The following is a 57,671-nucleotide window of genomic DNA, read 5'->3' on the forward strand; positions in this document are numbered from 1 at the left end:
TCGCCTGGCTCAGCCGGTTATCCTCCGGTTCCGAGGAGGCACCGCCAGCAGAAGCTCTGCCTGAGGCCATCCCTCCCATGCCGGCAGCGGAGCCGGGTGAACCGGGCTTGCTGTCGATGATTCTGAATATAGGCTTTTATATTCTAGGAGCCGCAGCCATTCTTGCGGTACTGTATTTTATCCTGCGTTGGTTATACAGAAATACAGGAGGCATCCTGCGCAGAACGATGGACAGGCTATTGTCTCTGCTGCGCAGAGAGACACCAGCGGCTGCCGGGTATCAGGATGAGGAGACCAGCCTGTTCAACTGGGAGCAGACCGTCCAGGACTTCCGCCAATACGTGCGTTCCAAGCTGACACCAGCCAGCCGAAGGGACCGCTGGGAGGGGATGGACGGAAGCCGCGAGCGTATCCGCTGGCTCTACCGGCACTGGCTGCGGGCCAGACATGCGGAAGGGTATGAGGTGAAGCCCTACCTGACACCGCAGGAGACAGCAGCTGATGTAGCTGCCTGGTCGCAAGGCCAGAAACGCTCAAGCAAACAGTCTGGCGGAGATGCCTCTGTCAATGACCGGCTGCTCGGCCTATATAACAAGGCCCGCTATACGGAGGAGGAGCTGCCTGAACTTACTGCCGCTGAGGCGGCAGCGCTTAAGGAGCAGTTGAAGCTGTAGGCGAGCTTCAGATCTGGGAGAACATGTGGTGCGCCTTTCAGCTGATGGCTGCCATGCTCCTGAAGCGCAGCAGGCCATCGGGAACATAGGCAGCTTCATTAAGAGAGTATTGCAGCTGGAGGGCAGGCAAGATTAGCGCCGCAGCCTCAATGGGATCGTACAGCGTATCCAGTGGACGGGGTCAGAACAGCAGACGCAACAGCATCAGCGTCACAATACCGGTCAATACGGTGGCCAGCAGGCTGCGTGTCTTGACGGCTACCCAGAAGGTGGGGAGGGCAGCGATTAGCTCCACATTGGTAGACAGGACTGCGAACCTGCCGCCGGTTACGAGCAGCTCTTGGGCAACCAGTGCAGCCATAACGGCAATCGGCACATAGCTCAGCCAGCGCATGCCCCATTCCGGGATAGCGATCCGGCTTAGCAGCATCAGGGGAAGGACACGCGGAATGAAGGTGACGAGCGCGGCTCCGAGAATGATTATGGCAATATCCAGTCTTATTTCCATTGTTCCATCAACACTCCAATCGTTGAGGCTACCAGCGCCGCAGCTATAACGCCCATGCTGGGTGACCACAGCACAGAGACGAGCACGGCGACCACAGCGGCCGCTAGGCCGACAGTGATATCCAGTTTATACTTGCGCCGGCCCATAATGGTCAGGACCAGCAGTCCGATGAACATGGCTGGCAGGGCGAAATCCAGTCCCCATTTCTCAGGGCTGGATATCCATTGACCGAGAATAGCACCAGCGATATTGGCCAGGAACCAGTTCAGATAAGCGGTAATATTCAAGCCGTGCATCCATCTCTCGCTGATTTGCTTCCTTGTGGCGCTCTTCTGAATGGCTACGCCGAAGGTCTCATCTGTAAGCAGCGAGCCGATCAGCAGGTTGCGCAGCGGGGGCAGATGGCGGAAGTAAGGCGACAATGCTGCGCTTAACAGCAGATGCCGCAGGTTAACCAGCAGAATCGTAATGACAATACCGGAGGCGCTGCTCCCGGCGGCAATCATGCCTGCGGCAATGAACTGGGCCGAACCGGCGTATAGGATGATGGAGATCATGGCGATTTCGGCAAGGGTCAGCCCCGCTGTTTTCTCCACAACGCCTGCGGCGAACCCGATGCTGAGATAACCGAGCAGGGTGGGTAGGCAGTCCTTGACCCCTTGCCAGAACGTATCGCTGTTCTGCGGAACGCTTGGGCTATCTGTAACCAGGCTGCCGCCGGATAGCGGCTCCTGATGAATGGATTCAGGCTTCATGGGCATACTCCTTCAGGTTCATGGAATAACGACAAGTACAGCGTCAGATTTAAACTAGTGGATGGGGCGCTATCATACCTGAATGAGTACAGGAGTGGAGCCCCCTACAGGTGTCATTCCCAGATGAAGACGAGAGTTGTCCATTAGGGACGTTGGCCTGACGTAACGGACTGAGGTGCGCTTATTCTGGTATAAAGTCACCACTTGGGCAAGTTATGGACCTCATGGAGCTTATTCATGGAATTTCTACTCCTAAACCTCTCGTAGAGAGACGATAAGGGCTACTCAGTCCGTTAAACCGCAAAAAGTGGCGTTTGACTGGGGATAGGGTCTCTCAGGTCCGTTAGGAGCACACTCGAACGGCCGGTGATGTTTCGTTTTACGGAACCTCCGGGATTCGACTCTATTCACAGAATTACATCGGATACTCTACTATCGCCGATAATAAATACATTGTATTAATATCTAATAATTCCTAGCGAATTGCAAGGGAATATGAGCTGTAACTGTAAAAAGGGTTCCGCCGTCCACAGAGCGATCTGCGGCAGCGGAACCCTTTTGGAGTTCATGGTTATTTCAAGACCAGTACACCGAACCCTTCCATCGTGTAGCTCCCCGACAGGGTCTGGCCGCTTAAGAGATCCGTCTTGGCTGTCTTAAGCACAATCTGTGCGGGTTCTTCGCTGTAGTTGAGCAGGAAGGCGACACCGGAAGAGGCGTCTTCCCCCGTGGAGCGAATCTGCAATTCAACCTCTGGCGGCAGCTCCGCCCAATCGGCGGCTGGCGAGACCAAACCCAGACCGCCAAGTATCTGCAGCACAGCAGGCTCATTGAACACGGCGCCGTAATACCATACTTCGCCTTTGCCCCTGGTGTTGCGGGTTACCGCCGGTTTGCCGGCATAGTAGTCGGACGCATAGGTTGCTATGACCTCGACGCTGTCCTCTTCCACCTGCAGAATGTCATTGAAGGCATCTGCACCGGTCAGTGCTTCAGGATCATGGTTCCAGCGGATGGAGGTAGGCTTGCGCGTTCCTTTGACCAGCGTGAATTCTTCCACGGTTACCCCGCACATCTCCTGCGCCGCTCCGGGAAAAGGCCGCATGTAGCATTGTCCGGTAATATCCTTATAGCCTGTGCGGCAGCCGAAGACCAGCTTCCCGCCTTGCTGTACATACTGGTCCAGCAGGGCCGCCGTATCATCGGTCATAATCGCCGGATGCGGGTAGACCAGCACTTCATAACGGGCAAGCTCTGCAAGGGTTGTATGGCTGCGCAGGTACAGAACGTCATTCGGAATATGCTTCCGCTGCAGAGCCTTGAACCATTCCTTGTTGCTCTGCCACATAAACGGGCCGTGCCAGACATCATATTCCCCGTCCCACTCATTGTCATAATCACGTACGATAGCAACGCTCGCCTGAGTCCGGCTGCCGATGAACTGCTGTCCGATGCTGGCCAGCTCGCGGCCGATCTGCTCCGCTTCCCTTACCCTCCGGTTAGGCTGGTTATGGTAGTCGTTCAAGCCGTGCCAATAGATCTCATTGCCCATCGTAGCGGTCCGCCAGCGGAAATAGAGCAGCATGTCAGCGCCGTGGGCGACGGACTGGTATGTCCAGAGACGCATCTGCCCCGGCTTTGGTGAAGGCATGTCCAGCCGGTTGACCCAGCCCCCGGGACCGGATTGCTGTTCCATGACACAGAAGTTGCTGCTGACCGAACGTACAGCCGACAGGGACAGGCCCCAGCCGCGGTCAAGCATCGGGTTCACCTCAGCCGGATCGAAGCCGATGGTGGAGAATTGCGGGTACGAGTCATAGCTGAAGAAATCCAGCAGCTCGTCATTCAGCTCATGGCTGTCCAGATGTCCGAACAGACCGTTCGTGGTAACCCACTGATTAGGGGCCAATTCCCGGAGGATATCTGCCTGGATTTTGGCGAAATGGATGGTGTTGTCAGAGATGAAGCGCTTCTCGTCCAGAGCCTGGTGCGGATTCGGCTGATTCGGTGAAGGGGTAGGCCGGGTGAGGCAGACCCGAGACCAGCTCGTATAGGTCTGATTCCAGAACACCGTGCCCCAAGCCTGATTAAGCTTGTCCAAGGTGACATACTTCTCCTGCAGCCAGAGGCGGAAGGCCTGATGATCACTCTCCGAGTAGAATACATTGATCTCACAGTTCAGCTCGTTGTCAATCTGCCAGCCGACAACGCCCGGATGATTGCCGTAATGTTCAGCAAGCTTCGTTACAATTCGGGCACAGAGCTCACGGTATTTGGGACTGCTGTAATTGTAATGGCGGCGCATGCCGTGCTGTAGCGTCACACCTTCATAAGTAACATTCAAGGCCTCAGGGTACTTCTCTGTAAGCCAGGCAGGTGGAGTGGCCGTAGGCGTTCCCAGAATGACCTTCAGCCCGTAGCTGTGTGCCATGTCGACCGCACGGTCAAACAGATCGTATTGAAATACGCCTTCTTCCGGTTCAAAAATGGACCAGGCGAACTCAGCCAGACGTACAATGGTGAATCCGGTTTCAACCATACGCCGGTAATCGTCAGCCCACATGGATTCAGGCCAGTGCTCGGGATAATAGCAGACGCCCAGTTCAAATCGTTCTGCTGCAACAGGTTTCTTCATCTTAACCTCCAAGTGTAAAAATATGCTTTAATTAAGCTACCAATCTATTGTATTATCAGCAGTGTATCCACTTATATAACAGAATATTGCTATTATATCATTATATTGCGTGCTTGATTCAGCGCAGGGCAGGAGGAGATTCACATGAGAAAACATTGGGTTCTGCCGCAGCCCGCTTATGCCCACTATGTATGTTATCCGGAGATGCTGGGGCATTACAGCGACTTCCCGGAGCATGCAGAGCGCAGAAGCGAGGGGTTCTTGAACAGCTATAATCTCCACATGGTTTTCGGGGGAGAAGGATATGTGTTTCAGGGAGGGGAGCGGATATCCATGAGGCGGGGCAGCGGGTTTCTTTTTCCTAGGGGGGCTTATCAGCAGTACGGTTCTGATCCCGGAGCCGCCTGGGATGTGCGCTGGATGCACTTCGCCACGGCGATGCCTCTGCCTATGCTGGAGGAGGCGGATCAGTCACGCGGCTACTTCTTCACCTTTGATCCCGCCACCGGCTATGAAGCGCTCTTCGAGGAAATGTACCGGCTCAGCGCAGGCTATGAGACCCGGAGTGAACCGCGCCTCTCCACATTGCTCTATGAGATTCTGGTTACGCTGATGCAGAACTCCGAGCCGCTCCACGGCTCCGTTCCGCTGGAGATCCGGCATTCCATCCGGCTTACCGCCGACAGAATATACAGTGAGTGTGAGCGGCCCTGGACGCTGGAGTCCATGGCCAGACTTGCCGGTTATAGCAGCTACCATTTTCTCCGCCTGTTCCGCAGCATTATGGGCAAGACGCCGAACCGGTATTTGAGCGATTGCCGGATGGCCCGGGCCAAGCTGCTGCTGGCTTCCACCAAGCTGTCCGTTGCGCAAATTGCGCTGCAGAGCGGCTTTCAACAATCGAGTTATTTCATCAAGGTGTTCAGACAGCTGGAAGGGATGCCGCCGAACCAATACAGACGTTCCTTTAACTCATAGAATCAAGTATTTTTAGGACCAAGTATCAAGAAAGTTTGTTACATTTATGGCAGGATTTGCGCCGCTACAGTCTTGATTATGTAACAGAAAGTTACAAATAGAAACAAAGGGTTACAAAGTGGATACAAATTCCACGCGCCAAGCAACTATACTATTGCTAGTAAATACATCTGGAGGGAAATAAATGAGAAAGTATAGAGTTACATATGCTGCATTGCTGGTGAGTTCACTCGTTGCCGGCCAGGTGGCTGGCAGTATCACTGCGCCTGCTGCTCATGCAGCCCCGGCGGCGAAGGCCCCCGCAGTATCCGCTCCGGCGGCATTCAAGTTCAATTCCGTTCCCATGGGTGCCGGAGTGACCGCAGTACTGGAGAATATCAACATATGGAGCCAGTCCAGCGGGAACATCTTGTCATACACACTTAAATATACGAATTCCGGTAATTCAAGCGCAAGCCTAATGCATTATTTTTCACGTGTGGTCACTCCGGGAGGGTCAGTGCTTCCGGGTAATCCCTTGGGTGCAGATGCCCTGAAGAAGAAAGTCGGCGCCAAAGAAAGCCTTAGCGTGACCTACTATGTAAATGTGGGACAAACCTCCTCTTTGCAGGGGATCAAAATCTCGATGCTGGTCTGGGATGCCAAGGCGAAGGGGTACCTGAAGCAGACGGGATCTTTTGGAGTGCCAGCTAATTATTCAACTACAGCTGCAGTTGGAACAAGCCTGAATACAGCCATGAACGACATCCCCGTTGCAGCTAGTGCAGATTCCCTCCAGCTCTATAAATACAGCGGCAAGGTTTATGCCAAAGTAGGGGTCAGTCTGACCAACAAGGGCAATAAAGTCCTCAGTGATCCGGGCTATTCGGCTTATCTGGTATCAGCCAGCGGCACCTCCTTCGAGCTGGCGCTGAGCGGCACACAGGCCGATTACAAGATTCAGCCGCAAGAGAAGCGGAGCATTTATTATATTACCGAAATCCCGGCCTATCTCAAAACAGATAATATGAAGCTGCAATTCACGAAGAAGGATGAGACCGCGAAGCTGGAGCTGGCAAAATCCTCTTATAAGCTGCCCGCAGCAAGCTCGCCTGATCTGGTAGTGGGCAGCGGGGTAGTCAAAAAGATTGTAGTCAATAACAACACAGTAGACACGCTGCTCCGCAACGCCAATGTGTACGCACAGGATGCAGATGCGGTATGGACGTTCCAGATGCAGCTTAAGAATACCGGCAACAAGGCGGTAACCCTGCCAAGCTACGACCTGGCGGTCAAATCGGTGAAGGGCAAGGTCTTTCCGGTGAATTCCAAAGGCGTAAGCGGAGTCACCCTCAAACCTCTCGAGACCAAAATCGTACCGCTTACGGTTCGCGTACCGCTTGAAGTCGATCAATCGGGATTACAGCTCATGATGATAGAATCGGTAGGCGCAGAGAGCCCAAGTGTACCTGATCCGAGCGGAACCGGCGAGACACCCGGAAATACCGGAAATACCGGGACTCCGTCCACTGCAGCTCCTGCAACACCGACTGCCAAAGTGATTTTCCCGGTCGCCTACTTCGTCATTCCATACGCACTTCGTACGGAAGTCATGTCCGGCCAGGAGTATATGACCACGAATTCATACGGCTCCTTCTCATACAGCATTCAATCTCTACAGCGTTATCCTTGGAGAGATGATGACATCGTAGCTGCCAGACTGAGAATCACCAATACCCAGAACGTGTCTCTTACGCTGCCTGAGCTGAAGGGAACCATTAAGCTGGATAAAGAAAACCTGCCCGTGACTACAGAGCTGTATTTGGACAATAAGGATACTTCTGTCCTGGCGCCAGGGAAGTCGGTGGAGCTGTATGTACTCGGCAAAATCGCCTATACCTCTGAGTTTCAGAATATGCGGATTGCTCTGAACGGCACACAGAATTCAGAGACCGTTCCGTTCCTGGATGTCAGCGTCAACAACTCGATTAACAGTATTCCGACCATCGAGAAGGGCAAGAGCTACACCATTAGCGGCAAAGGCAAGACGGCCAGTGTACAGGAGAACCGGACAACGATCTATCAAGGGGAGAGCCACAATCTGGTATACACAGAGCTCTATCTGAGCAGTGAGGAGAAAAGACAGAGCAAAATGGCCCGTCTCCAGGCTTACTATAAGACCAAGGACGGCCAGTATTTCGAAGCGGGCACCAGCCAGTCGGAGAACAGCGCGTCTCCGGGTGCCAAGCAGCTCGTAGTCCTGTGGGCCAAGGTGCCTAAGGCTACAGACCTCGCGGATGCCGCGCTCTACCTCGGTTCCGGTATCAAAGAAGGCAAGCTGATCGAGGCCAAGGAGGAAGCAACCGGATTCGTCAATGTGGCAGCACTGCAGCTGAATCCGCAGGCTAACGTACCGAAGAATACGCTGGAATCTACGGTCTTATATCCTTATACGATTTCTGTTCTGACCTCTGAAGGCAAGCGGATGAAGTCATCGGATACCTTGGACATTACTATGAACTACAGCCTGAGGAAGGATAACCTCTACGATGCAGGCGTTCTGGAGCATAAGCTGATTCTGCAGATTACCGATCCGTTCGGCATCGCTACCGAGAAGGTTCTTACACTGGGGACAGACTTGATTGAAGGGACGAACAACCAGTATTCCTTCTCCCTCAGCAGACCCGTGTACAAGACGATGGACGGCGGCGCTTATAAGTTAGCTTTCTATGATGAATTCCAGGGTGAACGTCTGATGCTGGGCAGCCAGGCCTTTGGAGTCACTAACGTGGTTCCGAACAAGACACAGGAATAATCGTCATTCGCTCAACTACAACATTCTTGTATTTTTAAAAAAGGAGCAGCTTCCATGTTGCGTGTTGAAGATATTACGCATTCGTACAAAAGCGGTAATGAATGGACATCCGTTCTTCATAAAATCAATTTCGTTGTCAAAAAAGGGGAGATGGTTGCACTGCTGGGCAGTTCAGGGTCCGGTAAGTCAACGCTCCTCAATCTGATGGCCGGCTTGATGAAGCCGACGGAAGGCCATATCTACATTGCCGATCAGGATATTGTGAAGATGGGCGAGAATAAGCTGGCCGAGTTCCGCCGCAAGAATATCGGATTTATTTTTCAGGCCTATGAGCTGATTACCAGCCTGACAGTCCGCGAGAACGTGGAGCTTCCGCTGGTCTTCCAGTCAGTATCGCCCAGGGCCCGCAAGGCCAAGGCGCTTGCACTGCTGGAGCAGGTGGGGATTCCCGACAAGGCGGATGTGTTCCCCTCACAGCTCTCCGGGGGACAGCAGCAGCGCGTCAGTATCGCCCGGTCACTGATCACAGAGCCGTCGGTCATCTTCGCCGATGAACCGACGGGGAATCTGGATTCCAAGACTGAAGAGGAGATTATCGGCATTCTGCTGAACCTGAACCGTACGATGAAGACGACATTTATTGTCGTTACGCATGAATATAAGGTGGCTGAACAAATGCAGCGGATTTTCACGCTGAAGGACGGCTTCCTGGTCACTGAAACGCAGGCAGAACCGCACATAGAACCGCACACAGTAACAGAGCCGCAGATCGAACCGCAGCTTGAGCTGCAGACTGAAGTACAGATTGAAGAGCAAATCGCTGAGGAAGCTGAACCGCAGACCATGGTAGAGGTTGAAGAACAATTAGCTGCAGGAGCTGAACAGGAAGCTGTAGAGCCAATACCGCAGACAGCAGCAGTGGATGAAGATCCGCCAGCTGATGAATCTGAACACCAGACCGCTGCGGAAGCTGATCCTGCAGAGGGAGGGAAGCCGTGAAGATCAGAGACATTTCACGGATGGCCTGGGAACAGGTCAAACGGCGCAAGGTGGTTACAGGTCTGTGTATGACCGGGATTTCCATCGGCTGCGCAGCCATTATTGTAGCCCTGAGCGTAGGTCAGTCTGCACAGGTCTATGTGACTGAACAGGTGAACCAGAATTTCAAAATGGATGAAATCATGGTCTCGCCGGGCGGCGGGCCTCCAACGAACGGGAAGAGCGGAGGTGGAGGCGGCGGATCGGGTGAGGTGAATGAGAATCTCGACCCCGGCAAGCTGACCGACCAGAAGCTGAAGATTATCCAGGGGCTGAATCATGTGAAGGCGGCTTCGCCTTTTCATCAAGCAGGATATCTGCAGATGGTAACCATAGACAACAAGATCTCCGATGTTCAGGTCGTTGTCGCCGATTTACAGAAGCTGACGGCGTACGACCACAAGTTCAAGCAGGGAGGGGCGAATGGTCAGCTCGGATCCATTGTGCTCAATCACGGGGCTACACTGGGCCTGATTGACCTGGAGACCCGGCAGAAACTGTTCGATCAGATGAGTACCGATCCGTTCAACCAGGAGCTGTACCAGCAATATGACAAATTAGCTACTGTGCCTACTGAACTGTACCGCAAGCAGGTTCAGATTCAGGCGCAGGACTATAGCTCTACATCACCGGTGTTCAAGCTTAGCTCGCCCCTGCAGATCTCCGGAATTCTGGCGCTTCCCAAGGGAATGGATGAACTGCGGTCATCCTATGAGAAGATTATGTATGTGTCTCCCGAGACCGCACAGCAGCTCTCGAAGGAGCTTGCATTCGATAATTCCACCACCAGTGTGCTTACACTCCCGCCGGAGGGCAGCTATAACTCGATTACAGTCAAGGTGGACGACGTGGCGAACATCAAGCCGGTAGAGCAGATGATTCAGAAGCTGTCACTGAGTGCTCAAGACAATCTGTTCCAGCAGGAGATGCTGAAGGAGCAATTTGATATGATCAAAATGGCGGCGCTCGGCATCGGGGTATTCATCCTGATCATCGCCTCCATCTCCATCATAGTGGCCATGACCATGTCCACCCATCAGCGGCGGCGCCAGATTGGGATTATGAAGGTCCTAGGGGCCAACATGGGGCAGATCCGTAATATGTTCATTACCGAAGCTGCACTTTTAGGGCTGCTCGGGGGCATGCTGGGCGTCGCTTTCTCCTATTTAATTGTCATGGCGCTCAACAAGCTGGTGGGCAGTGCAGGGGATGGGATGAATTTCTTCATTCCGACGACGAATCTGCCGATCGGGATATCCTTTGCCATTATGACCGGCGTGCTGTCGGGGATCTATCCTGCGATCAGCGCCTCCAGAACCGATGCATTAACTGCTATTAAACGAGACTAACCCTATGCTAGAAAGGAAGCCGAAACGATGAAGAGGACTCTAAAGAAGAGCCTGAAATGGATCATAATCTTAGGTATCATCGGAACTGCCGGTTATTTTGGATATACCAAATTCTTCAAGGCTGATGAGACCGCAAATCTCCCGGTTGAAGAGGTGCAGGTGATCAGCTTCCCGGTAACGGAAGAGACGTTAACCAGCTCCGTGCAGATCAAAGGCAGATCGCAATATCAGAAGGAGACGCTGGTATATGCCCCCTTTGCTTCCAAGGTCACTTCCTGGAAGGTGGAGAATGGGGCCCAGGTGAAGAAGGGCCAGGTGCTCTTCACCCTGGATCAGAGCACACTCCGTAATGAGATTGCGACGGCGGAGGCAGCCGCCCGTAAGGCGAAGCTGGAAGGGGAGCTGAACGCTTTTGTCAGCCAGCAAGAGGATGATTCATTGGCCCCGGCCGGTACAGAAGCGGAACGGCTGAAAGCCTTGGCTGCCCAGGAATCCGCCCGTCTGAGTGAGGAGCTGAACCAGGTGAATGCCGAGATTCAAGCCAAAGAGCTTACGGAGAAGAAGGCGAAGCTGAACACTGCGGTATACCATGCACCGGAGAACGGCATCTTTCTCTTCGACAGCAGTGCGGAACGGCCGCAGACCGTCACCGACAATCAGTACATCGGTAAGATTGTGGACACGAACAAGGTAGAGTTCATAGCACAGGTCGGGGAGCAGGACATCTTCCGCATCAAAAAGGGCATGAAGGTGAAGGTGAAGATGACCGCTGTAAAAGATCTGGTCCTGGACGGAGAGGTAACCGGAGTGGCCAAGTTCGCTACGACGACCACCGGACAAAACACGGCAGGCCAGCTTCCGCAATTCGAGGTGGTCATCTCCATGCAGCCGGACGAGCATTTGATGGGCGGCCTTAGCCTGAGTGGAGACGTAGAGACTTCGCGCAAAGAGAAGGCGGTAGTTGTATCCAATATCGCCGTCATCCGTGAAGGGGATCTGGCCTTCGTTATGGTGGACAAAGGAAACGGCCAGTACGTACGTAAAGAGATCAAGACCGGAATGGAAACGACGGATAAAACAGAGGTGCTGTCGGGACTGAAGGCAGGAGACACCGTGGTTCTACAATAGTTAGCAGTTGTTAGAAGTAGTTGAAAACAGCTGAAAGCCCCAAACCCGGGTATTAACCGGATTTGGGGCTTTTCTGCGGATTGTAGCCTGAGTGGGGGCAGCAGTTGTTACTTCCGTATGAACGGCTTACGCCAAGCCTGGATGTCACTGTTCAGTCCGGCGAGATCTGGCAAGGACACCGCTTCGTCCGTTAACTGATACTTGGCCTTCAGCGCCAGAATACGGTAGACACTCTCATCAATGCGGGATTCAGAAATCTTGCCGTTCTTGACACTGTCCAGCAGTGCGGTCCGTACGGCCTGTTCGTTCTTGTACTCATGAGCGACCAGGAGGATGTCACTTCCGGCCAGTACGGTGTCTACTGCGGCAGCCGGGAGGCTGTAGTTCTTGACAATAGCGCCCATCGTCAGATCATCCGTAATCACAACCCCGTCATATCCCATCTGTCCGCGTAACTGCTGGCCGATAATCACTTGGGACAGAGAGGCAGGCTTGTCCGGGTCGAGCTTCGGATATAGAATATGGGCCACCATTACAGCATCGGCCTTCTCCCGGATTGCTGCCTGGAATGGCAGCCATTCCAGTTCTGCCAGCTGGGCCTCTGTCTTGTTGATGACCGGCAGCTCCAGATGAGAGTCTACTGAGGTATCTCCATGGCCCGGGTAGTGCTTGACTACAGGAATGACGCCTTCACGTTCAAGCCCCTGCATCTCGGCAATGCCAAGCCGGGTGACCAGCTCTGCGCTGCTGCCGAAGGAACGGTCACCAATCACCGGATTATCGGGGTTGCTGTTGATGTCAAGCACGGGCGCGAAGTCCATATTGAAGCCGGAGGATTTCACCGCCCGGGCAAGCAGTTCGCCCATCGTTCCCGCAGCAGCGGCGTTGTCTCCGCTGCCGACAGCAGCGTTCGAGGGGAAGGTAGCGTAATCATCAGGAAGACGGCTGACCTTGCCGCCTTCCTGATCGACACTCATGAACAGCGGCGCGGGATTCCCCGCATTGCTCTGCTTCAGGGCGTTGGTCAGCTGCACCAGTTCCTTTAAGTTGCCGACATTATTGGAGTACAGAATGATTCCGCCCACCTTATCTTCGGCAATCATCTTCCGCGCTTCAGCTCCTGCCGTTTTGCCTTGGATGCCGACCAGCAGCATCTGCCCGATCTTCTCCTCCAGGGTCATTCCGGCGAGCTTCCGGGAGATGGGGTCAGGAGTGGCCGAAGCCGCTGGTGACGGTGTCGCTGGAGCTTCGGTTGCCGCAGGCGTCTGTGCAGCAGCCGGGGAGGCTGACACCGCTGCCGGAGCGGAGCCGGTGGTGCTACCCTGTGCGGAATTTCCATTCCCCTCGCAGCCGCTTGCCAGAAGCAGGCAGGCGGAGGCGGCGAGCAGGAGGAGAGAGCGGCGGGGGTACTTATTTTTTATTTTTTGGCGGCTGAACCATTTCATCGGGGGAATCTTCCTTTCGATTGCGGTTTGGCGGATAAGGATGATAGAATGAACAAGACATTACATAAGCACTGCTTCAAGCATAATCAATACTATAGGATGAGGTGACCTGTCAATGAAAGAGCAATTAATGAACTCGCTTAATGAACAAATGAATTTCGAATTCTATTCTGCTCATGTCTATCTTGCGATGGCGGCGTATTGTTCCGGTGAGAGCCTGGACGGCTTCGCCAATTTCTTCCTGGTGCAGGCTGAAGAAGAACGGTTCCATGCCATGAAAATCTACAAATTCCTGAATGACCGCGATTACCGGGCCACCCTTGCGGCGATGCCTGAACCGAACAATGAGTATAGCTCCATGCTGGATGCGTTCGAGCATGCCTTCGCCCATGAGCAGCAGAACACGAAGAAATTCTATCATCTGGCGGATCTGGCCCTGGATGAACGGGAGCATGCGACGATCTATTTCCTGAAATGGTTCATTGATGAGCAGGTGGAAGAAGAGGCGCTCTTCAGCAACATTATCGCCAAGCTCAAACGGATCGAAACCGACAGCAATGCCTTCTATATGCTGGATGCAGAATTTGCAGGACGGTCGTTCACTCCGCCAGCGGAGTAGAGGACAGCCAGTGTAACCGACCATACGCAAGCTCAGCGGCGTTCTCCTGAAGAGGGGAAGCCGCTTGTTTTTGTGCGCCGACTTAGGGTTTCCATATAGTTAGACTACGTTTTTGGGGAAAAGTTACACGGCCTGTCAGCAGCAGATGAGCTGCAAAGTTGAACAAGGGCAAAGAATGTAGGGGACCGCAACTTACTTCCGGCTTCCCAACTCTATTTAGCGGGGTTAACTCTTGCGCTGTCCGGCAACACTGTTTCTCTAGACCCACCCGTAAGTCAGCGTGTAGTATGGAACAATACTAATCTTTGGAGGTCCTTTTTCTTGGAAAATTACAGCGACATCAAACAAAGTGAAAAAGGAGCATGGCTAAGTCTTTTAGCATACATACTCTTATCTGCCGTCAAATTATTCATAGGAACGGTGTCAGGCTCTCAGGCACTCCTTGCTGACGGGCTGAATAACAGCACCGACATTATTGCTTCCCTGGCTATCCTGACCGGGCTTAGGATTTCCCGCAGACCCCCGGATTCCAACCATAGCTATGGTCATTTCAGAGCAGAGACAGTTGCCGCACTGGTCGCCTCTTTTATCATGATTGCTGTAGGCTTCCAAGTGCTCTATCAGGGTGTGAACAAATTCATTCAGCCTTCGCTGGAGACCCCTGATCTGATTGCCGCGTGGACGGCAGCTGCCTGTGCTGTGGTGATGATCGCCGTATACCGTTACAACATCAGGCTTGCCCGCAACCTGAACAGCAATGCAATGCATGCAGTGGCGCAGGATAACCGTTCGGATGCGTTGGTCAGCATGGGAGCCTTTGTCGGTATTATCGGCTCACAGTTTGGAATTCCCTGGTTAGATCCGCTCACTGCCACGATTGTCGGATTGCTGATCTGCAAGACGGCCTGGGATATTTTCCGCAAAGCTACACATGACCTCACCGACGGCTTCGATGCCGGTAAGCTTGAGCTGATGAAGCAGACGGTCGCGGAGATTGAAGGCGTGGAGTCAATTAAAGATATCAAGGCCCGTATTCACGGCAATAATGTGCTGGTAGATACCACAGTGCTGGTGGATTCCAATCTGAATGTGGTGCAGAGTCACGATATTACCGAGGAGATCGAAGATCAGCTTAAGGACCGTCATCAGGTCGCTACCGTGCTGGTCCATATCGAACCAATGTGATCAACAGGTGCACAACAAGAATAAGTTACATGAATTGCCTTGCTTTCGGGTGGGGCGATTTTTTTGTGTTAGATAAGGCGCACTAAAGAAATTAACGAAAAGCAAAAAGAAGCGGAGGGGAAATTTGGAACTGTAGGAGCGATAGCGATCGCCTTTGTCACCGGATTTCTACCACGAATAGTGGTTTAAATCAAGAAATCTGGGGGCGGGCAGCGGCCGGAAGTCCAAATGTTCACCGCAGCGACAACCAAGCTTCGAGTTCAAACCTTGAGTACGTCTTATATAGATTGGGAAAAAACGTTCTTCCCCCGGGCCCAGACTTGCCCGCATTCCAGGAACATGTATATAATATCAATATGTTATTAACAAACGAATCCTATTAATCAATTCAAGACAAGGAGAATATCCATGCCAAATCAACCGTTCACCGACCCTAACGGCTTAAACGAGGAGCAATTCCTGCAGAATTATAATGCGGGCAGCTACGAACGTCCGTCTGTCACCGTCGATATGCTGATTTTCACCGTGATGGAGCAGGAGCAGAATAACTACCGCAAGCTGGCGGATAAGTCCTTGCAGCTCTTGCTGATTCAGCGCGGGGAGCATCCTTTTCTGGGACAATGGGCCTTGCCCGGAGGGTTCGTAGGGATCAGCGAGAGCGTAGAGGAAGCAGCCCGCCGGGAGCTGTACAGCGAGACTAATATCGATAACATCTACATGGAGCAGCTGTATACCTGGGGCGATGTAGACCGTGATCCGCGGATGAGGGTGATCAGCTGCTCCTACATGGCGCTCGTGGACCGCAAGGCTCTGGACGTACAGGCAGGGGATGATGCAGCCGCAGCCGCCTGGTTCGACGTCTCGTACCACATTCTGGAGACCCGCCGTGAGGCGCTGGAGCAGGACGTCCGCCAGGAGACACTGGTGGAGATTATACTGGAGAGTGAGCAGGAGAAGCTAAGCGGGGTGATCAAACTTACGGAGACTATTCAGGGGCATGTCCGCCAGGTCAGCCGTGAGATCGTGCGCAGCGCGGGGTTTTCTTTTGACCATCTGCTCATGGTGCAGTATGCCATCGAACGTCTGCGCGGCAAGGCGGAATACACGGATATCATCTTCAATCTCATGCCGCCGCTGTTCACCTTGTCCGAGCTGCAACGCGTCTATGAGATTATCCTCGGCAAAGAGCTGCTCGCCGCCGCCTTCCGCCGCAAAATCGCAGAGCGGGTCATCGAGACGGATCAGAGCACCCGGGATGCCGGACACCGTCCCTCGAAGCTGTACCGGTATAACCGGGAGTGGAATTTATTTTGAGAATGCCCTCCTGTCCGGCAACGCTGCCTTGTGATGTTGTTAATAGAACTTTCATAGGGAAAAGCAGACAATTAGTTATATTTTGACTATTGTGTTTATGGAAAAGGACAGGGTGAGCCTATGATTAGCTGGAAGGATTCGTATGATATCGGAGTAGAAAAGATTGATTGTCAGCACAGACAGCTGCTGATGAAGCTGAATGATTTTTTTGAAGCCTGCAGCAACCAGCAGGGCAAAGAAAAGATCGAAGAAACGCTGAGGTTCCTCAAGGACTATACCGTGGAGCATTTCGGCAGTGAAGAGCAGCTGATGAAGGATATCGACTTCCCGGAGCTGTCGGAACACCAGAAGACCCATGCAGAGTTCGTGCAGACGGTGTTGGAACTGGAGGAGACGATCAAGACCAAGGGCGTATCCGTCTTATCCACAATCAAGCTGAACCGGACGCTGACAGACTGGCTGATCAATCATATTCATAAATGCGACAAGCTAATCGGTGAATGCATCGCTGCCAAGGGGAACCGGGCGGTCTAACTGAATGATCGGAAACAAGGAGATGCTGTAAGGCATTTCTTTTTTTATGTTAGCTGCTTGGACCGGATGTATACGAATTGATATTATCATAGTATTCATTGTGTTTAAGGGGGGAGGATCATCATGGATTGCCTGGGCTGTAGAATTGCGAACGGGCTGGAGCCTGATCTGAATATCGTCTATGAGAATGAATATATAACCTGTGTACTCGATATCGATCCCTTCAATGAAGGTCATACCCTGATTCTGCCGAAAAAGCACTATTGGGACGTCGATGAGATGGATGCGGAAACTGCACACGCAATTATGGAGGCTTCACAGAAGCTCTCCGCGCTGCTCAAATATCTGTACCAGCCGGACGGGATCAGAATTATTGCTGATGGCGGTAAATTCAACGATCTAACTCACTATCATATGCATGTCATTCCCCGGTATGAGGGGGACGGGCTACTGTGGGGAGAACCGCTGCACCCGGACGGAGCCGGGGAACGGCTGGGGGAGACGAGACGGAGAATGGTAGAAGTGTTGGTGAATGAAGCCAAGGGAAGTATGTTTAATCAGTAAGGATAAAATGGTATACTGAAAATAATCAGGAATGGAGTGAGAGGCTCATGCTTGAACTGCTTGATCCGCGAGTAGATGTTATTTTTAAACGAATCTTTGGCAGCGAGCATAATAAGGATGTACTGCTGGCTTTTCTGAACAGCACATTCCGCGAGGCGGGCGAACCCCCTCTGACTGAGATTGTCTTGCTTAATCCTTACACGGAACCTGACAGTCCGAACGATAAGCAATCGATTATGGACATTAAGGCGAAGACGGCGAAGGGCGAGCTTTTAAATATTGAAATGCAGTTATTTAACCCATACCATATGGAAAAACGCACACTTTTCTATTGGTCTGAAATGTATTATCATCAGATTCCTAAAGGCGGAAATTACAATACGTTGAAGAAATGCGTGACTATTAATATACTGAATTATTCATGTCTGCCTAATGACCGTTATCATAGTGTATTTCATCTGCGAGAGGACCGTACGGGAATTCCGCTGCTGGATGATATTGAAATTCATGTAATTGAGCTGACCAAGCTGAGTGAACATGCGGTAGAGCTTGAAGAAGGCGGACTGGTGAACTGGCTGCTGTTTCTAAAGGGAGTCGATCAATCCAACTGGGAGGTGCTGACCATGAAAGAGCCGATGCTAAAAAAAGCGATGGACACCCTGGAATTTCTGAGCCAGGATGCGGCAGCGCGAATGGCTTATGATGCCCGGATGAAGGCGCTGAGCGATGAACATTCTCGTATTGAAGGAGCCAAGGCCGAGACGAGTAAAGAAATTGCCATTAAACTTCTGGAGCGCGGCATAGACCTGCAAACCATTTCCGATGCCACCGGGTTATCGCTTGAAGAAATTAAGGGACTGAGACAATAAGCGAAAGCACGCATTCTATCTACGGCAGCCGCAGGGCTGTCTTTCTTTTTTTATCCAAGGGGAACTCAGGTTTATCACAGGTTGACGGCACAGTTTATACCTGGTGAATACTTTGTGTTATGATTTGAAGTAGATAGGATAGAAACTTACTTTAAGGGAGTGGAATGAAGTGAAAAACATGCGGATGCTGGCCGGGGCTGCGGTCATGGTGCTGGTGCTTGGACTGGTGAATGTCTATATTGGATGGCATCTGTCCGTATTGCTTCAGGCATGGCTGCCGGGGATGAATATTGCTGCGTACTGGACTGTCTTTCTTGTTATTTCCTTCTCTTATATGATTGGACGGGTGCCGCTGCCGCAGGCGCTGAGACCGGTGGGCAGGTTGTTCAAGGTGATTGGCTCTTATTATCTGGCTTGTATGGAGTTCGCCGTGATCATGCTGCCGCTGACCGATTTGCTCTATGGTGTGCTGGTGCTTGCAGGCGTAGGACTCTCCGCATTCGTGACGGAAGCAGGGACTACAGTGCTGGTATTGCTCGCCGTCTTCCTGATCTGGGGATCACGCAATGCCTGGAGTACTGTGGTGCGGACCCACCGGCTTAAGGTAGACAAGTCCATCGGAACCAGCGTTCCGCTGACGGTAGCGGTGGCCTCCGACCTCCATCTGGGCAACATTGTCGGCAACCGCCATCTGCGCAGAATGGTCAGGGAGATGAATGCGATGAACCCGGATATCGTGCTGCTGGCGGGGGATGTGCTGGATGATAGTATTGAGCCTTTTATCCGCAATAGGATGGAGCAGCAGCTGAAGCAGCTCAAGGCACGTTATGGAGTCTATGCTGTGCTGGGGAATCACGAATACTACGGCGGCTCGATAGCGCAGTATACGGAGGTTATGCGGAGTGTCGGCATCCAGGTGTTACAGGATGAAGTGGTGGAGACTTCGGGAGTCTATGTGGTCGGGCGTAAAGACAAGACTGCGGAAGCCATGGAGGCCGGTGGACGGCTCAGCGTGGAAGCTCTGCTAGAGGGTCTTGACCGCAGCAAGCCGATCCTGATGATGGATCATCAGCCGACAGGCTTCGGAATCGCTTCAGAGGCTGGAGTGGATGTGCTGCTGTCTGGACATACCCATCGGGGGCAGATTGCACCGAATCACTGGATTACCCGGCGGCTGTTCGAACTGGATTGGGGCTACCTGCTCAAAAACAAGCTGCATGTCATTGTCTCCTCCGGCTACGGAACCTGGGGACCGCCGATCCGGCTGGCCAGCCGCTCGGAGCTGATTAAGCTGGAACTTGTGCTGGATGGCAGCATGAGCTATGGTGAAGACAAGGTGTCAGGTGCGGCTAAGCCTGTTTTGATCTAATGTAATTCTGCATGTGGCTGTATCGAACCCTCTGCCTTTCTTAGGAAGGATAGGGGGTTTTTGTTTAACTAAGAGGGAGTTGTTCTGTTTCTTTTGACATTCCTGCCGGAATCCGCTAATCTATCTGTAGAAATAGTTAAGTTATTAACTAAATGGAGCTGACAATAACCAATGGATGATTTACAGAAGTATGTACTGGAGCTGCCGCTTGCGAATGAGGCGCTCTTCGCCTTGATAGGAGCGACAGCAGGCGCAGTAGCCGTCTCCGAGAAATACTGGCAGGTACAGGGGCTGAACGGGGCAAGAATCCGCGTACTGGTTGAGATTGCGAAGCAGGGAGGATCGATCTTACCCTCACTGCTTGCTGAGCGAATCGCGGTAACCAAAGCCAACATCAGCCTGCTGCTGACTCCGCTGGAGAAGGATGGCTATATTACGCGGGCGGCTCACGCACAGGATGGACGTAAGACGGTCATTTCGCTGACCGAAGCAGGTAAGCGAATCCTGATGGAACAGCTGCCGGGGAACCGGGAAGCCGTTGCGGCGGTAATGAACCGGCTGGATGAGCCGGAGCTGAAGCTGCTGCTGGAGTTGCTGAATAAGCTGAGCAGAGGATAGAAGGTGTGGAATGTTCCGCATGCTGGGAGGCTGCCCACAGACAGAGATTATATATAGCGGCTTGAATATGCCGATGGATATGTGAAGAAATCTGATTTCAATAAGGAAAGGGTGTTATCGCCTATGACGACAATAATGATTACGGGAGCAAACGGGCAATTGGGGAGTCTGATTCTGGAGAATCTGCGCAGCCGCATCCCTGTAGGGCATATCATTGCCGGAGTAAGAAGTGTTGAGCAAGCTTCTTTTATCCGGGAGCAGGGAATTGAAGTCCGCAAGGTGGATTATGATGTGCCGGAATCACTGAATGAAGCTTTTGACGGGATTTCACGGCTCCTGCTGATCTCCAGCTCGCACACGGATGATAATGTTCGTCTGGCTCAGCATAAACGGGTGATTGATGCGGCCGTGCGAAGCGGGGTGGGGCATATTCTCTACACGGGCTTTGCCTTCTCACAGCAGAGATCAGATCCGGGCAAGCCGGATAATGTGCATACCCTGACGGAACAGGCGATTATGGAGTCCGGGATGGAATATACCTTTTTGCGCAATGCTCTTTATATTGATTTCGTTGGGGTGCTGGGACTGAAGGAGGCGCTCTCCAGTGGAGAGTTGGTGACGGCACCGGGAGAGTGGAGGTTCAACTCGGTTGGCCGCCGGGACCTTGCCTTAGCTGCTACTGCTGCTGTACTTGGTGAAGATGGAGCAGGCAACCATATCTATGAATTGACCGCTCCGCAGACCTGGGATTTTGACGATCTGGCTGAAGTTCTGACAGAGGTTGCCGGGAAGCCGGTGGTGCACCGTCAGGATGACGGAATTCAGCACTGGATCTATGCTTTTATGAGCAAGCTGGATACTTCGTCTACCTCCGGCGATCTGGAGCGGCTGATGGGCAGACCCGTCACCCCGCTGAAGGACAGCATTCTGCCTTTTATAGTGTAGAACGTACTGCCCTAACTGAGCTTGTTGGTGTGGAGTCCTATTGTTTTGAGCAGGGTTTGTTGCTAGTATGATGACATTGATCAGGCAAGCCGGAGGGAGCGTATGTAAGTTGAAAAAGATACTGGTAGCCGACGACGATGTTCATATCCGCACGCTGCTGCGGCATGTTCTTACCAGAGAGGGATATCAAGCGATAGAAGCCGGAGACGGGCTGGAAGCGGCGGCACGCATGAAGGAGCAGACGGTCGATCTGGCGGTGGTGGATGTGATGATGCCGCATATGGACGGATTGGAGCTGTGTGCATACATAAGGGAGAACTACGATATTCCCGTCATTCTGCTGACGGCCCGTCAGCAGCTCAGTGATAAGGAGCAGGGGTATCTGCACGGGACGGACGATTATGTGACCAAGCCTTTTGAACCGGAGGAGCTGCTCTTTCGCATCAAGGCCTTGTTCCGCCGTTATTCCATCGCCTCAGATGACCGGATTCGCCTGAATTCGCTGGTGATCGACCGTAAGAATTACGAGATCAGTGACGGGACAGAGGTGCTGCTGCTGCCGGTGAAGGAATTCGAGCTGCTGGCCCAGCTGGCCCAATATCCGGGACGCCTGTTCACGCGTGGTGAGCTGATTGAGCTGGTCTGGGGAGCGGACTACGAAGGGGACGAGCGGACGGTGGATGTGCATATCAAGCGCCTGCGTCAGCGCTTCAGCGAATACCAGAACGATTTTATCATCCGCACGGTCCGGGGAATTGGCTACAAAGTGGACATGGTGAACTCATGAGATCGCTCTATGTAAGGATGAGTATTATCTTCTGCTCGGTGATTATGATCAGCAGTGTGCTGGGATTTCTGGTCTCCAACCTGTATTACCAGTCACAAATCAAGCCGAAAAATGATGCTAAGCTGACCCGGATGGCTATAGGTTTGCAGCAGTTTATTGAGGATCACCCGGATGCGGTGGAAGAATATCTCCTGAGTACGGCTTCCCTGGGGTACAAGATGTATCTGGTCAATGCCGATGGAGAGGAACGCTTCTACGGCCTGCCTTTCCGCAAAAATGACCTCAAGGAGGAGGCGCTGCGCAAGGTGTTGGACGGGGAGATCTACCATGGGGTGGGGAATTTCCCCGGCCAGCTGTTCGTGACCGGCTTTTTCGATAATCAGCTCAGCAATTCCATTGGGGTGCCGGTCCATATTAACGGGGAGACCTATGCCTTGTTCATGCGTCCGGATGCCCAGGTGCAGTTCGGGGAGCTGCGGATCTTTTTTGTCGTGATCATTGGGGTCATTATTCTGCTAAGCCTGTGGTTCATGCTGATTACTGTATTTCACGTGGTGCGGCCGATCACCCGGCTGACCGAGGCCACGCTCCTAATCTCCAAGGGACGCTACGACATCAAGCTCTACACCGCACGCCGCGACGAGATCGGCCAACTGGCTTCCCACTTCATGACGATGAGCCGCGAACTGGAACGCACGAACCGGGCAAGACAGGAGTTTGTCGCCAATGTCTCGCATGAGATTGAATCGCCATTAACCTCTATTCAGGGCTTCGCCCATGCGCTCCAGGACGGTACTCTGCCGGAAGCCCAGCGTCTGGAGTATCTGTCCATTATCGGGGATGAGAGCCGGCGGTTGTCCATGCTCAGCACGCAGCTACTCACCTTGTCCTCGCTGGATTATGACGAGCATGCCCTACAGAAAAGAAGCTTCGATCTGCGTGCCCAGCTGCGCCAGGTGATTCAGATTATGGAGTGGCATCTTACAGAGAAGGAGCTTGCGGTACGGCTCCATGCCGGAGAGATCACGCTTGCGGGCGATGCCAATCTGCTCTATCAGGTGTGGATGAATCTGGTGACGAATGCGATCAAATACACCCCGGCGGGCGGGACCCTCAGTATCGCAGCCCATGTGGAGGACCAGCAATGTATTGTAACGGTGACCGACAACGGTGCGGGCATTCCGGCGGAGCAGCTGCCGATGATCTTCGACCGTTTCTATAAAGTGGACCAGTCGCGCTCCCGTGAGCCAGGCAGCAGCGGGCTGGGGCTGGCAATCGCTCAAAAGATCGTCCAGGCGCATGGCGGAACCATCGAGGTGACGAGCACAGTAGGAGAAGGAACTACGTTCACTGTCACTCTGCCCTGCCATCCTAACGATATAGATTGATTAGTCCTTCATAAAATAGATGAAAGCAACGGAGGGGAATTTGGAACTGTAGGAGCGATAGCGTACGCCTTTGTTACCGGATTTCTACCACGGATAGTGGTATAAATCAAGAAATCCGGGAACAACAGCGGCCGTAAGTCCAATATTCCCCGCAGTTGCGCCTGCCATCTGTTTTTAGAAGCGTCTATATTCAATCTATATAGTGTAATTCTCTATTCATACTCCGTTCATCTTCACTCTCTAAACTGTGGATATACAGATTAGAAGGAGTGGTTATATGTTCTTGGCAATTCGGGAGATGAGGCACTCCAAAGCACGCTACAGTCTCATTATGGTGATTATGCTGCTGGTCTCGTTCCTGGTGCTGTTCGTCACCGGCCTGGCCAGAGGTCTTGCTTATGCCAATATTTCGGCGCTGAAAAATATGCCCGCCAATTACTTTGCCGTGCAGAGCGACGCGGATCATACCTTCAGACGTTCACAGTTAACGGATACGGAGCTTGCAGCTGCCCGGTCGGTAGCCGGAGAGGCGAATGCGACTCCGCTGGGGGTACAGACCAGTACAATTATGGCTGCCGGTGCAGACATTAAAGCGGATATTACGTTTTTTGCCGTAGATATGACGGGGATGCTGGCTCCTGAAGTAACGGAAGGCGCCGGATTCACCAATGAGGTTCAAGGGAGCGCGGTTGCAGACTCCAAGCTGGAACAGTCCGGCGTTACCATTGGCAGTACGATCCGTGATCAGGCTTCCGGCATGAGCTGGACGGTTACCGGCTTCGTGAAGGACAGCTCCTATAGCCATACTCCGGTGGTCTATATCAATCAGCTGGACTGGCAGGCGATGAAGCAAGGAGCGGTTCAGGGAGGCGGCGGTTCAGGCAATGCCAATGCCCCTTACAATGTTATCGCGCTGGATATAACGGCGGCTCAAGCTGCGCAGATTGCGGATCAGCAGCAGTCCGTAGAGGTAATTACGCAAAAACAGGGGATCGCCAGTGTTCCCGGTTATTCCGCCGAGCAGAATTCGCTGCTGATGATGATAGTGTTCCTGTTCGTGATTGCTGCAGTAGTTTTTGCTGTATTCTTCTATGTCATTACGATCCAGAAGACCAGCCAATTCGGTATCCTGAAGGCGATGGGGACCAAGATGTCCTATCTGGCCTGGAGTGTAGTCGGTCAAGTGATGCTGCTGTCTGTCGCCAGTCTGGCGCTGGGCATTCTGCTTACGCTTGGGATGAATATGGGCCTGCCCGACACAATGCCGTTTGAGCTGGATGGACAGACGATGGCGATGACCAGTCTGCTGTTCATAGGGATGTCCCTGCTGGGCTCGTTAATTTCGGTAGCAAGAGTAGCCAAGGTGGATGCCTTGGAAGCGATAGGGAGGACTGGAGCATGAGTGCGAAATTAGTGATGAAGCAGGTAACCAAGACTTACGGGGATGGGGACGGGGCGATGACCGTTCTGAACCATTTGGACCTTACGGTGAACGAAGGCGAATTCATAGCAGTACTGGGACCATCCGGCTCCGGGAAAAGCACGTTTCTCTCCGCAGCCGGTGCGCTGCTTACGCCCACCAGCGGAGAGATCCTCCTCGACGGCGAGTCGCTGCGTGACAAGGACAAGGGGGAACTGACGGAGCTGCGGCTGAAAAAAATCGGCTTCATGTTCCAAAGTGCGCAGCTGTTGCCGTTCCTGAAGGTAGAGGAGCAATTGCTCTATGTAGCAAAGCTGGCTAAGCTGAGCCAAAAGGAAGCGAAGGTGCGCGCCGCCTATCTGCTGAAGCGTCTGGAGATCTGGGAACGCCGCAACCATTACCCCGAACAGCTGTCCGGGGGCGAAAAACAGCGGGTAGCGATTGCCCGGGCGTGGATGAACAAGCCAGCCATTCTGTTCGCCGATGAACCAACGGCCAGCCTGGATTACAGCCGTGGCCGCGAAGTCGTGCGGATGATCGCCGACGAGGTGCGGAGCGAAGGCAAGGCCGCCGTGATGGTAACTCATGACGAACGGATGCTGGACTGGTGTGACCGGGTACTGCATCTGGAGGATGGTGTGCTGGTTGAAGCGCATAGCCTTAATTAATTGGAACTGAACCCTGGGGACGGGGTTCAGTTTTTTTAAATGCCGGTTTCCCGCTGCAGAATGCCTTCACACGCCAGAGTAGGACATAAACCCGCCATCCACCGGCACGGTGATGCCGGTCACAAACCCGGACATTTGCTCATCGGCCAGCCAGAGCAAGGTGCCGAGCAGATCCTCCGGTGTGCCGAAGCGGCGCATCGGGGTCTGGGAGATGATTTTGAGCGAACGTTCGGTTAGTTCACCCTTCGGGTCCTTCAGCAGCTGTTCGTTCTGTGCGGTGACGAAGAAGCCTGGGGCGATAGCATTCACCCGTATGCCGGATTCAGCCAGATGCACCGCAAGCCACTGCGTGAAGTTGTTGATGCCTGCCTTGGCCGCGCTGTAAGCCGGAACCTTGGTGAGTGGTGAAGCGGCGCTCATGGAGGAGATGTTGATTACCGCAGCTCCGGGGCGACCGATCATCTGCTTGGCGAAGATTTGGGTTGGAATTAATGTTCCAGTCAGATTCAGGTCGAGGACCGTGCGGAAGCCGCTTACGGACAGATCGAAGAAGGAAACCACATCGGGGTTCTCCAGGTCTCCCGGCTCCAAGGTATCCTTAGTGGTGATCGCCGAAGGCTGATTGCCCCCGGCTCCGTTGATTAACAAGTCGCAAGGACCCCACTGCTTAAGAATCTCTTCTGCTGCCTGCCGGACACTCCCGGCATCCATAACATCGCAGGCCAAGGCCAGAGACTGGCCGCCCCCGGAAGTGATCTGTGCAGCCAGAGCAGCTCCCTTGGCCACCGTACGGTTCAGGATGGCGACCTTCACGCCTTGACGGGCTAGCTCCAGCGCCATGGCGCTGCAGAGGGCTCCGGCTCCTCCGGTAATTACAGCGGTTTTGCCTGCCAGTGCAGGCTGTAATGCCAACTCGGACATAGTGATCCAACCCTTCTTGGTGAAAGTATGATCGTGCGTCAGGTTATATCAGTCTGCGGATCTTTGCTTATAATACTGCGGATATTTCTCCATCAGCATCTCCTGGTCGGCGATCGTCAGGGCCATATGCTCCTGCATAATCTGATCCCCTTGCTGAATATTATGCTGCTCAATGGCTTCATATAGACCATAATGCTGCCGGTACAGATGCTCCCAGTTGTGATCCGCCGTGAGCTTGAGCATCCGGCTGCGGTTCAGGTGAACCTTGATCTGCTGGATGACCTCCCAGGTATTCTTTTTATTGCAGCCCATGAAAATCACATGATGGAACTCTTCGTCCAGCATGAACATTTCTTTATAGTCCTGGTCCTCGATGCAGAGCTTCTGATTGTCCAGATTGGCCTTCAGCTCAATAAGATTCCTGGCCTGAAAGGTGCTGCACGCTTCCCGGATGATCGCCCGCTCCAGATGCTCGCGCATGAAGCGGGCTTCTTCCACGAGCTCGGAATCAATCAGGGAGACGACCGTGCCCCGCTGGGGATATACGGCAAGCAGGCCCTCCTGGGCCAGACGGACAAAGGCCTCACGGACCGGGGTGCGGCTGACATTGAACTTCAGTGAAATCTCCTTCTCCGAAATCCCCGTTCCGGGCGGCAGCTCCAGCAGCAGAATCTGATTCTTCAGTGAACGATACACGATGTCCCTAGTGGAGAGTGCTTGTGTACCGATAGTGTATTCCATCGTGTAACCCTCCTGTTATCGATTTTGTAAGCACTACCATACTACCATACAAGTATGGTAGTATGGTAGTGCGAATGGGCAGAAGCAACTGCTGTCCGCTTACGGACAGTATCTGTGGCCCGCCAATATCATTGACGAGAGGCTGGAGAACAATATGAGTACCTCATCTTTTATTCATGACGACTGGCTGCTGTTAAATTCAAGTGCACAGAGACTGTATCACGATTATGCCGCCGCAATGCCGATTTATGATTTCCATAGTCATCTGAATCCGCAGGAGATCAGCAGTAACCGCAGGTTCCGCAATATCGCTGATCTTGCCTTATCCGGGGACCATTACAAGTGGCGGGCGCTCCGCTGGCTGGGCGTAGACGAACAGCTAATTACCGGGAATGCGCCGGACAAAGACAAATTCATGATCTGGGCGCGTTCCCTGCCTGAGATGGTGGGCAATCCGCTCTACCACTGGACCCATCTGGAGTTGAAGCGCTACTTCGGGATCGACGAGCTGCTCTCCAAGGAGACAGCGGACAGTGTATGGGAACGCTGCAATGAGCAGCTCCAGGGAGATGAACTGACTACGCAGGGAATTCTCAAAAAACTCAAGGTCAATGTGGTCTGCACAACGGATGATCCGATTGATTCACTGGAGCATCACATTCAGCTTAAGAAGGATCATGCGCTTCAGACGGTGGTTGCGCCAACCTTCAGACCGGACCGGGTACTGAATATCCGTGATGATGGGTTCACTGGATACGTGAGCCTGCTTGGTGAGGCGAGCGGTCTTGAAATCCACGATTACTCCGGGTTCCTCCAGGCTGTGACAGCGCGGATCGATTATTTCCATAAGCATGGCTGCCGGCTGTCAGATCAGGCCTTCGGCGAGCTGCCGCATGCCCAGTCTACAGAGCATGAAGCGGCCTACATATTCGCCCGGGCCTTCAAAGGGGAAGAGATCAGCCCGCACGAGGAACAGAAGTTCCAGAGCCATACGCTGATCAAATTAGGCCGGCTCTATCATGAGCGGGGCTGGAGCATGCAGCTGCATATCGGAGCGCTGCGCAACAACAACGCACGGATGTTCAGTGCCATCGGCAAGGACAGCGGCTTCGATTCTATTCTGGATTTCAATATGGCCCGCAGCCTCAACGCGCTGCTGAATGAGCTGGATGCCAGCGGACAGCTGCCGAAGACCATCGTCTACACGCTGAACCCTTCGCAATATGAGATGATCGCCACCGCAATCGGCAACTTCCAGGGGGACGGCATCAAGGGCAAGGTGCAGATGGGCTCCGGCTGGTGGTTCCATGATCAGAAGGAGGGCATGCTGCAGCAGTTGAAGGCACTCTCCAGCATCGGGCTGATCAGTCCTTTTGTCGGCATGCTGACTGACTCCAGAAGCTTCCTCTCCTTCACGCGCCATGAATACTTCCGGCGCATCCTCTGCAACCTGTTCGGCACGTGGATGGAAGAGGGAGACCTGCCGCGAGATTATGCCTTGATCGGCCGGACCATTGAGAATATATGCTACAACAATGCAGATGCGTATTTCGGGATTAAGTAGGCGGGCGTCCGCCCGTTCCGTTGTTTAAGTCTAAGGTGTTCCATTCCAAAAACAGCAAGACTCCTAAAGGGTGGAGGCTTGCTGTTTTTGTTGTATATGGCTTGCAAGGGGAGCGAAGGCATGCTGATCTTAGTGAGGTGGTGTGTGGCGGAAGCTAGTTGGATAAACGTCATCGAATACCGCGGCAAACCCTGAATCTGGAGAATTAGTTGGAAAAACCGAACTTAATCCCACTGAAAATGGGGGTTAACAGGAGATCCAGCAGAATTAAGTGCCGAATTTCCACTTAGTCCCGATCAAGCAGCTCCAGCAGGAAAATTAAGCTACAAAAATCCAACTGCTATGTCCCCCACACAGGCGGAAGGGGCCACATAACAGTCAGGATCAGCACTTGTTGTCCTACAGGCGGAGGGAGATGCATAACAATCGGGTCCAGCAACGGATTAACTCGCAGTATAAATGGATGAATGGTACATCGAATCTCGGCAACGTGGAAAAGCGGAAGCGTCCATCCAAACCTGCTAATGTTGATCGTACTTAGGTACTAATTAGCCCCCTACCTCGTACTGCTCCGGTAAGCAGACGGGGATACGCCGGTCGACTTCTTGAACACCTTGGAGAAGTGGGCCAGCTCCATGCCGACCTGCTCGGCGATACTGGAGATGCTGAAATCGGTGTAGGAGAGCTGCCTCTTGGCCAGCTCCATCCGTTTCAGCTGGACGTACTGCATCGGCGGAACACCGATGAATTTCTTGAAATAGGGAATGAAATAGTTCGGGTGCAGATGGACCCGCTCTGCCAGCTCCTCCACCGTCAGCGGCCGCATTAACCGTTGATCGATGTAGCCCAGCACATTTGCCAGCTTACCCTGGTCGCTCGTATGCGTCAGATCGTCAAGGAAATTGCTATATCCTCCCGATTCCAGACAGAGGGACAGCAGCGTAAGCAGCGCGGCCTGCGTCCGCAGGGTAGCGAGGAAGCCGGTATCCTGGAACCATTCAATCATCTCCGCGAACATCGTCCGGGTGGCCTCCGGATCAGGCACATCACAGATATAGAGCTTATTCGCCGAATGAAACAGCGGCCATTCCCCGATCTGCGCATCGAAGTGGCAATAGTAGCGTGTATAAGGATCATCACGTGAAGTATCCGTGGTCTGGGTGGAGCCTGCGGGCATAATCATCAGCTGTCCGGGTCTCGGATAGTACGCCACTCCGTTGATAATCACCTTGCCTTCGCCGGAATCAATATAATACAGCCGGTTGAAGGCAGGGGTCTCATTCGTCCGGTTCCACCCTGGGTATCTGCTGGTTAACTGGGCGTGGGTAACGGTAACCGTCAGGTTGTGCAGCAGGCGTCCGGTCAAATTGCCGTTCGCAATCATATTCATCTCTGGGCTCCTCCATTAAGGATATAAATCTATTATAACGCTTCCATTTATCCAATACATCTTATTATTATACAAATATACCTTAATTACAGTCATGTTCACCACCGGCAAATAGGGTTATCCTCATAACATAAACTGTTTCAGGAAGGGAATGGGAGATGGATAAGGTACGTTATGGAATTATTGGCGTTGGGGGTATGGGGCGGACCCATGCACAGAGTCTGCTGAGTGATATTAAGGGGGCCGAGCTAACCGCCGTCTGCGACATCAGCCCTGAGCGGCTGGAATGGGCAGAGGAGCATTTGCCGGATCATGTGCAGCGCTTTCTGTCGCCGGAGGAACTGTTCAAGTCCGGGATCATTGATGCGGTGATGATTGCCACCCCGCATTATGATCATCCGCCGCTGGCGATTGAAGCGTTGGGTTACGGGTTGCATGTTCTGATCGAGAAGCCTGCCGGTGTCTATACGAAGGCAGTACAGGAGATGAATGACGCCGCAGCGAAGTCTGACCGCAAATTCGGCATTATGTATAACCAGCGGACGAATCCGCTCTATCAGAAGCTGAGAGAATTGATTCAGTCCGGGGAGCTGGGAGAGATCCGGCGCACGAATTGGATTATCACCAATTGGTACCGCTCTCAGAGCTACTATGATTCGGGCGGCTGGCGGGCGACCTGGGGCGGGGAAGGCGGTGGAGTGCTGCTGAACCAGGACCCGCACCAGCTTGATCTCTGGCAGTGGACTACCGGAATGATGCCTAAGCGGGTACGCGCTTTTTGCCAGTTCGGGAAGTACCGGAATATTGAGGTTGAGGATGATGTGACCGCCTACGTGGAGTATGAGAATGGCGCAACCGGGCTGTTCATCACGACTACAGGGGAAGCACCGGGGACGAACCGGTTCGAGATTACAGGCGACAACGGTAAAATCGTCATCGAAGACGGCACGCTGACCTTCTTCCGCCTTCGCACCCCTGAGCCGAAGTTCAATGCGGAATATACCGGGGGCTTCGGAGCGCCGGAATGCTGGAAATGCGAGATTCCCGTGGAAGCCGGGAATGGAGAGCAGCATAAGGGGATTCTGCGCAACTTCACCAATGCGATTCTGCATGATGAGCCGCTGCTGGCTCCGGGGGAAGAGGGCATTCACGGGCTGACCCTGTCCAATGCCATGTATCTGTCTGCGTGGACCGACAACTGGGTGGACCTGCCGATCGACAGCGAGCTGTTCTATGAGAAGCTGATGGAGCAGGTGGAGAATTCGACTTTTCAGAAAGCTCCGGTCAGCCAGAAAGCCCTTGATGTATCGGGTACCCACTAGATTAACTTTACTCTCTTACGCCAATTAAACTTATCTAGGAGTGGATGAATACAATGAACCGTTCAACGATTGCCGCCCAAATGTATACCCTGCGTGAATATACCCAGACGCCGGAAGCCTTGCGGGAGAGCCTGCGGAAGGTGAGCAGCATCGGGTACCAGGCTGTCCAGATCTCCGGGATCGGTCCCATGGACCCTAGGCTGGTGAAGGAATATGCCGATGAATTTAATCTGAAAATATGTGCGACACACGTTCCCTGGGACCGGATGGTGAATGATCTGGATGCGCTCGCTGCGCAGCATAAGTTGTGGGACTGCAAATACATCGGTCTTGGCTCGCTCCCTGCGGAATATCAGACCAGCCAGGAGGGCTACCGCACCTTCGCCAAGCTGGCTTCCGGCATTGCACGTACACTTAAGGAAGAGTATGGTCTGCAATTCGTTTATCATAATCATGATTTTGAATTTGAACGTTTTGACGGTTTGACCGGCATGGATGTGCTGCTGCAGGACAGTGATCCGGAGGTCTTCGGGTTCGAGCTGGATCTATACTGGGTTCAGGCGGGGGGCGGAGATCCTGTAGAGTGGATTCACAAGGTGGAAGGCAGAATGCAGGCCGTGCATTTCAAGGATATGACTATTCTAAACCGTAAGGCTGTGTTCGCTGAGATTGGCGAAGGCAATATGAATTATGGAGCGATTATTGATGCCTGCCGCAGGACGGGTGTGGAATGGCATATCGTAGAGCAGGATGTATGCCAGCGTGATCCGTTCGAGAGCCTGGAGATCAGCCTCCGGCATCTGCATTCCAGATTGGAGGTGCAAGCATGAGCCGCAAGGATGGAATGATGTATGCCCCGGTACATGAGGCGAAGCCAGTGGTGGGACCGGGTGAATTCGTAATCGCCGCGCTGGCACTGGATCATGGGCATATCTACGGGATGTGCAACGGGCTGGTAGAAGCGGGAGCCGAGCTGAAGTGGGTATACGATCCTGATCCCGAGAAGGTAAAAGCGTTCCAGAACAAGTATCCCGGCGTCAGAGCCGCACGCTCTGCTGAAGAGATTCTTGAAGATCCTGAGGTCCGGCTCGTAGCAGCAGCGGCCGTTCCTTCGGAGCGCGGTCCGCTCGGTCTGCGCGTGATGGCACACGGGAAGGATTATTTCACGGACAAATCTCCGTTCACTTCTCTGGACCAGCTCGCGGCAGCACGCCTTCAGGTGGAGCAGACGGGGCAGAAATACATGACGTATTACAGTGAAAGACTGCATGTAGAGAGCGCTGTCTATGCCGGTCAGCTGGTGCAGCAGGGGACGATTGGCCGTGTGCTTCAGGTCATGGGACTGGGTCCGCACCGGTTAAATGCACCCAGCCGGCCGGAATGGTTCTTCCAGCGTGACAAATACGGCGGCATTCTCTGTGATATCGGCAGCCATCAGATTGAACAGTTCCTCTTCTATGCGGGCTGCCGTGATGCCAAGGTACTGCACAGCAAGGTCGCCAACTACAACAATCCGGCCTACCCCGAGCTGGAGGATTACGGTGATGCTACGCTGGTTGGGGATAACGGGGCTACACAGTATTTTCGCGTGGACTGGTTCACTCCGGCTGGGCTCGGGACCTGGGGCGACGGACGGACGATCATTCTCGGTACGGAAGGCTATATCGAACTGCGCAAATACAGCGATATCGGCCGCTCCAGCACACCGGACCATGTCTACTGGGTAGACGGCGAGGGAGAGCATTATGAGCATGTGGCCGGGAAGATCGGGTTCCCGTTCTTCGGCGAGCTGATTCTGGACTGCCTGGAACGGACGGAGAAGGCGATGACGCAGGAGCATGCGTTCAAGGCTGCTGAGCTGTGTCTGGAGGCGCAGCGGCAAGCGGTGAATCTGACCCCGGATACGCTCAAATAGTTGCATTACAGCTAGCAGAAGATCGGAAGGTGGTTAAGATGAATACCAATGGAGCAGCGATTATCGGCTGTGGGGCGATTGCCCCGCTGCATGCCAGAGCCATTGCTTCGATAGAGAATGCGCGGCTGGTAGCCGTGGTGGACAGTGACCCTGTTCAGGCAGCACAGTCTGCTCAGGATTACGAATGTGAAGGCCTGACAGATTACAGGGAACTGCTGGAACGTGCAGATATCGGCATCGTCCATCTCTGCACGCCACATCATCTGCATGCCGGAATGGCGGTAGAGCTGCTGAAGGCCGGCAAGCATGTGTTAACCGAGAAGCCCATGGCGCTGGATGTGCCTTCGGCCCGTTTGATGCAGGAGGCGGCGGAGCATGCAGCGGGTCAGCTGGGTGTAGTGTTCCAGAACCGCTATAATGAACCTTCGGTGCGGATCAGACAAGTGATCGATTCCGGCAGCCTGGGCAGTCTCCTCTGCATGAAGGGTCTGGTGACCTGGACCCGGAGTGAAGAGTATTACACGCACAGTCCATGGAGAGGCCGCTGGGCTACGGAAGGCGGAGGGGTATTGATCAATCAGGCTATCCATACCCTGGATCTGCTGCAATGGTTCGGCGGTGACATTGATTCCGTGAAAGGCAGTGTTAGCACCGATGTGCTGAACGATGTCATTGAGGTTGAGGACAGCGCACATGCGTGTATCGATTTCAAGAACAAGGCACGGGGACTCTTCTACGGAACCAATGCCTATCAGGCCAATTCGCCGGTGGAGCTGGAGCTGGTCTTCGAGCAAGGGACCCTGCAGCAGCGCCGGGACAGTCTCTATCTGTGGAAGGATGGTCACGAGACGCTGCTCTGTGAGCCGCAGAACATCAGCAGCGGCGGGAAATCCTACTGGGGCACCGGGCATTCACGGTTAATTCATGACTTCTACGCCCACATCCGTGAAGGCCGCAGGTTCTGGATTGACGGTGCTGAGGGCATCAAAGCGCTCACACTGATTGCAGAGATTTATAAGTCCTCGGGGAGCCGTAATCTGGTCCCTCAGGTCTAGTATTCTTGAGCCGGCTGATGCCGGAATAGGCTGTCTCCTATGCAGAGGTTCTGCTTGGGGATAGCCCTTTTTGAAATATAGAATTTATAGGTTGCACACGATAAATTATCCTTCTATTTCTCGTTGAAACGGTACCGTCCTTTAAAAGGACGGCAAAGCCGTTTCCACTTGTGTTAGCCGCTATAGCTTAATCGCAAGCCAACATGCTTCAATGGTCTGCTGAATCTGCTGCTCGTTAAGCGGGTACTTTTCATCCAAATAGCCCTTGATCACAGCAGTCAATATCCCGTAGATCAGCTGATAGCACAGGCATACATTCATTTCCCGGATGATCCCCTGCCGCTGACCTTCTTCAATGATGGAGAAAATCTCTAAGGTGGAGGGGGCTGGCGTGTTCCGCAAATCCTCGGAAATATAGGGTGAGGAGCAATAGTTCTCAGTGAAATCAACCTCTTTGGGGTAGTGCAGCGAGTAGTTGGCTGTATTCTTCAGGAGGCTCTTCACACGCTCATAGATCGTTAATCCAGAGTCATAGCCGTTCATGACGAACTCATTTTTATGTATGCGGACTTTGAGGTACAGCTCATTGACCAGTTGCTCTTTGTTCTCGAAATAATGGTAGAATGTGCTGGAGCCGACATTGGCTCTTTTGAATATTTTAGCAAAAGTAACAGATTGTAAGCCCTCTTCAGTAATCAAATCAAGGGTTGCCTGAAGAATATCATCGCGTTTACCCATCATTACACCTCGTTACGGAAAAATCATTCTATAGAATAGTACAACTCCTGCAAGGAATTGTCAATTCACAGAATATGTATTCTACTCTCAAGTATCAAAAAGATAGATTTTGTGGTGAAATAGACAATAAGAAAGCTATTTATTAGTCATTATTCTGCAAAAAGGAATTTCCATTCCGAACACACTTGAAGTTTAATTATTCTCTTTCTGAACTATCAATAGAATAAACATTCTATTTCTTGAGTTTATCTAAGGGGCAGGCCTAGCGATCAAATTGACTTTCAGACCATTAGGCATTATCTTCAAGTACAGGGTTTAACAAGAGTCAGCACATGAGAGACAGGGAGTGGGAGATAGGCTATGGAACAGGCAATGTTTGCCGGAGGCTGCTTCTGGTGCATGGTTACACCGTTCGAGGAGCTGCCCGGCATTCACGGGATTGTATCAGGTTACGCCGGAGGAACGATAGAGAACCCTACTTATGAGCAGGTGAAGACCGGAACAACCGGTCACTATGAGGTGGTTCAGATCACTTATGACCCGGAGCTGTTCCCTTATGAACGGCTGCTGGAGCTGTTCTGGCCGCAGATTGACCCGACGGATGACGGCGGACAGTTCCAGGACCGTGGAACCCAGTACCGCACAGCAGTATTCTATTATACGGAAGAGCAGCGGCTGGCTGCGCAGGCTTCCCGGGAGCAGGTGGCGGTTAGCGGCAGATTTGAGCTTCCGGTGGTGACGGAGATTCTGCCTGCGCCTCATTTTTATCCGGCCGAGGACTATCATCAGGACTATCACAAGAAGAACCCGAAGCACTATAAAGAGGACCGCGAGCAGTCCGGGCGGGATACCTTTATTTCGCAGCACTGGTAGAAGCAGATACGGAATATTGAACGAAGAAAAGCCTATAACCACCTGATGTCTGGGGATTATGGGCTTTTTGTTATTTTCGCAGCACAAAACCAAAATATGGGAACCTAAATCCGAAATTCCAAGCCTACTAAATGGTGAAAAGCGCTACTATAATGATAGTTGTAAACGCATACATTAATAGGCAATTCTGGCTCTTATCCGGAGGAAAGGAGGGAAGGTCTCAGAGAGGCAGCTACTGAATACTGAACGGCCGTTAGCTTCCTGTGGTTCAAGGTAATGATTACAGCAGTACCACTATAATTCAGGAGGAATATGATGATGCCCAAAAAATGGCGTATGTCCATGCTTGTGTTCGTGCTTCTGCTCTCCTGCCTGCCCATGTTTGGCTCCAAGGCTGCCGCCGCCGATTATACCCAGGGGGTAGAACTGTCGGGCACTACAGCCACGATCTGGTTCAAATCCACAGTAAATACCAGTTGGGTGGATGTCCATTACAAGGTGAATTCCGGGACTCAAAGTAATTTCCGCTCAACGTATAACAACAGCAAAGCACGTTATGAGCAGGTGGTAACCGGCGTTGCAAGCGGCACAGCGCTTAGCTATTTCTTCACCTACAACAATGGAACGCCGGCCTATGACACCGGATGGTTCACCTATACTGCGGGAACAGCGCCGACTGCATCGCCTACTACACCGCCTTCCGGTTCTTCCGGCTCGATCTATTCCATTGCCGCCTCTTCGATTCCAACCCCGCCGAGTGGGGCCGTGTCCGTCAAGGTCATGAACGGAACGGGCGGAGCCTATCCCGACAACCAGATATATTGGGGTGTGATCGGCATCAATCCGGTCAATGGCAAATGGAGTTATCTGGATCTCAGCGGCAATCTGGTACCCATCTCCAATGCGCTTAATAATGCCTCCGGCCATCTGACCAAGAACGGGGTTAACTATGCCAACATCTATCACACAATTAATCAGGCTTCCTGGGTAACGCTGCCCAAAATCACCTCCGGCCGCATGTTCCTCAGTGTCGGCACACCGCTGTACATCAAGACTTATGATGACGGCTTTGCCGGGCCGGATATTGATAACCCGACCGATCCTAACCGTAATCTCTATTTCGACTTCGTCGAATTCACCGTAGATGCTACAGGCTATCACGGCAATACGACACGCGTAGATGCCTTCGGCTTCCCGATCCAGCACCGGCTGGTCGGCCTGTCGGGCGGCTATGATAAGACCGTAGGCGAGCTGGAATCAGAGACACGCGCCGGCATTTTCACCAAATACCAGAATGAAGTGCCTGCCGCCTTCAAGTCTCTTGCCACCGATCAGGCGCCTTACCGGATTATTGCTCCGGTCCATGGATCGTTTAGAGCCGGAGGGGCCAACGCGAATTACTTCGCAGGATATTCCAGCTATAGCACCCAGGATATTCTGCGCAATGACGGTTCGCTAATTGATGCCGCTACTTCCGCTGCGATCAACCGCCATGTCTACACCACTAGTAACTGGAACAACGTAGCGAACTATTACAATGCGGCTCCCGCCAACTTTTATGCGAAATTCTGGCATGACCACAGCATCAGCGGCCTGGCCTATGGCTTCCCGTATGACGATGTTAACGGCCAGGCAGCCTATCTGGAAGTCGGTGACCCCAAGGGCCTGATTATCCGCGTGGCCTGGTAAGCATGGAGCCGATGGCTTCCTGCAGCGCAGCTTCCTCAATCATCAGCAAATGAGGGATATCGTGTAGAGAGCCGGTCCTGAATATAAGCAGGCTGCCGACTCTCTCGCACGATTGAAGCTGGGAATACAGGGAAGGATCATCACCCAGCGAAGGGAAAACCACACTCGCAGGCACAGGCTCATATCCGGCAAAAGCCCATTCACCGATTCGTTCCATCGTTTCAGGATCAAACAAAAAGAACCGCTCATTCGTATTTTGCGTGATGACTTGACCGTTCTGAAGATAGAGCATGCCATACCCCGGATAATGGTCTTCTTCCTCATACTCATCATCGTAGTCCCCATCGTTCAGGCCCTGTTCCTCTAGCAGCTCCAAGGCTGGATAGGAGAAACAGGCATACACCTGCGCATCATTCTCCAAGGTGAACAGCTGACTGCCGTCAGGATGCCAAGCGGGTGAGAGATAACATCCCTGCGGGAACATCTCCCGGCTGCATAACCCGTCCTGCTGAATAGACAATTCATACACGGATATACCATCCTGACCGGCCGCAAGCTCCAGCGTTACAGCATCCGACCCGGGGATATCCATCAGCCGCAGGGCACTGTCACCGAAAGGATCTTCCAAGTCTAGTGAATGTGCCATCGTTCCGTCCCCGCTATGAAACACCGAAATCCGCAAATTTTCTTCATCCAGCCTATCTACAGACCAGATTAGACCTCCATCACGTGAGAAAAGAACACATACATACGCCCCGGCTTTGCTCCACAGCAAGCGGCCTGTAAAGTCTCCTGCGCCCATTGCCGCATCCTCCATAATGAAAGCCGCCAGCTCCTGCTCCTTGAATTGCCCTGAATTATAGCATCCTGAGGATGGAAAATAAACAGGAAGAAAGGTATGATAGATAGCAATTGCACAAGAGGGGAGCATCCGGGAGAGATGAAGGACAGCTTGAAGCACATCTTATTTGATCTGGACGGCACATTGACTGACCCCAAGGAAGGTATTACCAAAAGCGTGGAGTATGCGCTTAACCAATTCAGCATCGAGGTGGAGCATCCTGACCTGCTGATTCCGTACATAGGCCCGCCGCTATATGATTCTTTTATCGAAATTCAGGGCTTCACGGCGGAGGCAGCGGCACAGGCGGTGGAGTTCTACCGGGAGCGTTACCGGACGCTGGGGATGTTCGAGAATCATGTCATTCCAGGCATTCCAGAGCTGCTGGAGAGCTTGCGAGCCAAGGGGTTCGAGCTGTATGTGGCGACCTCCAAGCCGATCGTATTTGCGGAGGAGATTCTCCGACATTATGAGCTGGACGGGTTCTTCAAGTATGCGGCAGGCAGCAATCTTGACGGAACACGTTCGAAGAAGCGTGAGGTCATTCAGCATGTGCTGGAGGAGAATAATCTTCTTGCTTCGCAGTCGCTGATGATCGGGGACCGGGAGCATGACATTATCGGGGCAAAAGCCTGCGGTGTAGCTTCAGTGGGCGTGTTGTTCGGCTATGGTTCCGGGGAGGAATTATCGGCGGCCGGAGCGGATTATATTGCACCTGCGGTGAGTAGTGTGGAGGATATTATTCTGCGGTTGCAGCGGAATGAGCTCAATGAGTAAGGCCCATGGGTTGCGGGATTAAGGGACTAAAAGTTTAAAGAATTAAGCGATCAAACGGGAAGCGGATTTCAAGTTTTTTTCTGCGCGGTATTGACTTTTGACGAAGGCCGCGCGTATTATGTAACCAGCAACACTAAACCTAAGGCAATGACCAGAGACAGGATATCCCGTGAGGACTGACCAGAGAGAGAAGTGCAAGGTGCGAGCTTCTTACAGAGACCAGCCGGATGTTACCCCTCTATAGCCGTGATACTGAACCCTCCTGCTGTTAGCGAGGCTGTAAATGTCACCGCCCCATCCCCGTTAACGGATGCCATGAGGATTATACTGATCACGTTTCCGCCGAACAGCCGGAGGTGAAGTGACGTATAATCGAATTAGGGTGGAACCACGAGCTTAAGACGCACTCGTCCCTTTCCGGGATGAGATGCGTTTTTTTGTGTTCAAATATACTAATATAAACTCAAGAAATGGAGGCCATAATCATGGAGATTCAAGTGCAGCTGCCGGATGGAGCAAATAGGAGGTATTCGCGTAACACCACAATTGCGCAGATTGCGGAGTCGATTAGCGTAAGTCTGAGAAAGAATGCAGTAGCCGGCAAAATCGATGGCAGACTCGTTGACCTTGATTGTCCGGTTGAAGGGGACAGCCTCGTGGAGATCGTGTTAGCGGACAGCAGCGACGGGCTGATGATTCACAGACACAGCACAGCCCATGTGATGGCCCAGGCGATCAAACGGATCTATGGAGAACGGAACGTGAAGCTGGGCATTGGTCCGGTGATTGAGGACGGCTTCTATTACGATATAGATATTGCCCAGCCCCTGTCCAGCGAGGATCTTGCTGCGATTGAGCGGGAGATGGGGAAGATCATCAAGGAGAACCTGCCGATCCGGCGCCGGGTGGTGAGCCGGGAGGAAGCGGTGCAGTTCTTTGAACAGCTGGAAGAGCCGCTGAAGCTGGAGCTGATCCGGGATCTGCCGGAGGACGCAGTAATTAGCCTGTATGAGCAAGGTGAATTCACGGACCTGTGCCGAGGGCCGCATCTGCCCTCCACTGGCCGGATTAAGGCGTTCAAGCTGCTTAGTGTAGCGGGTGCCTACTGGCGCGGGGATGCTGACAATCAGGTGCTTCAGCGGATATACGGCACGGCTTTCCTGAGCACAGCCCTACTTGAGGAGCATCTGCACCTGCTGGAGGAATCGAAGAAACGGGATCACCGCAAGCTGGGTAAGGAGCTGGAATTGTTCATGTTCTCCGAGGAGGCGCCGGGCATGCCGTTCTACCTGGCCAAAGGGATGCTGATCCGCACAGCGCTGGAGGATTTCTCCCGCAAGCTGCAGCGTGCCGACGGGTATGAAGAGGTCCGCTCACCACTGATGATGAACCGCCGTCTGTGGGAGCAATCCGGACATTGGGATCATTACAAGGATGAGATGTATTTCACGAAGGTGGATGAGACAGATTTTGCACTGAAGCCGATGAACTGTCCGGGACACATGCTGATCTACAAGAACAGCCGCCGTTCCTACCGGGATCTGCCGATCCGCATTGCGGAATACGGCCAGGTTCACCGCCATGAATCCTCCGGCGCGTTGAACGGGATGATGCGGGTCCGTACTTTTTGCCAGGATGATGCCCATTTGTTCGTGCTGCCGGAGCAGATTGAGTCTGAGATTACACGGGTGCTGGAGTTGATCGATCAGTTCTATTCCATCTTCGGATTCGAGTACAAGGTCGAGCTGTCTACACGCCCGGAGGATTATATGGGGTCCGAAGAGCTCTGGGATCAGGCGGAGGAGTCGCTTGAACGGGTGCTGAAGAAGAATGGAATCGAATACCGGGTGAATGCGGGAGAAGGTGCTTTTTACGGACCGAAGATAGATTTCCATGTCCTCGATGCCCTGAAGCGGAGCTGGCAATGCGGTACAATTCAACTGGATTTCCAGATGCCCGAGAAGTTCGACCTGACTTACATTGGCGAAGATAACAACAAGCATCGTCCGGTTGTCATCCATCGTGCGGTGTTCGGCTCCATTGACCGGTTCATGGGTATTCTTACAGAGCACTATAGCGGAGCGTTCCCGCTGTGGCTGTCTCCGGTGCAGGTCAAGCTGCTGCCAGTCTCTGTGGTTCATGACGAGTATGCCGAGCAGGTCAGAAGACAACTGGCGACAGCCGGACTGCGGGTGGAGGTAGATTCCCGGAATGAGAAGCTGGGCTACAGAATCCGTGAAGCTCAGCTGGAGAAAATCCCTTATATGCTAGTGCTGGGAGATCAGGAGCAGAATGACGGAACAATCTCGGTACGAAGCCGTGCGGAGAACACATTATTCACACTGAACGCCCAGGAGTTCATTCAGCAACTGACAGCTAAGATTGACGGCTGGGAATAAATCGCTTCATATATAAAAGGTGAAAAGTATAATAGGTAAAAAGATATAGGGGGAAGTCAGTTGACAGCAATAGAAGCAGGCCAGCTTGCAGGCAACGTAATCCGGCTTGTGCCTTTGACGGAGGAGCATAAGCCTGAGCTTATGAAGTTGCTGCACCATCCGCTGATCTGGGAGTACACCTGGAGACGGATCAGCTCAGAGGAAGAGGCAGGACAACTGGTGGAGGCGGCTCTGGCGAATCAGGCGGCAGGCAAGGAGATTCCTTATGTGATGGTGGAGCAGCCATCCGGCCGGATCGTTGGGACTACGCGGTTGATGCATCTGGACCGCAGGCATCGTAATGCAGAGATCGGCTGCACCTGGATCTCACCGGAATATTGGAGAACTGCGGTGAATACGGAGTCGAAGCTGCTTTTGCTGCAATATGCCTTCGAGGTGCTGGGGCTGATCCGGGTGGACTTCTCCATTGTCAGTGACAATCTGCGCTCGCAGCGGGCCATTGAGCGGATTGGAGCGGCCTTGGAGGGCGTCCTGCGCAAGCATCGGATCACCGCTGACGGTACAGTTATGGACAATATGCTGTACAGTATTATTGATGAGGAATGGCCTGCGGTGAAGAAGAATCTGCAATATCTAGTGAATGAGAAATACAAATAGCGCTTTAACATAGAGGGGTCCCTGCGCGGGCTCCTCTATTTATTTTGCAAATAGCCATATCTATGAAAGATTGATATAATAGAATGACATGAGAATAGAAACATACATTCCCATTTTCCTTCACCCTGCGGTGCGGATTTGGGTTTATGTTATGTTGTGAGGGTGATGGGATGAAAGAGCTTATTAAGCAAGTGTTAGAAGGCAAGTTTAGAAATTCTCACACAGCCAGAAGCATAGTCAGGATTAAGAAGCTGGAAGAAGCAGTTACGAAATCTTTTGCTTATAATACAGACTATTATCAAGAAGGTGGACTCTCAGCGTTTGTCAGAGGAATTGAAGGACTATTAACAGAGGGATATTTGACCCCTATTATAAAGAAGACAAAGTATAGTTCTACCCATCTGGAAGAAGCCTATTGGCTCGCTGCACCTCCTTCCTCTCCGGCTAGATGGAGCGAGACGGCCATGATGCGGGTCATCGGCGCGAAAGGGCTGAATCTGGATTACTACCGGAATCATCCTGAAGCCCAGACGGTGGACACGTGGAAGTACATAGAACGGATATATGAATTTTTGCGAACAGCAGAGAATAGGGAGACGATTACTCGGGAAGAGCGCTCGCTGGAGCTTTTTGATCAGGAGAAATATTTGGCAGAATCGGAGGGGAAACAATTTCTGTCCAGACTGGGCATGAACTTAGAACTGCTCCGTGCCGAGATTGTACGTGAAGATTTCGAGGCACATCTGGTGCCGGATAGACCTATACTTTGTATCCTTATTTCAGAGAACCATTCCTTCTATCAATCTGCCAAAAGATTAATGGTGAAAGGTACGACAGTATGCGGCTTGCAGCCGGACATGCTGATCTACGGCGAAGGCTGGAAGATCGTCAGTAGTCTGTCTTATCTGGAGGAACGGGGGATCGATCTGTGTGAAGCGCAGCTGCTCTATGTGGGAGATATGGACAAGAAAGGCTGGGAAATCTACGGCAATCTGAAGCTCAGCTATCCCGAGCTGAACTTGAAGCTGGCATTGCCAGTGTATCGTTCCTTGCTCAGCAACGCCACTCGGTCGTACGATTATGTGAAAGAACAAACTGACTGTCCTCTGCCTCATCTGGAGCAGGTGCGTCAGGAGTTCTCTGCTATTCCGGGACTACTGTTGTGTATGAATACCCTGCTTACTGAGAACAAGAGGATTCCGCAGGAAGTCTTAAATTATGAAGTGATGGCGAGGTTGGCAAGAGGATGAACTGGAATGATTTCGGAGAACGAAATAAGCGGCTGAACCCCTTATGGAGTCTGGGCGCAGGCATGAATCTGGGTGAGCTACAGCCGTATAAGGAAATGATTGCGCTTAGTGTGCTGCTGCAGGTCTATTATCTGGAGCTGGAATCGAATGAACAGCGGGCGAGGGAGGACCTGGTGGATCTGGCCTGGAGCTCGCTTGAGCGCTTCGGCATAGCGAAGCTGGGCAGCCCGGAATCGGTCGAACGGCTGGTAGACGGACTGCTGTGGAGCGGCAGCGGCGGGGATTTCGAGGCCCATTATTATGATGACCACACCCGGCAGATCGGGGTCCAGAAATACAAGTATTTCACCGTGGACGAGGATGCTACGCGTATCAGCTGGGAGGAGAACGGGACTACTATTTACCGGCTCTCCGAGTATGCGATGGAGCTGATCTTCATGAGCCATGAGATTATCGACGAGTTCCAGGTCAGCATCAAGCTGCTGGAGATTCAGATGCATATCAAGCATGGACGGGTTACCCGGGCGATGCAGGATGTGAACGAGCTGATCTCACGTGTGCGCAAAATGACCCAGCAGCAGCAGGAGTACCGCAATGCGCTGCGCCGTAATCCGAAGCATATCTTCAGCGAATACGGCACCCAGCGGCATGAGCGTCTGGAGGAGATCCACCAACAATTTGACGAGGAACGCAAGCAATTCGATAATATACACCGTTCGCTGGCCCGGCTGGCCAATGATGAGAAGGATGTCATTGATTTCAATGAGCTGCGTCAGCTCTCCGAGCGGGTGGAGCTGTCCCGGCGGGTGCATGATGAGCTGGCCGAGGTCGTGCTGAGCATCTTCGAAGCGGAGACGAATCTGCGGCTGAACTTCCCGGAATTATTCTGGGGAGCAGCGGGCTTCAACTTCCGCACCCATGTGTGGGAGGAATGGGTGAAGCCGGAAGGGCTGCGGGACGGGGATAGCCTGGAGGGCCTGATCAGCGGGCTGTTCTCGCCCAGTCAGGATTTCATCTATCCGCTGGCTTGGGCTTGGGAAGAGCAGGAGGTCGGTTTCCTGCCCGAGGATACGCAGGAGGCGCTGGATGAACCCGGGGAAGATGAGGACATCCATTATGTACCTAAAGGCATTCCCTGGACTGAGGTATGCGAGCTGTGGCTGCCCGTCATAGCTGGAGTGGCTGCGCAAGGCTGCTTCACCTTCACTGCTGAGGCGTTCACGTTGCAGGAGCAGCGGCGCTGGGCGGATTGCCCGAATGCCGTGGATTTGTGGGTGCAATTTTTCCATACCGTAATTACTGTTGAGGCGCAGGATGCAGAGGGCCACGGCGTGGCGGACGAATGCCAGAAGCTGCTTCAGCGGCTGATGGCCGAACATCCTGAGCTTGAGACGCTGCGTGGCAAGCTGCTGCGTACAACTATCCGTCCGGGCCAACACGGGAGTATCCGCTTGCCCGGCCTTGAGATCAGCCCTTATACCATTAATATAGTAGAGAAGTGAGATGATACGGATATGAGTTATTCCTTAGAGCAAGTTCAGCAGGCATCGCGGCTGTTCTTCGACCTGCTTCGCCGCAAGGTGATGCCGCTGGATGATCCCGCTGCTGCCGAATGTCTGCAGGATACAGCTGCTTATGATGCCCTGCAATATGTAGCCAAAGAAGCCGGCTGCCGGATTATGAATTCCGGTCACCGCCTGCACCTGCTCGTGAGTCCGATCGGCTCCGGATTCGCCAGTAACTTCACTCAGCTGCGCAATAAATATTCACGGATTGAGCGCAAGACACATCTGCATATCATTAACGTTATTATCCTTGTCTTCCTGGCGGAGATGGATCAGGATGAGCAGCACTTCAAGCCGGGACAGGACAGCATGTCCTATATTCAGTTGTCGGATCAGGTATCCGAGCTGTTCCAGACCTGGGTTGGGATGGATGAGGAGGGCAGCTTTAGCAAGCAGTGGCGCCTGGATATCCAGGCGATGCACAAGGTGTGGACCAGCCTCTACATGCAGACCAAGAGCCAGGAGGAAGGCGATTCGCTCAGCCGGGGAGCCGGTTCACGGATCGGTCTGATTCATGAAGGCATGAAGCTGCTGGAGGAAGAGCATCTGGTGTTCATCTCCGAGAATGAGAAGCGGATATTCCCCCGTGAAGAGCTGTACGAGCGGATGCGTTATCTCTACCACGATGTGGACCGGTACAAAGAGCTGAAGGCTCTGGTTGGCCGCACACTCAGCGGACAGGAGGGTGAAGCCCATGCCGCGCATTGAGCGAATCCGCATCGCCGGACTCAAATACGAGAAGATGCTGAAGAAATATGAGGATATGATCCTCGATATGTGTAATGAAGAAGGCCCGGCCAATACCCTGATTACGCTGATGAACGGCGGGGGGAAGGGTGTTCTGCTGCAATCGATTTTCCAATTGCTGATGCCTAGAGCCGCATGGGGCAAGAATAATGAGAACCAGGTGGAGGCTTTTTTTCATAATCACAAAAAACAGCTGAAGCCCTACACCTTCCATGTAGCCATCGAATGGCGGCTCGACGATAAGGAACGGACGGAGTATATCACCACCGGGATCGCGATGACTGCCCAACATTCCATGGACCAGCTTGAGATCAAAGTGGATTATCTGCTGTACGCGCTGCTGAAATATGAGGAGACGGCTGAGCTTACACTCTCCACCCTGCCCTTATATGATCATGAGCTGAACAGTCCCGCGAGCTTCGAAGCGATTCAGCAGTTTGTGCGGGAGCGGCGGGGTGAGATTAACGTCTACGGCAGCAGCAGCTCCGATCTGAAGAAATACTATGCCTACCTGGCTGACCATGATATCCATATCGAAGAATGGCGTAATATGCGCAGAATCAACGGTGAAGAGGGCGGCATCAAGGGCTATTTCCAGAAAAATGACGCCTTCACCAATCATAATCTCTTCGAGCGGCTGATTATCCCGGAGATCGGTTCCAGTATGGGGGGGAGCCTGGGCGAGGATGAAGGCTTGCTTCAGCGGATGTTCGTGGATACCGCTACGGTTGCACAGCGGCTGCCAATGCTGGAGCAGCGTGAGCGGGCTTTTGCCGAGTTCACCTCTCTAGCGGCTCCTTTGTATGAAGCGGTGAAACTCGGAACGGAGGCGGACCTCAGCTTCCGGGAGACCGAGCGGCTAGGAGCACAGCTCTATACCGTTATTCATGATGAACTGAAGCAGGCGGAAGACAAGCGCCGCAGAAAGGCGGAAGAGCAGGCCGGACATTATCTGGAAGCGAAGACGCTCAGATTCGAGAGCGATAATCTGAATTATCTGCGGCTGAAGGAAGAGCATGACGGCAAGCAGGAGCACTTCAGAGTGGTCTCGGACAATCAGACACGGGCCAAGCAGCGTCTGGAAGAATCGAAGCAGAGAGAGAAGTCGCTGGAGGTCGCCCATTATCTGGCCCGGCGCAAGCTACAGCTCCGTCAGATGGAGCAGTGGCAGAAGGAGATTGAAGCCATCGAAGGGTCGCTTGCGATGAAGGAACGCCAAGAGGTAATTCAAGGCGCCAAGCAGGAGCTGCGGGTACAGTGGGAGCAGGTATACCGGCTATGGCAGGCGAAAAGCCTCTTCTACAGCGGACAGCAGCAGTCCCATGCAGCGGAAGAGCAGATTCTGCGCAAGGGCAGAGAGGAATTACTGCTTGAGCTTGGCAGGCTGGATGGGAAGCTGCAGGAATTAACAGCCATGATCCGTCAGTATACAGAGGATCTGGGCGAGTTCGCTTCCCGCCACGGGCAGGAAGCCGCCCACTCACCGGGAGCCGCTCTTCAGCGTACGCTGATTGCGGTCAGAGGACTGGCTGAGCAGATTGATGCCTTGAACGAACAGCGCAAGACCGCTGAAGACCAGAAGCTGCTCCTGCATACGCAGTATACCCGGCTGGCTGAGAAGCTGCTGGGGGCCGAAGCTCAGGCAGAGGAGCTGACCGGGCGAATCGAAGCGCAGATGAACAAGGAATCACAGCTCTGGTCACAGCTCGTAGTGCTGCTGGAGATGTACGAGGAGCATCAGCGCTTAGGCGCGACAGCTCTATTCGAAGCGAAGCCTCTAATCCAGGAGCGGTTCATCCGCAGGCTGGAGGATACCGAGCAGCAGACGAAGCGGCTGCGGCGGGATTATTATCAGCAACTGCTGGATGTTGAGCTGCAGCAGGAAGCCTACTGGCTGCCTAACCATGATATTGTAACGGTGAAGGATAGGCTGGATGCCCTCAAGATTAGTTCCATGACCGGCACCATGTATCTGAACGATCAGCCTTATCTGGTCCGCGAGGAGGAGCTGGAACGCCATCCGCTGCTTCCTTACGGCCTGATTGTCACGAAGCGTGAAGCGGCTAAGCTGCAGCCGGAGCTGCTTAAAGAGCTTCTGCTTAAGGCTCCGGTTCCGATCTTCGTGCGCGAGGAGATGGCGGAGGGCGGTAGAGACGCCTTCCTGCTGCTGGCGCATCAAGGGCCGCAGATGATATTGCAGCCGGATCATTTTCAGGAGTGGAAGCGGGGGATGGCCTCCAGACTCCGCGAGCAGGAGGAGGAGCTTCAGGCGGAGGAAGCGTATCTCGCCAAGCTGAGATCCGCCCGGCAGGAATATGAACGTCTGCATCAGGGCGAGCATACCGTAAGTCTGCGGAGCAGACAGAAGAGTGCGGAGACCCTGCTGCAGGAGCTTCGCAGCCAGCTGAATGAAATGAACGCAGAACAGGCACGCTATGATGAGGTTCTGGCTGGATTTTCCAGAGACCTGTCGGCTTGTGAAGCGGATAAGTCCGAGCAGGAGACCCGGGAGGCGGCTCTGCGGGAGTGGAGTGAGCGGAGCCGGAAGCACGAGCTGAACTATACAGACAAGCAAAAGTCTGTGGAGCAGAAGAATAATTTGAGCAAAGAGATTACAGTTAAGGATCAGCAACTCACCCGGCTGAAGGCGGAGATGGACAGCCTGGCCTTACAGCGCGAGAAATGGATCGGGGATGCCCGTTATTCCGTATTCCCGCGGCTGCAGAACTGGTTCCCGGATATAGAGTTCCCCGGTGAATCTGCGGGTGCGAAGGTTCAGGGTGCTGATGCTGAGGCGGATGCTAAGGCAGATGAAGCTGCTGCCGATGAAGTACTAAATGAGACGGTACAGGACAAGCTGCTGCAGTTGCTCAGTACGGTTGAGAGTCTTCAACAGTCGCTAAGCCAGAATGAGCTGGAGATCCGCACAAGAACAGCCCAGATCAAAGCAGCCAGAGAACAACTGGGCGAGCTGGAGGCTGCTGTGCAGCAGGTAGATGCTAGATGGCCGTCTGCCCCCGAGCCGCAGGAGTCACCGGATATGATTCAGTCCGCCAGAGTCCGCCAGAAGAGCGACACGATGATTCTGGACGAGGACTACCAACAGCTCCGTGATTCCTTCATCCGCTGCCAGACCGAGCTTGACAGCCTGCGCAAAGAGCTGGGCAAGTCCGAGAAGGCGATCAAGGAGAAGCACGAACGGACGGTAGAGCTGTGGCATGAGTCGCTGGAACAGAAGGAGGAAGAGATCAGTCTGCGGGTCCGGGAGAATGAGCATCTGCTGAATACCAGTAAGCAGGCGCTGGCTGCCATGGATCAATGGCTGCTCATTCTGGGCAATCAGAGCCGGATCATGGATACCCATGTCGAGAACCGTGTGCCGCTCCGGGAGGTGCCGGAAGAATTGCAGCTGAATGTACGGGAGAGCTGCGAGACGCTGGTGGAGGATTGGCTGCAGCGCAGCAAGGAGAGCCGCAGCCAGCGGGCAGATATCTCCCGCAAGGTGAAGGAAGAGAAGACTGAGCTAAGCGGAAAGGTGGCCAAGTCCGGCTGGAATGCGGAGCTTGAGACCAAGATTCAGGAACGCCTGAACAATGTTCACTGGGATGATTTCGCTATCGCCTTGCAGGTACTGGATTCCATGCTTCAGAGCTCGCGTGATCAGATGGAGAGCATCCGCAGCGATAAAGAGGATATGGAGCTGTCCCGCAAGCTGTGGGTAGGCCGGGCAGCCAAGCGTGTGGTGCAAATCGTTGATATTCTGAAGCGGATGGAACGCCGGATGATCATTCACAATGAGAACGGCCATGCCTTCCCGCTGGTTAAGCTGAATTACAAGAATATTAATGTTCCACGAACGACCGATGACATCGAACCGCTGGTCAGCGAATACTTCAACCGCTGCATCAGCAGCCTGCTGGAGCGGTTCCCGAAGATGGAGCAGGTTCCGGCTTCAGCCGTCAGAGAGCTGATTAACGATGGACGCATGGTGTACGCGGCGTTGCAGAACCGCTTCCCGGTGTTGCAGGTGTATAAGCCGGTGACGGAGAATTACTTCCTGTATGCCGCTCCCGAGGACTATCATTATTCCGATTGGGAGGTCATCAACCGCGGCGCGCTGGATGAGGCGGTAGGCAGCGGCGGACAGCGCCAGTCGGTTCAGCTGCTGGTGGCGATGATGATTATGACCCATAAGCGTGTTAACCGGGAAAATAAAGGCTGGACGGTCTTCCTGTACGATAACCCGTTCGGTGAGATGGTCTCGAATAACGTGCTTGATCCGGTCTTCGAGATCTCGAAGGCGCTGAAGTTCCAGTGGCTGATCGTCACGCCGCCGGAGCTGGTCAAGAATGATGTCAGCATCCGCTTCGGCGTGTATTGGCAGCTGTATTTTGGCGGAGATAAAGGGGATGCCCTGGATTCGACCCTGATCAAAGGCGGGCGCAAGCTGATCCCTGCTTCATTATTCTAGATAAGCTAACAAAACAAATCCAATAGACAGGTGGTAGTATGATCATGATGAATCTTAAATCGGCAACGAAATTAGCTAACGGTGTAGAAATGCCATGGTTCGGGCTGGGCGTCTTCAAGGTACAAGAGGGCCAGGAGGTTATTGATTCGGTCAAAGCAGCCATCAAGGCCGGTTATAGAAGTATTGATACCGCATCCGTATATGGAAATGAAGAAGGGGTCGGACAGGCTATCCGTGAATCGGGAGTTGCGCGTGAGGAGCTGTTCATCACCACCAAGGTATGGAATACAGAGCAGGGCTATGATTCTACGCTGGCTGCATTTGACCAGAGCTTAAGCAAGCTGGGACTGGATTATGCCGATCTGTATCTGGTACACTGGCCGATCCGGGCCAAATACAAAGACACCTGGCGTGCTCTTGAGAAGCTGTATGCGGACGGTAAAGTCCGTGCCATCGGGGTATCCAACTTCCAGATCGATCATCTGGAGGATCTGCTGGCAGATGCCGCCGTTAAGCCGATGGTCAACCAGGTGGAGCTGCATCCGCTGCTTAACCAGCTTGAGCTCCGCGAATATTGCAAGGCACAGGGCATTCAGATTGAAGCTTGGGCACCGCTGGCCCAAGGGCATCTGCTGGATAATGAGGTCCTGGCCGATATTGCAGCCCGACACAACAAAACACTGCCGCAGGTCATCCTGCGCTGGGATCTGCAGAACGGAATCGTGACGATTCCGAAGTCGGTCAAGGAGGAGCGGATTATTGCGAATGCCGATATTTTTGACTTCGAGCTGTCAGAAGGGGAGATCAGCCGGATCAACGGCCTGAACCGCGATCAGCGCTTCGGCTCTCACCCGGACCGGTTCAACAACGAGTAAAGGGCCCGGCGGTCTCTTTCGAATATTTGCTAGATTCGGACATACACATAAGAGAGATGGAACTATACGTCCATCCTGTGCGTAACCGATATAGTAATAGAAGAGATTTGAGAAGCCGGAGGGGTAACTATGAATCGTAAAAGTATACAAGCAGCACTTACCGCCATCCTGATGATTGTGCTTCTGCTGCCGCTGGCACCCGGGCGGGCGGAGGCTGCTGTTCCGAAACATTCAGAATCATTCTATGTGAATGACTTTGCGAACGTAATTGATGAGAAGACCGAGAATTACATGGTCAACTATGGGGTGAAGCTCTATCAGGAGACCGGGGCGCAGGTAGTGCTGGTTACGGTGAATTCGACGAACGGCGTCTCTATGGAGAAATATGCGACCTCGCTGTTCAATTCATGGGGAGTCGGCTCGGCGGATAAGAACAATGGACTGCTGCTGCTGCTCTCCATTAAGGACGATGATTACTGGGCCGTTCCCGGCAAAGGACTGGAGACTGAGCTGAACAGTGGTGTAATCTCGAAGATTCTCTCGGCATCGCTGGAGCCGGACTTCGCTGCCAAGAAGTATAGCGCCGGTGCTAATAAAACCTATGGCTCCTTCATTCAGAAGCTCGGCGGAAGCTACTCGGAAACACTAGGCACCCGAAGCTATGTCTCGGACAATGCCGGCGTCCTCCCGCAAGTCACCAAGGATTATCTGAACCAGTCTAGCAACCGTTACGCGGCTACCACCGGGAGCGGAATCTATGTTGTAACTGTTAAGAATACTGGCGGCAAAAGCCTGCAGGATTACACCTATGCGAAGTTCGCCGGTGTTGCAGCCGGACCCAGGGATGTGATGCTGGTGCTCGATATCGGCGGGGATAACTATCATGTGCTACAGGGCAAGTCGATCGACAGAGTGCTGACGAATGACCGGATCAGCGGGATTCTGAATACGGTGCTGGAGCCAAAATTTGCGGCAAAAGATTACGCAGGCGGCGCAACGGGGACAGCGAATGCCTTCTACAGCTTCTTCCTGGCCCGGGCAGATGCTGCTTCGGGAAAAGCCGCAGGCAGCTCCGCATCCGCAGCAGCCTCCACCGTCAGCAAAGCACCTGTGACAGCGAAGGAACCAGTGGAGCTGGTGCCTGTCTCCAGATCGAAGGGGATGATGATTCTCGGGATTTTCCTGGTTCTTGTCGCACTAATCAGTCTCGCGGCTGCTTCGCGCAACCGTTATGTTGCCCGTTACGGGACACGGATAAATCCGCATAACCCGCGCAATATCCGGCGCTACGGCGTCTGGACCGGCCAGCCTGGTTATGGCTACAGCCAGAGAAGAAGATACCGGCGGCCGCACCATCACTCCTCCTCGGGGAGCAGCTCATCCAGCTCCAGCAGCTTCTGGGGCAGTAACTTCGGGGGCGGTGGTTCTTCGAGCGGAGGGGGAGCGGGGCGGTATTCCTCGCGTGACGACGATGATGATGATGACAGAAATCATGGCGGTGGCGGGTCCTCCGGCGGCGGGGGAGCCGGCCGGTATTCCTCCAACGATGACGACGATGATAGCAACTCCGGGGGCGGCGGCAGTGCAAGCAGCGGTGGCGGTGTGGGCAGACACGGGTGAGCCTGGCACTCTAACCCGTTAAGGGTTAGGAGTTGTTCGTCCACATGCTGAAGTGCAACACGCACAGAATGGACAAGTGGGGGAAGCCGTGCAGAGATGCGCGGCTTTTTTTCAAAAGCACAGTGCAACTGGAAAGGAATGATTGACTTTATGAGTACTTCTATAAGGGTCCGCCGGATGAAGTCCGAGGACATTACATGGATACATGAAGGGCTGGCCCCGCATGATGTCAGCAAACCGTTAGCGTATATTGAACAGTGTTGGAAGGAAAACGAAGGGGAGAAGCGGCTTACGCTCGTAGCCTTTCGTGAGGATGAGTTTGCAGGCTGGGGACATATCGTGTATACCTCAAACTATCCTTATTTTGCAGAAAATCATATTCCAGAAATTCAGAATCTCGATGTGATCTCTACCTTACGAAAACGCGGCATAGGGAATGTGCTGATGGAAGCCCTCGAAGCAGAAGTGTTCGCTACATTCGATACGATTGGAATTGGGTTTGGACTGTATGCCAGCTACGGTACTGCACAACGGCTGTAGACCAAACGCGGCTACATTCCGGATGGCCGGGGACTCATGTATGACAACCTGCCCGCTGTTCCTGGAAGCCAGGTTCGGGTGGATGATGAGCTTACGCTATACTTGACAAAATCAAGGTAGAGCACGAATTACCATTACTATAGCGGTAGTCAGGGATATTAATGTCCGGGCTGCCGCTATTAGGTTTTTTTAGATTTCAGCATCATAGCGTGCCAAAAAGTCAGGAACCCATTGAGGATTTGTCATAAGCGCCACCGATTCATTCTCTAATTCCTCAGCCAGCCCATCGTCGGTCATGGATACAAAGAAGGTAATGTCCTCTTTGGTTTGATTATATTTTGTGAATAAATCTTCCTTGGTTTCATTAACAACCTTGGCAATGATTTTGACCATTTCATCTTTATATTGGTATACATTATCCTCTGCATATAAAAAACGGCTGATATGATTGAAATGCGAATGCTCTCCATATTGAAATTCGGAAATTCCCCATTTGTAATAAAGCTCTGTTTCAGCATCATCACATAAGCCTTCACTTGTCATATCGGCAATATGTCTGGCAAGTGATTGCTCTGTATTGACAGCAAGGAACAGAGTGACAAAGTCGCTATCCGTCCCGACTGCACAGACATATACCTTCTCATGTGCTACTTCCTCTAAAATAGCTTCAAGGTCAGCCACAAAGCCCTCGCGAATCCGTTGTTCAAATTCAGTTAGAAAATCGTTCATTATAACCCTCCTTATATTACGAAATGGTTTTAATTCTGTTCGTGCGAGTGCTTGCATCTCTATTAATTCAGAGCCGTTCATACCCCAGCCGGTTTGTCCTAAGGTTAGGTGAGGAAGGTAGCTGTCCAGCTCAAAATAACGGGCGATAAGCTCTGGTGACGGTGAAACGGCTCTTACAACTCTGTTATGTAACTCTGATAAATGCTGCGAACGAACGCCTAAACCTATGACAGAATCTCCTATACTTATCGGAGCATTCAAAGATAACTCAAGCGGCGAACATGAGGAACAAACTCTTTTCACGTGCTGCAACCACTCTAAATCCTGATATAGTCCGCCCTGAGCTACTGCATTCAAGCTCCTCTTTTCCTTTGTATCCTTATGCTTAGGATATAACTTCACTCTACCATAAATTAGAAGCAACTTTACTAGTTTACAGTTTCTGGACAGAGTTAAACAAACTGAAACTTTTAAATCAGAGATTTCGTCTATCATGGAAGTTGTGAGTTTGTAGACTTAACCATTATCAGTATGTTAGGGAGGATTTCAGAAGTGAGCTCTTTACCACAACGTTCTACTGTCCGCAAGAAGAAGAAGCCAGCGCCGAAGCGCAAGAAAAGAGGTTTCTTCCGTACACTCTTCAGGGTGTTCATGGTCTGTTTCATTCTAGTTATAGCAGCCGGAGGCTGGCTCTATTTCGCACCGTCGGCCAAGAATACGCGCTTCCTGATCGCAGATACGCTGATTACAACTCAACACCGGCACTGGGCCAAATATATTATCGGCGAAGAGGAACTGAAGCACCGCGTCAGTGATTATACCAAGCGCTTCGAGGAGATGGGCGACGAGGTTGATACCCATGAGATCAAGCCTGAGCCTGTAAAGGAAGCTGAGCATACACCGCTCGTCCAGATTGAAGAAGTCACGGGCAGCGGCTATAGCGGCTATGTCATGATTGTGAACGACCCCAAGAAGGTACGCCTGGGTGTACCGGGCAAAATCGGCTCCGGAGAAAAGGTATCCAGCATGGTGGCACGGACGGGGGCTATCGCCGGGGTCAACGGCGGCGGCTTCGCCGACCCGAACTGGAAGGGCAATGGCTTCAAGCCGATCGGGCTGGTGATCTCGCAAGGGAAGCTGTTCTACAATGGACTGGGCGGCAAGAAATCCACGCAGATTGTCGGCATCGATAAGGAAGGCAAAATGGTCGCCGGTAACTACACTCTGGATCAGCTCAGCAAGATGGGGGTGCAGGAGGCGGTTTCTTTTCAGCCACGGATTATTGTGAACGGTAAAGGCCAGATTAAGAATGCCGCCGAAGGCTGGGGCATCGCGCCAAGAACAGCAATGGGCCAACGGGAGGACGGTGCGCTCATCTTCGTAGTCATTGACGGACGGCAGCCGGGCTACAGCATCGGGGCGAACCTGTATGATGTGCAGCAGATCATGCTGAAGCATGGTGCGGTCATCGCGGCCAATCTGGACGGGGGATCTTCGACGGTGCTGGTGAAGGACAATGAGATTGTCAACAAGCCCTCTTCGCAGTATGGGGAGCGTTACTTGCCAACAGCATTCCTGGTATTCGATGACCCCGAGAACGCGAAGATCAAGAATATCTGGGAAGGGCTGGACCCGTCTAAGATCGACGCAGGCAAGAAGCGCAGCCAGTAACATCCGCTAGGCAGCCTGCTTCAATAATCTATAGTAGATCAGACGCGGCAGGTGTGCTAGGATAACAAGTAAATTCTTATTTTGCTGAACCTGCCAGGTGAAGTCCTTGATCGGAGGGGGAAAAGGTTTGACTTTGCAGCAGCTCCGCTACGCGATTGAGATTGCGAACAGCGGTTCTATGAATGAAGCGGCCAAACGGTTATTTGTGTCGCAGCCCAGCCTCTCGAATGCTATCAAGGAGCTGGAGAGCGAGCTTGGCATCACGATTTTTGAACGGAATAACCGGGGGATCAGTATCTCTGCGGAAGGCATGGAATTCCTGGGCTACGCCCGGCAGATTATTGAGCAGACCGAATTCATGGAGAACCGCTATACCGGCAAGAAGCGCAGCCCGATCTATTTCTCGGTATCTACACAGCATTATGCGTTTGTTACGGATGCTTTTGTGAAGCTGATGAAGGAGAGCAAGGTGCAGGAATACAATTTCAGCCTGAGAGAGAAGCAGACCTATGAGATCATCGAGGATGTGCGTACCCTGCGCAGCGACATTGGGATTCTGTATATCAATGAGAGCAACTATAAGATCATGAACAAGCTGTTCAGTGACGGGAACCTGAAGTTCACTCCGCTGTTCAATACGAATCCGCATGTCTATGTGCGGGCAGGGCATGTATTGGCTGCAAAAGAGTGGATCACGGCGGAGGACATTCATCCATATCCTTACATTACTTTTGAGCAGGGGGATAACAATTCGCTGCATTTCTCGGAGGAGATGCTTAGCTTCACGCAGATTGAGAAGAATATTAAGGTGACCGACCGGGCCACGCTGACTCATTTGCTGCTCGGAAGCGATTCGTATACCGTAGGGACCGGGATTATGGCCTCTGAGGTTGACGACGCCGGGCTGATCACGATTCCTTTTGACAGCAAGGAAGTGTTCTCAGTCGGCTGGATTGCCCATAAGGACCGCAAACCGAGTGAGATTATGTCTACATATATCGATATTCTGAATGATCTGGTGTCGGGTAATGTTTTCGAGCTTGAATCTTTCTTACTATAAGAGCAGGAGGGACGTATGAGCAGTCCAGTTATCGGATCGACTAGAAACGCACCACCCTTCCGCTACGACATTGTCGGGAGCTTCCTGCGTACAGAGGAGATCAAGAATGCGCGCAGCCTGCATGCAGAAGGTGAACTAACTGCGGGACAGTTGGCGGAGATTGAGAATATTGAGATTGGCAAGCTGCTTCAGCAGGAGAAGGCGCTTGGGCTGAAGGCTGTGACCGACGGTGAATTCCGCCGTTCCTGGTGGCATCTGGACTTCTTCCTCGGGATCGAGGGGACAGGCAAGATCACTCTTGGCGGTACTCCCGGCGCTACCAAAGAACAGCTGAACCGCGCTGAGAGCTTTAGAATTACCGGTAAAATCGCCTTCGGAGACCATCCTATGGTCGAGGAATTCCGCACCTTGCAGCAAATGGCCGGAGAGACGCTGGCCAAAATGACGATTCCTTCCCCCTCTTTGTTCCATTTCGTGCAGGAGTATAACGGAAACGAGATTTATTCCGATACCGAAACGCTGTACGGAGACATCATTCAGGTGTACCGGACGGCGATTCAGGCCTTCTATGATGCCGGCTGCCGTTATCTGCAGCTGGACGATACCACCTGGGGGACGCTGTGCAGCGGCAGACATCGTGCTCATCTGCGCAGCAGGGGCGTTGACCCGGATAAGCT

Annotated in this window: 48 protein-coding genes and 1 pseudogene (2 of these 49 running past the window's edge); 39 read left to right on the forward strand and 10 right to left on the reverse strand. The window is 52.9% G+C overall.

The genetic code is table 11. The annotated features are described in order from the left end of the window. Positions 1–674, forward strand: the 3' portion of a protein-coding gene (locus tag ACFSX3_RS12115; RefSeq protein ID WP_209986237.1) for a hypothetical protein. It extends 658 nt beyond the left edge of the window; 674 of the gene's 1,332 nt are visible here — the last part of the coding sequence; the start codon falls outside the window, past its left edge; it ends in the stop codon at positions 672–674. A 181-nt stretch (positions 675–855) separates the two neighbouring features. Here ACFSX3_RS12115 and ACFSX3_RS12120 read toward each other — a convergent pair whose 3' ends face one another. From ACFSX3_RS12120 to ACFSX3_RS12130, 3 genes are all read right to left on the reverse strand, one after another. After that, a complete protein-coding gene (locus ACFSX3_RS12120; protein ID WP_209986240.1) occupies positions 856–1,182 on the reverse strand; it encodes an AzlD domain-containing protein in 327 nt (108 codons plus the stop codon). After that, positions 1,173–1,937: an AzlC family ABC transporter permease gene (locus tag ACFSX3_RS12125; RefSeq protein WP_209986243.1), complete on the reverse strand. Its 765-nt coding sequence runs from the start codon at positions 1,935–1,937 to the stop codon at positions 1,173–1,175. The genes ACFSX3_RS12120 and ACFSX3_RS12125 overlap by 10 nt, the downstream gene beginning before the upstream one ends. Positions 1,938–2,508: 571 nt before the next feature. Then, complete coding sequence (locus ACFSX3_RS12130) at positions 2,509–4,572, reverse strand: beta-galactosidase (protein ID WP_209986246.1); 2,064 nt, start codon at positions 4,570–4,572, stop codon at positions 2,509–2,511. Between the two features lie 144 nt (positions 4,573–4,716). On the opposite strand from ACFSX3_RS12130, the gene ACFSX3_RS12135 reads away from it, so the two are divergent. The 5 genes and pseudogenes from ACFSX3_RS12135 (at position 4,717) to ACFSX3_RS12155 (ending at position 11,859) form a co-directional block, all read left to right on the forward strand. Further along, positions 4,717–5,550, forward strand: a complete 834-nt coding sequence (locus ACFSX3_RS12135; protein ID WP_209986249.1) for a helix-turn-helix transcriptional regulator — start codon at positions 4,717–4,719, stop codon at positions 5,548–5,550. Between the two features lie 184 nt (positions 5,551–5,734). Then, a complete protein-coding gene (locus ACFSX3_RS12140; protein ID WP_209986251.1) occupies positions 5,735–8,344 on the forward strand; it encodes a hypothetical protein in 2,610 nt (869 codons plus the stop codon). A gap of 54 nt (positions 8,345–8,398) precedes the next feature. Then, positions 8,399–9,064 (forward strand): annotated as a pseudogene (locus tag ACFSX3_RS12145) (ABC transporter ATP-binding protein); the annotation flags it as partial. Positions 9,065–9,339: 275 nt separating this feature from the next. After that, positions 9,340–10,731 carry an ABC transporter permease gene (locus ACFSX3_RS12150; protein WP_209986254.1) on the forward strand — a complete coding sequence of 464 codons (1,392 nt, stop codon included), beginning with the start codon at positions 9,340–9,342 and terminating at the stop codon, positions 10,729–10,731. A gap of 27 nt (positions 10,732–10,758) precedes the next feature. Then, positions 10,759–11,859, forward strand: a complete 1,101-nt coding sequence (locus ACFSX3_RS12155; protein ID WP_209986256.1) for an efflux RND transporter periplasmic adaptor subunit — start codon at positions 10,759–10,761, stop codon at positions 11,857–11,859. 107 nt (positions 11,860–11,966) lie between these two features. Here the strand turns inward: ACFSX3_RS12155 and nagZ are convergent, their stop codons facing one another. Then, entirely contained in the window at positions 11,967–13,304 is a 1,338-nt protein-coding gene (gene nagZ / locus ACFSX3_RS12160; protein ID WP_209986259.1) for a beta-N-acetylhexosaminidase, read from the reverse strand. 115 nt (positions 13,305–13,419) lie between these two features. On the opposite strand from nagZ, the gene ACFSX3_RS12165 reads away from it, so the two are divergent. The 13 genes from ACFSX3_RS12165 to ACFSX3_RS12225 all read left to right on the forward strand — a co-directional run bounded on the left by ACFSX3_RS12165 (position 13,420) and on the right by ACFSX3_RS12225 (position 25,584). Beyond that, the gene (locus ACFSX3_RS12165) at positions 13,420–13,923 is read left to right on the forward strand and encodes a ferritin (RefSeq protein WP_209986262.1); all 504 of its coding nucleotides are present in this window, start codon (positions 13,420–13,422) and stop codon (positions 13,921–13,923) included. 321 nt (positions 13,924–14,244) lie between these two features. Then, positions 14,245–15,108: a cation diffusion facilitator family transporter gene (locus tag ACFSX3_RS12170; RefSeq protein ID WP_209986265.1), complete on the forward strand. Its 864-nt coding sequence runs from the start codon at positions 14,245–14,247 to the stop codon at positions 15,106–15,108. Positions 15,109–15,516: 408 nt separating this feature from the next. Beyond that, a complete protein-coding gene (locus ACFSX3_RS12175) occupies positions 15,517–16,422 on the forward strand; it encodes an NUDIX hydrolase (protein ID WP_209986268.1) in 906 nt (301 codons plus the stop codon). A 120-nt stretch (positions 16,423–16,542) separates the two neighbouring features. Further along, on the forward strand, positions 16,543–16,956 hold the full coding sequence (locus tag ACFSX3_RS12180) for a bacteriohemerythrin (protein ID WP_209986269.1): 414 nt from the start codon (positions 16,543–16,545) through the stop codon (positions 16,954–16,956). Positions 16,957–17,079: 123 nt separating this feature from the next. Beyond that, positions 17,080–17,520 (forward strand): HIT family protein, encoded by a 441-nt coding sequence (locus ACFSX3_RS12185; RefSeq protein WP_209986272.1) that lies wholly within the window; start codon positions 17,080–17,082, stop codon positions 17,518–17,520. Positions 17,521–17,567: 47 nt separating this feature from the next. Further along, on the forward strand, positions 17,568–18,389 hold the full coding sequence (locus tag ACFSX3_RS12190; RefSeq protein ID WP_209986275.1) for an Rpn family recombination-promoting nuclease/putative transposase: 822 nt from the start codon (positions 17,568–17,570) through the stop codon (positions 18,387–18,389). Between the two features lie 178 nt (positions 18,390–18,567). Then, positions 18,568–19,758 carry a metallophosphoesterase gene (locus ACFSX3_RS12195; RefSeq protein WP_209986424.1) on the forward strand — a complete coding sequence of 397 codons (1,191 nt, stop codon included), beginning with the start codon at positions 18,568–18,570 and terminating at the stop codon, positions 19,756–19,758. A gap of 171 nt (positions 19,759–19,929) precedes the next feature. Further along, positions 19,930–20,376 carry a MarR family winged helix-turn-helix transcriptional regulator gene (locus tag ACFSX3_RS12200; RefSeq protein ID WP_209986278.1) on the forward strand — a complete coding sequence of 149 codons (447 nt, stop codon included), beginning with the start codon at positions 19,930–19,932 and terminating at the stop codon, positions 20,374–20,376. 123 nt (positions 20,377–20,499) lie between these two features. Beyond that, complete coding sequence (locus ACFSX3_RS12205; protein ID WP_209986280.1) at positions 20,500–21,321, forward strand: SDR family oxidoreductase; 822 nt, start codon at positions 20,500–20,502, stop codon at positions 21,319–21,321. Positions 21,322–21,391: 70 nt separating this feature from the next. Next, positions 21,392–22,108, forward strand: coding sequence for a response regulator transcription factor (locus tag ACFSX3_RS12210; RefSeq protein ID WP_209986427.1), 717 nt, complete (start codon positions 21,392–21,394; stop codon positions 22,106–22,108). Continuing rightward, a complete protein-coding gene (locus tag ACFSX3_RS12215; protein ID WP_209986283.1) occupies positions 22,105–23,496 on the forward strand; it encodes a sensor histidine kinase in 1,392 nt (463 codons plus the stop codon). The genes ACFSX3_RS12210 and ACFSX3_RS12215 overlap by 4 nt, the downstream gene beginning before the upstream one ends. 277 nt (positions 23,497–23,773) lie before the next feature. Continuing rightward, the gene (locus ACFSX3_RS12220) at positions 23,774–24,898 is read left to right on the forward strand and encodes an ABC transporter permease (RefSeq protein WP_209986286.1); all 1,125 of its coding nucleotides are present in this window, start codon (positions 23,774–23,776) and stop codon (positions 24,896–24,898) included. Next, on the forward strand, positions 24,895–25,584 hold the full coding sequence (locus ACFSX3_RS12225) for an ABC transporter ATP-binding protein (protein ID WP_209986289.1): 690 nt from the start codon (positions 24,895–24,897) through the stop codon (positions 25,582–25,584). Before ACFSX3_RS12220 ends, ACFSX3_RS12225 begins: the two co-directional genes overlap by 4 nt. A gap of 66 nt (positions 25,585–25,650) precedes the next feature. Here the strand turns inward: ACFSX3_RS12225 and ACFSX3_RS12230 are convergent, their stop codons facing one another. Further along, positions 25,651–26,505 carry an SDR family oxidoreductase gene (locus ACFSX3_RS12230; RefSeq protein WP_209986292.1) on the reverse strand — a complete coding sequence of 285 codons (855 nt, stop codon included), beginning with the start codon at positions 26,503–26,505 and terminating at the stop codon, positions 25,651–25,653. Between the two features lie 48 nt (positions 26,506–26,553). Beyond that, positions 26,554–27,246: a GntR family transcriptional regulator gene (locus ACFSX3_RS12235; RefSeq protein ID WP_209986295.1), complete on the reverse strand. Its 693-nt coding sequence runs from the start codon at positions 27,244–27,246 to the stop codon at positions 26,554–26,556. 154 nt (positions 27,247–27,400) lie between these two features. On the opposite strand from ACFSX3_RS12235, the gene uxaC reads away from it, so the two are divergent. Continuing rightward, the gene (gene uxaC, locus ACFSX3_RS12240) at positions 27,401–28,810 is read left to right on the forward strand and encodes a glucuronate isomerase (RefSeq protein WP_209986298.1); all 1,410 of its coding nucleotides are present in this window, start codon (positions 27,401–27,403) and stop codon (positions 28,808–28,810) included. 556 nt (positions 28,811–29,366) lie between these two features. On the opposite strand, the gene ACFSX3_RS12245 is transcribed toward uxaC, so the two are convergent. After that, positions 29,367–30,200 carry an AraC family transcriptional regulator gene (locus ACFSX3_RS12245; protein ID WP_327196478.1) on the reverse strand — a complete coding sequence of 278 codons (834 nt, stop codon included), beginning with the start codon at positions 30,198–30,200 and terminating at the stop codon, positions 29,367–29,369. A 158-nt stretch (positions 30,201–30,358) separates the two neighbouring features. Between ACFSX3_RS12245 and ACFSX3_RS12250 the strand changes: the two genes are divergently transcribed. Genes ACFSX3_RS12250 through ACFSX3_RS12265 form a run of 4 tightly spaced genes read left to right on the forward strand, consistent with a single transcriptional unit; the run spans position 30,359 to position 34,492 of the window. Further along, positions 30,359–31,522 carry a Gfo/Idh/MocA family protein gene (locus ACFSX3_RS12250; RefSeq protein WP_036728677.1) on the forward strand — a complete coding sequence of 388 codons (1,164 nt, stop codon included), beginning with the start codon at positions 30,359–30,361 and terminating at the stop codon, positions 31,520–31,522. A 53-nt stretch (positions 31,523–31,575) separates the two neighbouring features. Beyond that, complete coding sequence (locus tag ACFSX3_RS12255) at positions 31,576–32,352, forward strand: sugar phosphate isomerase/epimerase family protein (protein ID WP_209986301.1); 777 nt, start codon at positions 31,576–31,578, stop codon at positions 32,350–32,352. Beyond that, on the forward strand, positions 32,349–33,437 hold the full coding sequence (locus ACFSX3_RS12260; protein ID WP_209986304.1) for a Gfo/Idh/MocA family protein: 1,089 nt from the start codon (positions 32,349–32,351) through the stop codon (positions 33,435–33,437). Before ACFSX3_RS12255 ends, ACFSX3_RS12260 begins: the two co-directional genes overlap by 4 nt. Positions 33,438–33,475: 38 nt before the next feature. Then, positions 33,476–34,492: a Gfo/Idh/MocA family protein gene (locus tag ACFSX3_RS12265; RefSeq protein WP_209986308.1), complete on the forward strand. Its 1,017-nt coding sequence runs from the start codon at positions 33,476–33,478 to the stop codon at positions 34,490–34,492. 180 nt (positions 34,493–34,672) lie between these two features. Here ACFSX3_RS12265 and ACFSX3_RS12270 read toward each other — a convergent pair whose 3' ends face one another. Beyond that, positions 34,673–35,233, reverse strand: coding sequence for a TetR/AcrR family transcriptional regulator (locus ACFSX3_RS12270; protein ID WP_339224865.1), 561 nt, complete (start codon positions 35,231–35,233; stop codon positions 34,673–34,675). A gap of 357 nt (positions 35,234–35,590) precedes the next feature. Between ACFSX3_RS12270 and msrA the strand changes: the two genes are divergently transcribed. Next, positions 35,591–36,103: a peptide-methionine (S)-S-oxide reductase MsrA gene (gene msrA, locus ACFSX3_RS12275; RefSeq protein ID WP_209986311.1), complete on the forward strand. Its 513-nt coding sequence runs from the start codon at positions 35,591–35,593 to the stop codon at positions 36,101–36,103. Between the two features lie 336 nt (positions 36,104–36,439). Next, positions 36,440–37,792, forward strand: a complete 1,353-nt coding sequence (locus tag ACFSX3_RS12280; RefSeq protein ID WP_379258782.1) for a glycoside hydrolase family 64 protein — start codon at positions 36,440–36,442, stop codon at positions 37,790–37,792. Here ACFSX3_RS12280 and ACFSX3_RS12285 read toward each other — a convergent pair. After that, positions 37,773–38,609 (reverse strand): hypothetical protein, encoded by an 837-nt coding sequence (locus ACFSX3_RS12285; protein WP_209986316.1) that lies wholly within the window; start codon positions 38,607–38,609, stop codon positions 37,773–37,775. The two genes, ACFSX3_RS12280 and ACFSX3_RS12285, sit on opposite strands and share 20 nt — an antisense overlap. 81 nt (positions 38,610–38,690) lie before the next feature. On the opposite strand from ACFSX3_RS12285, the gene ACFSX3_RS12290 reads away from it, so the two are divergent. The 10 genes from ACFSX3_RS12290 (at position 38,691) to ACFSX3_RS12335 (ending at position 53,534) form a co-directional block, all read left to right on the forward strand. After that, positions 38,691–39,410, forward strand: a complete 720-nt coding sequence (locus tag ACFSX3_RS12290; RefSeq protein ID WP_379256627.1) for an HAD family hydrolase — start codon at positions 38,691–38,693, stop codon at positions 39,408–39,410. 485 nt (positions 39,411–39,895) lie between these two features. Then, entirely contained in the window at positions 39,896–41,809 is a 1,914-nt protein-coding gene (gene thrS, locus ACFSX3_RS12295; protein WP_209986319.1) for a threonine--tRNA ligase, read from the forward strand. Between the two features lie 60 nt (positions 41,810–41,869). Further along, complete coding sequence (locus tag ACFSX3_RS12300; RefSeq protein WP_379256626.1) at positions 41,870–42,466, forward strand: GNAT family N-acetyltransferase; 597 nt, start codon at positions 41,870–41,872, stop codon at positions 42,464–42,466. 359 nt (positions 42,467–42,825) lie between these two features. Beyond that, a complete protein-coding gene (locus ACFSX3_RS12305) occupies positions 42,826–43,716 on the forward strand; it encodes a hypothetical protein (RefSeq protein WP_209986322.1) in 891 nt (296 codons plus the stop codon). Then, the gene (locus ACFSX3_RS12310) at positions 43,713–45,218 is read left to right on the forward strand and encodes a hypothetical protein (RefSeq protein ID WP_209986324.1); all 1,506 of its coding nucleotides are present in this window, start codon (positions 43,713–43,715) and stop codon (positions 45,216–45,218) included. The genes ACFSX3_RS12305 and ACFSX3_RS12310 overlap by 4 nt, the downstream gene beginning before the upstream one ends. A gap of 12 nt (positions 45,219–45,230) precedes the next feature. Continuing rightward, positions 45,231–45,989: a DUF6063 family protein gene (locus ACFSX3_RS12315; protein ID WP_209986327.1), complete on the forward strand. Its 759-nt coding sequence runs from the start codon at positions 45,231–45,233 to the stop codon at positions 45,987–45,989. After that, entirely contained in the window at positions 45,976–50,499 is a 4,524-nt protein-coding gene (locus ACFSX3_RS12320) for a hypothetical protein (RefSeq protein ID WP_209986330.1), read from the forward strand. Before ACFSX3_RS12315 ends, ACFSX3_RS12320 begins: the two co-directional genes overlap by 14 nt. Before the next feature lie 44 nt (positions 50,500–50,543). After that, the gene (locus ACFSX3_RS12325) at positions 50,544–51,374 is read left to right on the forward strand and encodes an aldo/keto reductase (protein WP_379256623.1); all 831 of its coding nucleotides are present in this window, start codon (positions 50,544–50,546) and stop codon (positions 51,372–51,374) included. Positions 51,375–51,503: 129 nt separating this feature from the next. Then, entirely contained in the window at positions 51,504–52,994 is a 1,491-nt protein-coding gene (locus ACFSX3_RS12330; protein ID WP_209986333.1) for a TPM domain-containing protein, read from the forward strand. 150 nt (positions 52,995–53,144) lie between these two features. Beyond that, a complete protein-coding gene (locus ACFSX3_RS12335; protein ID WP_209986336.1) occupies positions 53,145–53,534 on the forward strand; it encodes a GNAT family N-acetyltransferase in 390 nt (129 codons plus the stop codon). 189 nt (positions 53,535–53,723) lie between these two features. On the opposite strand, the gene ACFSX3_RS12340 is transcribed toward ACFSX3_RS12335, so the two are convergent. After that, entirely contained in the window at positions 53,724–54,620 is an 897-nt protein-coding gene (locus tag ACFSX3_RS12340; protein ID WP_209986340.1) for a DUF4303 domain-containing protein, read from the reverse strand. Positions 54,621–54,794: 174 nt separating this feature from the next. Between ACFSX3_RS12340 and ACFSX3_RS12345 the strand changes: the two genes are divergently transcribed. The 3 genes from ACFSX3_RS12345 to ACFSX3_RS12355 form a co-directional block, all read left to right on the forward strand. Further along, entirely contained in the window at positions 54,795–55,934 is a 1,140-nt protein-coding gene (locus ACFSX3_RS12345; protein WP_209986343.1) for a phosphodiester glycosidase family protein, read from the forward strand. 127 nt (positions 55,935–56,061) lie between these two features. Then, positions 56,062–56,994 carry a LysR family transcriptional regulator gene (locus ACFSX3_RS12350; RefSeq protein WP_209986344.1) on the forward strand — a complete coding sequence of 311 codons (933 nt, stop codon included), beginning with the start codon at positions 56,062–56,064 and terminating at the stop codon, positions 56,992–56,994. 15 nt (positions 56,995–57,009) lie between these two features. Then, positions 57,010–57,671, forward strand: partial view of a 5-methyltetrahydropteroyltriglutamate--homocysteine S-methyltransferase gene (locus tag ACFSX3_RS12355; protein ID WP_209986347.1) — the 5' portion only. It continues 457 nt past the right edge of the window; the window shows 662 of its 1,119 coding nt (coding positions 1–662); the start codon lies at positions 57,010–57,012; its stop codon lies off the right edge, out of view.

This window comes from Paenibacillus rhizoplanae, assembly GCF_042684125.1.
GTDB classification, from domain to species: domain Bacteria; phylum Bacillota; class Bacilli; order Paenibacillales; family Paenibacillaceae; genus Paenibacillus_AQ; species Paenibacillus_AQ rhizoplanae.

What these genes read in the sequence shown, in the direction of transcription:
- ACFSX3_RS12120 (WP_209986240.1), bottom strand. Translation starts at nt 1,182, where the DNA reads ATGGAAATAAGACTGGATATTGCCATAATCATTCTCGGAGCCGCGCTC.
- ACFSX3_RS12125 (WP_209986243.1), bottom strand. Translation starts at nt 1,937, where the DNA reads ATGAAGCCTGAATCCATTCATCAGGAGCCGCTATCCGGCGGCAGCCTG.
- ACFSX3_RS12130 (WP_209986246.1), bottom strand. Translation starts at nt 4,572, where the DNA reads ATGAAGAAACCTGTTGCAGCAGAACGATTTGAACTGGGCGTCTGCTAT.
- ACFSX3_RS12135 (WP_209986249.1), top strand. Translation starts at nt 4,717, where the DNA reads ATGAGAAAACATTGGGTTCTGCCGCAGCCCGCTTATGCCCACTATGTA.
- ACFSX3_RS12140 (WP_209986251.1), top strand. Translation starts at nt 5,735, where the DNA reads ATGAGAAAGTATAGAGTTACATATGCTGCATTGCTGGTGAGTTCACTC.
- ACFSX3_RS12155 (WP_209986256.1), top strand. Translation starts at nt 10,759, where the DNA reads ATGAAGAGGACTCTAAAGAAGAGCCTGAAATGGATCATAATCTTAGGT.
- nagZ (WP_209986259.1), bottom strand. Translation starts at nt 13,304, where the DNA reads ATGAAATGGTTCAGCCGCCAAAAAATAAAAAATAAGTACCCCCGCCGC.
- ACFSX3_RS12165 (WP_209986262.1), top strand. Translation starts at nt 13,420, where the DNA reads ATGAAAGAGCAATTAATGAACTCGCTTAATGAACAAATGAATTTCGAA.
- ACFSX3_RS12175 (WP_209986268.1), top strand. Translation starts at nt 15,517, where the DNA reads ATGCCAAATCAACCGTTCACCGACCCTAACGGCTTAAACGAGGAGCAA.
- ACFSX3_RS12180 (WP_209986269.1), top strand. Translation starts at nt 16,543, where the DNA reads ATGATTAGCTGGAAGGATTCGTATGATATCGGAGTAGAAAAGATTGAT.
- ACFSX3_RS12185 (WP_209986272.1), top strand. Translation starts at nt 17,080, where the DNA reads ATGGATTGCCTGGGCTGTAGAATTGCGAACGGGCTGGAGCCTGATCTG.
- ACFSX3_RS12190 (WP_209986275.1), top strand. Translation starts at nt 17,568, where the DNA reads ATGCTTGAACTGCTTGATCCGCGAGTAGATGTTATTTTTAAACGAATC.
- ACFSX3_RS12195 (WP_209986424.1), top strand. Translation starts at nt 18,568, where the DNA reads ATGCGGATGCTGGCCGGGGCTGCGGTCATGGTGCTGGTGCTTGGACTG.
- ACFSX3_RS12200 (WP_209986278.1), top strand. Translation starts at nt 19,930, where the DNA reads ATGGATGATTTACAGAAGTATGTACTGGAGCTGCCGCTTGCGAATGAG.
- ACFSX3_RS12205 (WP_209986280.1), top strand. Translation starts at nt 20,500, where the DNA reads ATGACGACAATAATGATTACGGGAGCAAACGGGCAATTGGGGAGTCTG.
- ACFSX3_RS12210 (WP_209986427.1), top strand. Translation starts at nt 21,392, where the DNA reads ATGACATTGATCAGGCAAGCCGGAGGGAGCGTATGTAAGTTGAAAAAG.
- ACFSX3_RS12215 (WP_209986283.1), top strand. Translation starts at nt 22,105, where the DNA reads ATGAGATCGCTCTATGTAAGGATGAGTATTATCTTCTGCTCGGTGATT.
- ACFSX3_RS12220 (WP_209986286.1), top strand. Translation starts at nt 23,774, where the DNA reads ATGTTCTTGGCAATTCGGGAGATGAGGCACTCCAAAGCACGCTACAGT.
- ACFSX3_RS12225 (WP_209986289.1), top strand. Translation starts at nt 24,895, where the DNA reads ATGAGTGCGAAATTAGTGATGAAGCAGGTAACCAAGACTTACGGGGAT.
- ACFSX3_RS12230 (WP_209986292.1), bottom strand. Translation starts at nt 26,505, where the DNA reads ATGTCCGAGTTGGCATTACAGCCTGCACTGGCAGGCAAAACCGCTGTA.
- ACFSX3_RS12235 (WP_209986295.1), bottom strand. Translation starts at nt 27,246, where the DNA reads ATGGAATACACTATCGGTACACAAGCACTCTCCACTAGGGACATCGTG.
- uxaC (WP_209986298.1), top strand. Translation starts at nt 27,401, where the DNA reads ATGAGTACCTCATCTTTTATTCATGACGACTGGCTGCTGTTAAATTCA.
- ACFSX3_RS12245 (WP_327196478.1), bottom strand. Translation starts at nt 30,200, where the DNA reads ATGAATATGATTGCGAACGGCAATTTGACCGGACGCCTGCTGCACAAC.
- ACFSX3_RS12250 (WP_036728677.1), top strand. Translation starts at nt 30,359, where the DNA reads ATGGATAAGGTACGTTATGGAATTATTGGCGTTGGGGGTATGGGGCGG.
- ACFSX3_RS12255 (WP_209986301.1), top strand. Translation starts at nt 31,576, where the DNA reads ATGAACCGTTCAACGATTGCCGCCCAAATGTATACCCTGCGTGAATAT.
- ACFSX3_RS12260 (WP_209986304.1), top strand. Translation starts at nt 32,349, where the DNA reads ATGAGCCGCAAGGATGGAATGATGTATGCCCCGGTACATGAGGCGAAG.
- ACFSX3_RS12265 (WP_209986308.1), top strand. Translation starts at nt 33,476, where the DNA reads ATGAATACCAATGGAGCAGCGATTATCGGCTGTGGGGCGATTGCCCCG.
- ACFSX3_RS12270 (WP_339224865.1), bottom strand. Translation starts at nt 35,233, where the DNA reads ATGATGGGTAAACGCGATGATATTCTTCAGGCAACCCTTGATTTGATT.
- msrA (WP_209986311.1), top strand. Translation starts at nt 35,591, where the DNA reads ATGGAACAGGCAATGTTTGCCGGAGGCTGCTTCTGGTGCATGGTTACA.
- ACFSX3_RS12280 (WP_379258782.1), top strand. Translation starts at nt 36,440, where the DNA reads ATGTCCATGCTTGTGTTCGTGCTTCTGCTCTCCTGCCTGCCCATGTTT.
- ACFSX3_RS12285 (WP_209986316.1), bottom strand. Translation starts at nt 38,609, where the DNA reads ATGGAGGATGCGGCAATGGGCGCAGGAGACTTTACAGGCCGCTTGCTG.
- ACFSX3_RS12290 (WP_379256627.1), top strand. Translation starts at nt 38,691, where the DNA reads ATGATAGATAGCAATTGCACAAGAGGGGAGCATCCGGGAGAGATGAAG.
- thrS (WP_209986319.1), top strand. Translation starts at nt 39,896, where the DNA reads ATGGAGATTCAAGTGCAGCTGCCGGATGGAGCAAATAGGAGGTATTCG.
- ACFSX3_RS12310 (WP_209986324.1), top strand. Translation starts at nt 43,713, where the DNA reads ATGAACTGGAATGATTTCGGAGAACGAAATAAGCGGCTGAACCCCTTA.
- ACFSX3_RS12315 (WP_209986327.1), top strand. Translation starts at nt 45,231, where the DNA reads ATGAGTTATTCCTTAGAGCAAGTTCAGCAGGCATCGCGGCTGTTCTTC.
- ACFSX3_RS12320 (WP_209986330.1), top strand. Translation starts at nt 45,976, where the DNA reads ATGCCGCGCATTGAGCGAATCCGCATCGCCGGACTCAAATACGAGAAG.
- ACFSX3_RS12325 (WP_379256623.1), top strand. Translation starts at nt 50,544, where the DNA reads ATGATGAATCTTAAATCGGCAACGAAATTAGCTAACGGTGTAGAAATG.
- ACFSX3_RS12330 (WP_209986333.1), top strand. Translation starts at nt 51,504, where the DNA reads ATGAATCGTAAAAGTATACAAGCAGCACTTACCGCCATCCTGATGATT.
- ACFSX3_RS12335 (WP_209986336.1), top strand. Translation starts at nt 53,145, where the DNA reads ATGAGTACTTCTATAAGGGTCCGCCGGATGAAGTCCGAGGACATTACA.
- ACFSX3_RS12345 (WP_209986343.1), top strand. Translation starts at nt 54,795, where the DNA reads ATGTTAGGGAGGATTTCAGAAGTGAGCTCTTTACCACAACGTTCTACT.